Genomic DNA, 56,548 nt, shown 5'->3' with positions numbered 1-56,548 from the left:
CCGGTGATGGTCAGCGTGCCGTCCTCGCCCAGCGAGCCGATGTCCCCGGTGCGGAACCAGCCGTCGCGGAGGGCCTCGGCGGTGGCCTCGGGGTTGTTGTGGTAGCCCTTGAAGACCATGACGCCCTTGACGAGGATCTCGCCGTCGTCATCGATGGCGACCGTGGATCCCGGAAGCGGCGGGCCCACGGTGCCCGGCTTGACCGCCCAGGGCAGGTTCACGCAGATCGGGGCGGTGGTCTCGGTCAGGCCGTAGCCCTCGAGGATGGTCACGCCGATACCGCGGAAGAAGTGGGCCAGGCGGGCGCCCAGCGGCGCACCGCCGGAGACGGCCCAGGTGACCTGGCCGCCCATGGCCTCACGCAGCTTCCCGAAGACCAGCTTGTCGAACACGGCGTGCCGGAGCCTGAGGGGCAGGGGCACCTTTCCGCTCGACTGTGCCCGGGAGTAGGCGATCGCGGTCTCGGCCGCGGCGCTGAAGATCTTGCCGCGGCCGCCGGCGATCGCCTTGGCCTCCGCGCCGTTGTAGACCTTCTCGAACACTCGCGGCACGGCGAGCAGGAAGGTGGGTCTGAAGGCGGCGAGATCCGGCAGCAGGTTCTTGGTGTCCGGGGTGAAGGCGGTGGTGATCGGCCAGGATGCGGCCAGGACCGAGATGAGCCGTGCGAACACGTGCGCCATCGGCAGGAACATCAGCATCCGCGACCCCGGGGGCAGCACGTGCGTGCCCAGCAGGTTCAGGGCGCTGCGGGTGGTGTCCACGAAGTTGGCGTGGGTGAGCTCGGCGCCCTTGGGGCGGCCGGTGGTGCCCGAGGTGTAGATGATGGTCGCCACGTCCGCCAGGCCGCGCGAGGTGCGCCGGGCTTCGAGCTCCTCGTCGCTGACATCGCGGCCGCGCTGCTTGAGCTCGTCCAGGATGCCGTCCTCGATGACGCCGATGCGTTCCAGCGCGGGCAGTTCGCCGCGCACCGATTCCACGTCCTCCGCGTGCCTCGTCGCCTCGACCAGGGCGTAGCGCGCCCCGGAGTCGGAGGCGATCCATTGGATCTGGCTGGGGGAGGAGGTCTCGTAGATCGGCACGCTGACCGCTCCGGTCCACCACACGGCCCAATCGGCGAGCGTCCACTCGTAGCGGGTGCGGGAGAGGATCGCGACCACATCACCGGTCTCGACCCCACCGGCGATCAGTCCCTTGGCGACCTGCTTGACGTCCTCGATGAAGTCGGCGGTGGCCATCGGGGTGTAGCCGCCGTCGGGGTTCGCGTGCTCGAAGATCGGCACGGAGGGGTTCGAGCGCAGTCGCCCGAGGAGGAGATCGGTGGTGTTCTCGTCGGGCCGGCTCTCATGCTGTGGGGCAGTGGTGTACTGCTTCATCGAATCTCCTTCGATCCGGGCCGGGCGCTCGTGCCCGGCGTACCGGCCGCCTGCCCGGAAGCGCTGGTGGGGTGACCACGATCTTACGGCAGGCCGATCTACGATGTACGACAGCAGGCTGACGGGCCGGCTGGCCGATCAGCGAGCATGCCTGCGCACGGGCGAGAGCGCGTACAGGGCCGGACATACGGGGTATCGACGCAGAAGGAGCAGCATGCTCTCCATCGGAGTGGACATCGGCGGCACCAAGATCGCCGCCGGCGTGGTCGACGAGGACGGCGCCATCGTCGCCACGACCACGCGCAGCACGCCGGCCACGGAGCCGGAGCTGATAGAGGCGGGCGTCGCCGATGCCGTCGCCGAGCTGCGGGCCGACCACGACGTGGTCGGGGTCGGCGTGGGGGCCGCCGGGTTCGTGGGCGCCGACCGTCGCACCGTGAAGTTCGCGGCCAACCTCGCGTGGCGTCACCGCGCGCTCGCCGACGAGCTGGAGCGACTGACGGGCCTTCCCGTGGTGGTGGAGAACGACGCGAACGTCGCCGGATGGGCCGAGTACCGCTTCGGGGCGGCCACCGAGGCGGCGCACATGCTGATGGTGACCGTGGGGACCGGCCTCGGTGGCGCGATCGTCCTGGACGGCCGGCTGCTGCGGGGCAGCGGGGGCTTCGCGGGCGAGGTCGCCCACATGACCGCCGTGCCCGACGGGCAATGGTGCGGCTGCGGCCGCAAGGGCTGCCTGGAGCAGTACACGGCGGGCACCGCTCTGGTGCGCACCGCGAAGCGGAGGGCCTCGGCGGGCGACCCGCTGCTGGGCCCGCTGGTGCAGGCTGCCGGCGGGGCACGCAAGGAGATCGACGGTCCGCTGATCACTCGCCTCGCCCAGCAGGGCGATCCGGGGGCGCAGGAGCTGATCGCGGAGATCGGTACCTGGCTCGGGACGGGTATGGCGTCGATCTCGGCGCTGCTGGACCCCGAGGTGATCGTGGTCGGCGGCGGCGTCGCGGCGGCCGGCGACCTGCTGCTGGATCCCGCCCGCCGCGCCTACGCCGCGAACCTCACCGCCCGGACGCACCGGGACCTGGCGCCGTTCGTGCTCGCGAAGATGGGGAACCGCGCCGGGATCGTCGGGGCCGCCGACCTGGCTCGCTGACGGCTCTGCCGTGGGCCCCAGCCCTCAGACCTCGGCTCCGTCATCGTCGCCGTCCCTGCTGCGGGGTACCCGCAGGAGCAGGGACACCAGGCCACCGATGGCCGCGAGCCCTCCCAGCCAGGCGAGGAAGTCCGGCAGCGTCGCGCTCGCGGTGACCACGAGCATCAGCACGAATCCACCGATCAGCGCGGTCCACGACCACAGCGCACCGGAGGACGGCTCCGGCAGATCGGGGTCCGGCGGCTCGAAGTCGCCGTAGAGCACCTCGTCGTCATCGAGCTCGCGCGGACCGGCGGTGCCGCGCACGCCGTCGGCCACGTCGGGCGGCCCGGCCGAAGGATGTGCGGCCCGGGAGCGGGCGCGCGATTCCGCACTGGGCGGTTCGGACGGGGAGTCGGCGCTGAAGGACCACAGGTCGTCCTCGTCCGGACCGCCCGTGCCGGGGTCCTGGTCTGCGGGCGCGTCCCCGTCCTCGTCCGGGTCCCGTGGTGGGGGGCCGTGGTCCTCGGCCGCCGGCTCGTGGGGAGCCTCGCCGGGGTTGAGCATCATGCCCTCGCTCTCGAGCATGCGCGCGAACTCGGCGTCGACATCGCGCGGATCATGCGCGTTCGGACGGTCGGCGGTCATCGCGGGCCTCCGGCGAGCTGCGGACCGCCGGCCGGCCGGGCGCCGTCGAGAGGCCGGGGCACATGGGCGTCCAGGAAGCGCGCCGAGGTCTCGAACAGCAGGTCGGCGTCCAGATCCAGCGGGACCAGATGACGGCTGCGTGTCGTCGCCAGTCGCTGGACGGACCCGCTGACCCGCGCGGCGATGAGATCGCTGTCGGCGGCCGGGACGGTCCGGTCCGCGGGGGAGGTGGCCAGCAGCAGCGGGATCTCGACTGCATCCAGCTCGCGCCGGGTGCGCGCGAACAGTCGCCGCACCTCGGCGACGGCGCGCACCGGCATCCGGTCGTAGGCCTCCTCGGCCCCGCCCTCCCGGGCGATGTCGGATCCGATCCCGGGAAGGGTGCGCACCACCGGGGAGATCAGTCCCGCAGCCGCCGCGGTCGCAGGCAGGGCGATGCCGGGATTGACCGCGACCACGGCTGCCAGGCGCCCGCGCAGCATCGGATCCTCGGCCAGGGCGAGGGCGAGCGCGCCCCCCATCGACAGCCCGCCGACCGCGATCGGGCCGTGCTGGTGAGACAGCGTCAGCGCGGCCTCGCGCACGTGGCCGTACCAGTCCCGCCAGGACCGTCCCGCGAGGTCCTGCCACGAGGTCCCGTGACCGGGCAGCAGAGGAAGGTCGACGGCCCAGCCCCGCGCGGCGTGATCCTCGGCCCACGGACGCAGCGACTGCGGGGTCCCGGTGAAGCCGTGGCACAGGAGCAGCCCGCCGCGCGGGTTAGAGTGACCTCGCGCGCGCCAGGGGCGGGACAGTTCGCTGAACGCCATGGGTACATCGTCGCACCCGCGCCCGCATGCTTCATCCCCTCGTCCCCAGGAGTTCGTCGTGCTGTACGAGGTCGCCAAACCGCTCGTGATGGCCGTGGTGCGCGTGATCTGGCGTCCTACGGTCAGCGGCACCGAGAACATCCCGGACGAGGGCCCGGTCATCCTCGCCTCCAACCACCTGGCCTACTCCGACACGGTCTTCCTGCCGGGGCAGGTGCGCCGCAGTGTGCATTTCCTGGGCAAGTCGGACATCTTCGCCGGTCGCTCCCCGCTGAACCGGGTCGTGGCCTCGGTGATGCGCGGCCTGCACGTGATGCCGGTGGACCGCACCGGGGGCAGCGCCGCACGCTCGGCCATCGATGCCGGCCTCGATGTGCTGGCGGCGGGCAAGGTCCTCGGCATTTTCCCCGAGGGCAGTCGCAGCCCTCATGGGCGTCTCCACCGGGGCAAGACGGGCGTTGCCCGGTTCGCGCTCGCCACGGGGGCTCCGGTGGTCCCCGTGGCGATGCTGGGCGCGTTCGAGGCGCAGCGCGGCCGGAAGTACTTCCCGCGCCGGAGGCCCCGGGTGCACGCCGTGATCGGAGAGCCGCTGGATGTGCGCGAGATCGTCGCGGATCTCGACGGCGCCGAGGAATCGAAGGTGCTCAGGGCCGTGACGGACGCGGTCATGGACCGGATCCACGAGCTCTCGGGCCAGGAGCGCAGCGGTGAGTACGCCGCTGAGGTCAAGAAGCGCATGAAGGCCGCGGCGGGACAGCCCCTGGGTGGCGAGGAACCCGATACGGCGGTGTGAGACACGGCGGCGATCGCGCCCTCGCCGTCGCCGTCCGCACTGCTGGACGCCTCCGGCGCCGGCCCCGTCGGGCTCGGCCGGTTCGCGAGGTTCCGGCCGCGGAGCCGGCCTCCCACAGGCAGGGTTCCGAGCACTGGAAGCGGTCGGCCGCGCGCGCGGGTACTGCGTACCCTGTGGGGGTGACTCAGTACAGCCCCGATGCCCCTGCCCGCGCCCACGACTTCTCGCTCTCCTCGGCCGACGACGGCCTGGCGGCGCTGGGCGCGTGGCGCGAGTATCCGCGGGAGCAGCAGCCGGTGTGGCCGGACGAGGCCGAGCGGGCGCAGGTCTTCGAGGACCTGCGCGCCGCTCCGCCGCTCGTCTTCGCCGGTGAGGCCGACGTGCTGCGCGATCACATCGCGGCGGCCGCCCGCGGAGAGGCTTTCCTGCTCGCCGGCGGGGACTGCGCCGAGACCTTCGCCGACTCCACGGCCGATCGGATCCGCAACAAGATCCGCACCATCCTGCAGATGTCGGCGGTGCTGACCTATGGTGCGTCCGTGCCGGTGGTGAAGATGGGCCGGATGGCCGGCCAGTTCGCCAAGCCCCGCTCCTCGGACGAGGAGACACGGGATGGTGTGACCCTGCCCACCTACCGCGGGGACGCGGTCAACGACTACGCCTTCACCCCGGAGTCACGGATCCCGGATCCGCAGCGTCTGTGGAGGATGTACACCACCAGCGCCTCCACCCTGAACCTGCTGCGGGCCTTCACCGGCGGCGGCTTCGCCGATCTCCGGGAGGTCCATTCCTGGAACCGCGGTTTCACCTCCGGAAGCGGCTACGACCGCTACGAGGAGCTGGCGGCGCAGATCGACAAGGCCATCCGCTTCATGGACGCCATCGGCGCGGACTTCGACGCCCTCAAGGTCGTGGAGTTCTACGCCTCCCACGAGGCACTGCTGCTGGACTACGAGGAGGCCCTGGCCAGGATCGACTCCCGCACCGGGGAGATCTACGGCTGCTCGGGCCACTTCCTGTGGGTGGGGGAGCGCACGCGCCAGCTGGACGGGGCGCACGTGGACTTCATGGCGCGCCTGCGCAACCCGATCGGGGTCAAGCTCGGGCCGAACGCGTCGGTCGATGATGCGCTGCGCCTGATCGACAAGCTCGACCCCGAGCGCGAGCCGGGACGGCTCACGTTCATCACCCGCATGGGCGCCGGCACCATCCGCGATCGCCTGCCGGCACTGGTCGAAGGCGTGCGCGACTCCGGGGCGCAGGTGGCGTGGGTGACCGACCCCATGCACGGCAATACGATCACCTCCTCGAACGGGTACAAGACCCGCCGCTTCGAGGACATCCTCGACGAGGTCGTCGGCTTCTTCGAGGTCCACCAGGGCCTGGGCACGATCCCGGCCGGCCTGCACATGGAGCTCACCGGTGACGACGTCACCGAGGTCCTCGGCGGGGCCGGGGAGATCGACGAGGAGGGACTGACGCGCCGTTACGAGACGCTCGTGGACCCGCGCCTGAATCACCAGCAGTCTCTCGAGCTGTCGTTCCTGGTCGCGGAGATGCTCTCGCGACGCTGAGGGTCCTGAGGTGCCCTGCATGCCGGCCGGTGCCGGTGCCCGCCCGGGTCTCGGCACCGGCGGCGGGCCGGTCAGAACACCGTGATGGTGACCGTCGAGCCCTTCTCGAGCTCGGAACCGGCTGCTGCCGACTGTTCGTAGACGAGCCCGAAGACCGGCTCACCCCGGTCGTGCTCGACCGTGACGGCGAAGCCGGCGGCCTCGAGTGCCGCCTTGGCGTCGGCCTCCGGTTTGCGGAAGACATCCGGGACGACGACCATCTCGGGTCCCAGTGACGTCACCAGCTCCACGGTGTCACCGCGGTACCCGGTGCCGGAGGCGGGTGATTGGGAGATGACCGCTCCGGCGGGCACGCTGCTGTGGTGGGCGGAGGACGAGGTCACGGTGAAGCCTGCCGATTCCAGGGCGGACCGCGCCGCGTCGCCGTCCTTCCCGGTCTGATCGGGGATCGCCAGCGGCTGGCGCCCCTGCGAGGCGACGACGTGGACCTCTCCACCCTCGGGCAGCGCGTCGGCGGACTGCGACTGGGAGATGATCTGGCCCTCGGGCACGGTCTCGGAGTATTCGGCCTCATCCTCGACGAGCACCAGCCCGACGGACTCCACCGCGCTGCGGGCCTCCTCCATATCCATCCCGACGAGGTCGGGCACGGGGAAGGTCTGCTGTCCCTTGGAGACGACGAGCTGCACGCTGGCGCCCTTCTTGACGGTGGTGCCGGCCGACGGGGTCGCCTCGATCACGTGTCCGGCCGGCACCGTGTCGTCGAAGCGTTCCTCGGTGCGCGTGCTGAGGTCCTCGGCCGAGAGAACGGCCTCCGCATCGGTCAGCTGGGTGCCGGCCAGGACCGGGATCGTCCGGTCGGCGCCGGGGCCCGTGTTCAGGTACCAGTCCCCGCCGGCCCAGGCTCCACCGGCGAGTGCGATGACCAGGCACAGGGCCGCCAGCGTCGCGAGCGGGCGGGAGCGTCGGCGGGTGCCGAGGGGGAGGTGGCGGCCGCGGCGGGCTCTCGGTGCGCGAAGGACGACCGTGCGGGGCGCCGGATCATCCTCTCCCGGAGTCCCGGGCCGAGACGTCGTTCCCTCCTGCTCCGTGGCCTCCGCGGGGTCCGGAGCATCGCCCTCTCCGGCGGTGTCCTTCTCCCCGGGATGCCCGATCCCGTCCGCGTCGTCCACGCCGACAGAGTCCCCGGGCCGGGCGGACTCGCCGCGTGAGGCGATCGCCGGGGCGCCGTCGTCGGTCGTGGAGAAGATCCCGGCCGGGAAGGCGCGAGGGCCGTGACCGAGCTCGGCCACCACGTCGTCCAGCGGTGAGGTCAGGCGCGGGGTGTCCGCGGTGTCGGTGTCCGAGCGCTCCTCGGGACGTGCGTCCATGACGGCGGCGGGCAGGGTCTCGATCAGCTCGCGCACCGCCCGCAGCAGATCGGCGGCGGTCGCGGGCCGCTGCTCGACCGGCCGGGCGGCGGCCCAGGTCACCAGCGAGTCCAGTTCCCGGGGGATGCCGGAGACCAGCGTGGAGGGGGCGGGGATGTCGTCGTGGACGTGCTGGAAGGCGATATGGACGGGCTGTTCCCCGGTGAACGGCTGCCGCCCGGTGAGCATCTCGAACAGCACCACGCCCAACGAGTACAGGTCGCTGCGTTCGTCGCAGTGGCCACGGGTGACGACCTCCGGGCTGATATACGCCACGGTGCCCAGGAGTGTGGCACTGGCCGAGGAGTTCGTGGAGCCGACGGCACGGGCGAGTCCGAAGTCGGCGACCTTCACGACCCCCTCGTGGTCCAGCAGGATGTTCTCCGGCTTGATGTCACGGTGGACGATGCCGGCATCGTGGGCCGCCACGAGCGCCTCGAGGACCTGCGCCGTCACGTCGAGAGCGTCGGCCACTCTCAGCCGCTCCACCTCGCCGATGCGAGCACGCAGCGTCTCGCCCTCGATGAGTTCCATCGCCAGATAGATGCGGTCGGAATCCTCGCCCTGGTCGAACACACCGACGACATTGCGGTGCGCGAGCCGTGCCGCCGCACGTGCCTCACGGCCGAACCGGCGGCGGAAGTTCTCATCCATCGCGAGGTGCGGATGCATGATCTTCAGGGCGACGACGCGATCGAGGCGCTCGTCATGGCCGCGATGGACGGTCGCCATTCCGCCGCGCGCGATCGGCTCCTCGACCCGGTAGCGGTCGTCGAGGAGCAGGCTGATGCCGGGGGAAGTCGACGTCGCCGCGCTCACGTGGTCAATCTAGGCCTAGCATGCGCACCGACCACGCAGCGACACACTCGTGGCGCGTCGGCATTTCGGTCGAGGCGGGCGATCCGGTCGACCGGTCGATGCCGGTGATGCCTCTCGAGGGAGTGCAGATGAGTCACGTGAGCGGCGCCGCTGTGACGCCGGCATGGTGCACGGCGGGCCCCGGACGTGGCACGCTTGACCCGTGAACGACCTCGACGACCTCATCACTGACTGGCTCACCCTGCCCGACGTCGCCCAGCGACTGGATGTAGAGGTCTCGCGCGTGCGGCGCCTCATCGAGGAAGGCCACCTGATCTCGGTGCGCCGCGGTGATCCCGTGGTCCGCATGGTCCCCGCCGAGATGCTCACCGACGAGGGCGTGGCCCCGCACCTTCCCGGGACGATCACCGTCCTGCGGGACGGAGGATTCGATGACATCGAGCTGCTGACGTGGCTGTTCAGCGAGGACGAGAGCCTTCCCGGGCGCCCGATCGACCACCTGCGGCGCGGTCAGCGCGGCGAGGTGCGCCGGCGTGCGCAGGCGCTGGCCTTCTGACGGGACACTCCGGACCGGGCTTATCGACCGGCCCCTCCGCGTGACCGGTCACTCCGTGCGGCCTTACTGACCGGACCCTCCGGACCAGGCTTTCGGTCGGCCCTCCGGGTCAGCTGTCCGGCCCGGCCTCAGGCGGGCAGCGCCCTGACGTCGGTGGCCAGTCCCGCGAGCTCCGACAGCCCGGCTCGGCCGAGATCTCCCAGCTCCGCGGCGGCCGAGAGCAGGTCCCGTGCACGTCCGGCCCGCTGCGTCACCTCCTCGGTCACGGAGGCGACCGCCCCGGTGGCAGTCATGAGTTCGTGGACGGCGGCGATGTCCCCGGCGTCGGCGTCGGCCCGTCCGATGACACGCGCCAGCAGCTCGCGACCGGCGTCGTCGGCGGCCGCCTCCGTGCGCGCGAGCAGTACTGTGCGTTTGCCCTCGACGATGTCCCCGCCGGTCGGCTTGCCGGTCTCGTCCTGATCCCCGACCACGCTGAGCAGATCGTCGCGCAGCTGGAACGCGGTGCCGACCTCGACCGCCCACTCGGCGAGCGACTCCAGGGCGGCATCGTCGCCTCCCATCAGTGCTGCCCCGATCCGTACCGGTCTCAGGACCGTGTACGGCACGGTCTTCCAGCGGATCACCGACAGGGCGGCCTGCTCGGCGTCGGTCGCCGAGGCGAAACCGCCCGCCTGATGGAGGATGTCCAGGAACTGGCCGGACATCACCTCGGTGCGCAGATCGTCGAACTCACGACGTGCACGCGAGAGGCGATCCTGATCCCCGGGGACATCCGCTGCGGTCTGCTCGGCCCAGCTCAGAGCCAGATCACCCAGCACGATGGCGACGGCGATGCCGTAGTCGCCGGCGGAACCGGCCAGTCCGTCGCGCTGATGCCGAGAGGCGGCGCCGACATGGAGGGCGGGCCGCCCGCGACGGACGGGGGAGTGATCCATGACGTCGTCGTGCATCAGCGCCGCGGCCTGGACGAGTTCGATCGCCGCCCCGCAGCGGGCGAGGGCATCCAGCTCCTGCTCGCGGGGCTCGCGGTCCAGCGCGGCCACGCCTCCCCAGAAGCAGAAACGGGGCCGCAGCAGCTTTCCGCCGCGCAGGTAGTCCTCGAGCGCATCCACCAGGGCGGCCGTCTCCGGGGAGATCTGCTCGAGCTGGCGCCGCCGCGCGGCGAGCTCCGCACGGGTGATCGCTTCGACCCGATCGACCAGCCGGTTCTCGAGCTCACGCAGACGATCGCCGTCGGCCGGCGCTTCAACAGCGGACATGGATGCTCCCTCTCCCGTCGACCCCACGATCTTCCCACGTCCTGCCATCGTTCCTCCCCACTCGGGCTCCGTCCCCAGGATCGCCCGCCGCCTCCCGTCGGGGCCGTGCGGTGGCGCAGGGTCGCCTCATGACGACGAACACCACACCCAGCGACCCCGGGCCGCGAGTCCTGCATCCCGACGATCCGGCGGAGCTCCTCGCCGAGGCGCGTCTCTGCCTTCGTGAGATCCCCACGGACTGCCTGATCCTGGTGGGCCATGCGGGCGACGGCACCGCACCGATGCTGACCTGCTCACCCCTGACAGACGTCATGTCTCCCGAAGGGCCGGAGCACCTCGAGCACCATCTCGGGCTGATGCGCGAGCACGGCAGCTCGCGGGCGCTGGCACTGCTCGTCATCGACGACGGCTACGAGCCGCTCGCGCCCCAGGTGGCCATCGACATCTCGATCCTCGCCGGCGGCCTGGTCCTGACCACCGCCAGTCGCCTGCTCCCGGAACCGTTCGAGATCGACGTGCTGTGGGCCGTGGGTGACTCGAGTGCGCGGCAGGTGCTCCTCTCAGGCGCCGGGCAGGACGGGGACGAGAGCCTCCTCGTCTCCCCGCCCGGTCCGCTGAAGCGCTTCTCCGAGACCAGCGCCGCAGCGAACGCCGTCTTCTCCGGCGACCCCGTCCCGCAGGAGCGCGAGGATGAGCCGGTGCTCGAAGCGATCGGGCGCAGCATCACACTGGCGCGCACCGAGCTCGGCGCCTCGTGCGACCCCGGAGCGCTGTTCGAGACGGCGCGCGGCGCGCTGGGCAGGCTGCGGACGGGCCACGGAGACCCGGCCGGGAGCGACTTCGTGACGGACTGTGAACACGTCTCCGCGCTGCTCTCGGCAGTCGCCGTCGACCGCCTCCATTGGGAGCTGCTGGCGCAGTGCGTCGAACACGGCAACGCCGGCAGCATCGACCGCGAGGAGCTGCTGCAGGTGCTCGTCAGCGCTCCCCAGTGGTCCCCGCATCCTGATATCTGCGCAGGTGGGAGCTGGTATGAGGCACTGGAGAAGCTACGTGAGGTCGCCGCCGCGGCGATGGACGCTGCGCCCGCTGCCCGGCGCTCCACGCCCCGGGCAGCCTGGCGGGGCCTCACCGCGATGCTCGTGATGCTGGCGTGGTGGAACCATCGGTTCGCCACCGCGGGAGGCTTCGTCGACGATCTCTGGGGCCGCGAACCGGACTCGACTCTGGCACCCTTGCTGGCACGAATGACCGACACGCCGATCTTCCCGGCCTGGTGGCCCAGCACCTGATCCCCAGGACCGCTGGACCCTGCCGCGCAGGGGAGCAGGGAGGAGCAGCCGCCGATGACGATGCTCGGAGCACGGAGCGCCCGGCACCGGTCCGCTGCCGACGCCGATGCCGTCGGCTCCCCCCAGCCCGGGACCGCTGCTGAACCTCCCCCGGTGACGGGAGCGTGGAGACCGGAGCACGGCGACGGGGACCGCCGCTTCGCCGAGATCGGTCCGCTGGCCCTCGAGGGGGGCGACGTGCTCGAGGACGTCACTATGGCGTACGAGACCTGGGGCCGGCTCGATGCTGATCGCGGCAACGCCGTCCTGGTGCTGCACGCGCTGACCGGTGACTCCCACCTGCGCGGCCCGGCGAGCAGAGCGCACCCCAGCCCCGGCTGGTGGGAGGAGATGGTCGGTCCGGGCCGCCCCGTCGACACCGACCGGTACTTCGTGATCGCCCCCAACGTGCTGGGCGGCTGCCAGGGGACCACGGGCCCGAGCTCCCCGGGGCCCGGCGGCGACCCGTGGGGATCGAGGTTCCCGCTGGTGACCGTGCGTGACCAGGTGGAGGCGGAGCGTCGGCTGCGCGACAGGCTCGGCATCGACAGCTGGGCACTGGTGATCGGCGGATCGATGGGCGGGATGCGAGCGCTCGAGTGGGCGGTGTCCCATCCCGACGAGGTCGAACGGCTCGGTCTGATCGCCACCTCGGCCCGAGCCACGGCAGACCAGATCGCCTGGAACAGCGCACAGATCGCTGCTATCCGCGTCGACCCCGGCTTCCACGGCGGCGATTACTACGACCAGCCGAACGGTCAGGGACCCGATTCAGGGCTCGGGATCGCCCGCCGGATCGCGCACACCACCTATCGCACGGCGGCGGAGCTCGAGACGCGTTTCGGCAACCGGCCGCAGCCGGGCGAGGACCCGCTGGACGGTGCAGGCAGGCATCAGGTGACCAGCTACCTCGATCACCACGCCGGAAAGCTCGTGCGACGGTTCGACGCGAACTCCTACCTGGTCCTGGCGACCTCCATGAACACCCACGACGTCGGACGCGATCGCGGCGGCGTCGCCGCCGCACTGTCCAGGGTCACAGCTCGCACTCTGGTGGTCGCGATAGATTCCGACCGGCTCTTCCCGCCGGACCTCGTCGGCGAGATGGCCCACCACATCCCGGACGCCCGATGGCATGTCGCGAACTCCGTGATCGGGCACGACGCCTTCCTGCTGGCGCATCCGGACCTCGGCGAGTGGATCGGTGCCCTGCTGGATGATTAAGCTGGCCCGACCGATCGGCGCCATCGAGGATGACGACGCGGGAGAGTCCAGCACAGCCACGAGGGGAGCGTTCGCATGACCATCGTCGTGGGGTACTCCCCATCAGGCCAGGGGCGCGCGGCGCTGCAGGCCGCCATCCGGCACGCCCGCCGGACCAAGGACGACCTGGTCATCGCCTCCCACCAGTACAACGATCCCGACAGCGGCCCGGCCGCCGCCTCCGAGGGCGAGGTGCGCGACGCGCTCGCCGACGCCGGCGCCGATGACCTGGACGTGGCGGTGCGCAGCAACTCCCAGCAGGACATCGGCGAGTTCCTGCTGACGGTCGTCGACGAGGTCTCGGCCAGCCTGCTGGTGATCGGACTGCGCCGGAAGTCCCCGATCGGCAAGCTCAACCTCGGAGCCTCCGCCCGCCGTGTCGTGCTCGGTGCCCCCTGCCCGGTCCTCACCGTCAAGGATGGATTCGCCCACGGCGAGGACGGTCCCATCGCACGCTCCTGAGAGATGCGTCATCGCTCGCGGGTGCACCACGGCGGGCCGCGAGCTCGTCGGCGCCGAGCGGTCCCGGCGGGCCGGGAATAACACCGCGCGCCGGGCGTTATACTCGTAAGGCTTGACGGCACCGTGCCTTCGTGCGCCGTGAGACCGGTTCGTTCCGGGATGACGGCGCCAGCGGGATCCGCGAGCCGCGCCGAGATGACTGATCGCCCGAGTGTGGCGGTGCGCTCCCAGGGAGCACCGCCGGAAGAAGGAACTCTGTGACCTCCTCCAAGACCGCCGAGACCGCCACTGACACGACCGTTGCCGCGGCCGGGTCCGAGGCGGACGCGCCCTCGAAGCGTTCCGCGTCGACCGCGAAGCCCGCGTCCGCGACCGCCCGGAAGAAGCGCACCACCAAGACCGACTCCGCCGTCGAGCCCGACGCGAGCGTCGAGGCCGCCGCGCCCGACGCCGTCGAGACCGACGGCGCCGAGAAGCCGGTCGAGAAGAAGACCGCTGCCAAGAAGGCCGCCGTGAAGAAGGCGGCCAAGGTCGCCGAGACCTCCCCGGACGTGGCCGAGGAGCCCGACGCCGAGGCCGAGGCCGAGGAGGGCGAGACCAAGAAGGAGCCCTCGGAGACCGACGTCAAGGTCGAGGAGTCCGGGGGCTTCGTCTTCAACGCCACCGAGGACGACGCGCCTGCCCAGCAGGTCGTCACCGCCGGCGCGACCGCAGACCCCGTCAAGGACTACCTCAAGCAGATCGGCAAGGTCGCGCTGCTGAACGCGGCCCAGGAGGTCGAGCTCGCCGAGCGCATCGAGGCCGGCCTGTACGCCGAGCACAAGCTCAAGGAGGACGAGTCCATCGCCAAGACCAAGGCCGGTCGCGAGCTCGCGATCGTGGCCGAGGACGGTCGCGCCGCCAAGGACCACCTGCTCGAGGCCAACCTCCGTCTGGTCGTCTCCCTCGCCAAGCGCTACACCGGCCGCGGCATGCTCTTCCTGGATCTCATCCAGGAGGGCAACCTCGGTCTGATCCGCGCCGTCGAGAAGTTCGACTACTCCAAGGGCTACAAGTTCTCGACCTACGCCACCTGGTGGATCCGTCAGGCCATCACCCGTGCGATGGCGGACCAGGCTCGCACCATCCGCATCCCGGTGCACATGGTCGAGGTCATCAACAAGCTCGCCCGCGTCCAGCGCCAGATGCTGCAGGACCTCGGCCGTGAGCCCACCCCGGAGGAGCTCGCCAAGGAGCTCGACATGACCCCCGAGAAGGTCGTCGAGGTCCAGAAGTACGGCCGCGAGCCCATCTCCTTGCACACCCCGCTGGGTGAGGACGGCGACAGCGAGTTCGGCGACCTCATCGAGGACTCCGAGGCCGTCGTCCCCGCCGACGCGGTCAGCTTCACCCTCCTGCAGGAGCAGCTCCACTCGGTGCTGGACACCCTCTCCGAGCGCGAGGCCGGCGTGGTCTCCATGCGCTTCGGTCTGGAGGACGGCCAGCCCAAGACCCTCGACGAGATCGGCAAGGTCTACGGGGTCACCCGCGAGCGCATCCGGCAGATAGAGTCCAAGACCATGTCGAAGCTGCGCCACCCCTCGCGGTCGCAGGTCCTGCGCGACTACCTCGACTGAGCCACCGCCTCGACAGAGCTCGGGGGTGCGCCCTCGAGGGGACCGCACGCTCGAACGAGAGAACCGACCGACGTGACGACGCTGCATGAGCACGGCGCCGGGCATCCCTGCGGGGAGCCCGGCGCCGCGTCTGTGACCGTGATCCGGATGGGCCCGGAGGACTGGGTCGCCCACCGCGACCTGCGCCTGGCGATGCTCCGCGACGCTCCCGACGCCTTCTGGGCCCGACTGGAGGACGTGCAGGGCCGCAGCGAGGCGGAATGGCGCACCGAGCTCGCCGGCCCGCGCCTGCACCTCCAGGCCCGGCGAGGCGATCAGGTGCTCGGGGGCATCGGTGTGCTGCCCGAGGGATACACCCCGGACGAACCCATCGGCGAGGACGAAGCGCATCTGGTCTCGATGTGGGTCGACCCGCGTGAACGCGGCAGCGGCGTCTCCGGACTGCTCATCCGTGCCGCGGCGGAGCTCGCCCTCGAGCTCAGACGGCCCCACCTCACGCTCGACGTCGACTCCGCCAACACGCGCGCCCAGAGGAGCTACGAGCGGCTGGGATTCACCGCCACCGGAACCGAGAACCCGCGCGAGGGCCACGAGACGAGCTGGGTCCAGTACGCGGCCGAGGCGCATGACCTCCTCGAGGGCAGCTGACCCGCGAGCCGCTCGGCTCTCGAGACACCGCGAGCCCCGCCCTGCTCAGCAGGACGGGGCTCGCGACGTTCGGACGCTGCCGTCTGATCAGGTCGTGGCTACTCGACCGATCTCCTCCCGTTCGCCCTGCGCGGTCCGCTCGTTCCTCGCGGACCACTCCGGGCTCACAGTTCGTCGATAAGTCTGTGCCGTGCTGACTGATCTCCTCCCGTTCGCCCTGCGTGGTCCGCTCGTTCCTCGCGGACCACTCCGGGCTCACAGGTCGTCGATCAGTCCTCGACCGGCTCCGGCTTGGCGTGGAGGCGTTCGGTCTCGTCGATGACCTCGGAGACGATGCCCTTGAGGGCGTCCTCGTGGGCGCGTGCGTGATGGGCGCAGAACATCAGTTCACCGCCGGCCTCCAGTCGCACCTTGACGTACGCCTGGGCGCCGCAGCGGTCGCACCGGTCGTGGGCGGTCAGCCGGGGAGCTTCAAGAGTCAAATTCATGGTCCTTTTCTAGCACCCCGCAGGTGCCCGGGGGGAGAGCTTCGCGCCCTGGTTCGCTGGTGGCGCAACGAACCTGTGAGCGGGGCCCCAATACCGGGATCGGGCGGTGCGGCCACGTAGAATCGCCAGGGTGTCCACCTCCACCGCATCGAACTCCAGAACCCAGAACAAGACCGCCTACGACGCCCGGAACCTCCAGGTGCTCGAAGGGCTCGAGGCCGTCCGCAAGCGCCCGGGCATGTACATCGGCTCGACGGACTCCCGCGGGCTCATGCACTGCCTCTGGGAGATCCTCGACAATGCTGTCGATGAAGCGCTCGGCGGCTACGGCGACTCCATCGCGGTGATCCTCCACCCGGACGCCTCCGTCGAGGTGCGCGACACCGGCCGCGGCGTCCCCGTCGACATCGAACCCCGCACCGGTCTCAGCGGCGTCGAGGTCGTCTACACCAAGCTCCATGCGGGCGGGAAGTTCGGCGGCGGCTCGTACGCGGCCGTCGGTGGTCTCCACGGCGTCGGCGCCAGCGTCGTCAACGCCCTGTCCGGGCGGCTCGACGTCGAGGTCGACCGCGCCGGCAAGACGTACGCGATGAGCTTCAAGCGCGGGGTCCCGGGCGTCTTCGACGACGGTGGGACCCCCGATCCCGAGGCCCCGTTCACCCCGGCCGACGGGCCTGGTGAACTGCGTGTGGTGGGCAAGGCCAAGCGCGGGGTCTCCGGCACCCGGGTCCGGTACTGGGCGGATCCGCAGATCTTCATCAAGGGCTCCCACTTCGCGCTGGACGATCTCCACCGTCGCGCCCGCCAGACGGCGTTCCTGGTTCCGGGACTGGAGATCTCGGTGACCGACCACCGGCCCGAGGCGACCCCGGACCAGCCGGCCACCCGCACGTACAAGTACGACGGCGGCATCAGCGAGTTCGTCGAGTATCTCGCCCACGACGAGAAGATCACCGATGTGATCCGCCTGCAGGGCTCGGGCGAGTACACCGAGACCATCCCGGTCCTCGACAAGAACGGCCACATGGTCTCCACCGACGTCGACCGCAAGTGCGAGGTCGACATCGCGCTGCGCTGGGGTGCGGATTACGAGTCCACGGTGCGTTCATTCGTGAACATCGTGGCCACCCCCAAGGGCGGCACCCACGTCACCGGTTTCGAGCAGGCGCTGGTCAAGACCATGCGCAAGCAGGTCGAGAACCAGGCGCGACGGGTCAAGTTCAACACCAAGAACGAGAAGATCGAGAAGGACGACACCCTGGCGGGCCTGACCGCCGTGGTCAGCGTCCGGATCGACGAGCCGCAGTTCGAGGGCCAGACCAAGGAGGTGCTCGGCACCCCCGCGATCCGCGCGATCGTCTCCAAGGTCGTCGAGGACCGCCTGACCGACTTCCTCACCTCCACCGCGAAGGGGGAGAAGGAGCAGGCCAACCTGGTCATCGACAAGGTGGTCTCCGAGATGCGGGCCCGTATCGCCGCCCGCATGCACAAAGAGGTCTCGCGCCGCAAGAACGCGCTGGAATCCTCGACGATGCCGACCAAGCTCGCCGACTGCCGCAGTACCGAGATGGAGCGCTCCGAGCTGTTCATCGTCGAGGGTGACAGCGCCCTGGGGACCGCGAAGAACGCCCGCAACTCCGAGTTCCAGGCTCTGCTGCCCATCCGCGGCAAGATCCTCAACGTGCAGAAGGCGTCCATCACGGACATGCTCAAGAACACCGAGTGCGCGGCCATCATCCAGGTGCTCGGGGCCGGCTCCGGCCGCACCTTCGACCTCGACGCCGCCCGCTACGGCAAGATCATCATGATGACCGACGCCGACGTCGACGGCGCCCACATCCGTACTCTGCTGCTGACCCTGTTCCACCGCTACATGCGGCCCCTGGTCGAGGAGGGCCGGGTCTACGCCGCGGTGCCGCCGCTGCACCGGGTGGAGATCATCCACGGCGGCTCGAAGAAGAACGAGTACGTCTACACCTACTCCGAGGCGGAGCTGAACAAGCTGCTGAAGAACCTCGAGCGGCGCGGCAAGCGGTTCAAGGAGCCGATCCAGCGCTACAAGGGGCTCGGGGAGATGGACGCCGATCAGCTGGCCGACACCACCATGGACCCCGGGCATCGCACCCTGCGCCGGGTGCGCATCGAGGACGCCGAGGCGGCCAGCTCCATGTTCGAGCTGCTGATGGGCTCCGAGGTCACTCCGCGCAAGCAGTTCATCATCGAGGGCGCCGAAGAGCTCGACCTGGAGAGGATCGACGCATGAGCGTCGCCGTCCGCGTGATCCCGTGCCTGGACGTCGACGCGGGACGCGTCGTCAAGGGGGTCAACTTCCAGGGCCTGCGGGATGCCGGCGACCCGGTCGAGCTCGCCGCCCGCTACGGCGCCGAAGGGGCCGACGAACTCACCTTCCTCGACGTCACCGCATCCTCCGGGGGCCGCGAGACCATGATCGACGTGGTGCGCGCCGCCGCCGACCAGATCTTCATCCCGCTGACCGTCGGTGGGGGAGTCCGCTCCGCGGAGGACGTCGACCAGCTGCTGCGCGCCGGGGCCGACAAGTGCGGCGTCAACACTGCCGCCATCGCGCGCCCCGAGCTGATCAGCGAGATCACGCGCCGGTTCGGCAACCAGGTCCTGGTGATGTCGATCGACGCCCGCCGCGTCACCGAGGACACACCCGAGGGCACCGCACGCACCGGATCGGGCTTCGAGGTCACCACGCACGGGGGCCGCCGCGGCACCGGGATCGATGCGATCTCCTGGATCCGGGAGGTGACCGAGCGCGGCGCCGGCGAGATTCTGCTGAACTCCATGGATGCCGACGGCACCGAGGCGGGCTTCGACCTGGAGCTGATCCGCCTCGCCCGCGAGGCCACCACCCTGCCGCTGATCGCCTCCGGCGGCGCCGGGAAACCGGAGGATTTCCCCCCGGCCGTGCATGCCGGGGCCGACGCCGTGCTCGCCGCGAGCGTCTTCCACTTCCGTCAGCTGACCATCGCCGATGCGAAAGCGGCGATGGCGGCCGACGGCATCGCCGTGCGGTGAGCGCGCCCCTGTCGGTCGCTTCCCTCGAGCCTGCCATCCGGCGTCCCCGTCGCCAGCGTGCCGCCGTCATCCTGCTGGCGGGCCTCCTGGCACTGCTCGTGGGGGCCGGCTGGCTGCTGTGGGACAACCGCCGTCTGGACGTCACCTCCTATCAGGTTCCCGTCCAGCAGCTGCCTGCCGCGGCCGACGGAGTGCGCATCGCCCAGCTCTCCGATGTCCATGCCGCCTCATTCGGGACGTTCCCGGACCGCATCGTCTCCGCCGTCCGGTCGGCCGAGCCCGATCTCATCGCGCTCACCGGGGATCTCATCGACATCCGCACCGCGGATCTGGGCGCCTCGCTCGACCTCGCGGAACAGCTGGCCGGTATCGCCCCCGTGTACTACGTGCTGGGCAATCACGAGGCCGACTCCCCACTGCGCACCGAGCTGCTGGAGGGTCTGGAGGAACGAGAGGTCCATGTCCTGCGCGACGAGGCGACGACGCTGGAGCTCCCGGAGACGACGCTGACCCTCGTCGGTCTCGACGATCCGCGTGTGGATCACGCGGCTGACCGGGAGGCGACGCCCCCGGTGACGACCCTGGCCGGGCTCGACATGCCGCGACAGAGCCCGACGGTGCTGCTGGCGCACTGGCCCGAGCTGTGGTCCGACTTCCGAAGATCCGCTGGCGGGCTTCGGTGGGGCGGTGGCGACTGTGTCCTCTGGCGGCGAACCCGTGATCCTGGGCGAAGAAGACGGCTCATCGGACACAGCACTGGCAGGGGCGTTGTTCGTCCCACGCGGTCTGCTCACCGACGAGCAGTTCTGGCAGATCGGTGGGGTACAGGCAACGATCACCACTGATCCGCGCGAGGATCTCGTTGGGGATCTGGCGAATGTCGGCATCGACGCACACAGCGGATGGGACATCGCTGAGTTCGATCGGCTCCAACACAGCATCGATACGATCCGCCTGCTGACTGTGACCGTGCTCGCGATCGGACTGGGCGGGTTCCTGCTGAGCATGACGGACCGCGCCCTCGAGCGCAGCGGGGACATTGCTCGCCTCCGGTTGCTCGGGACCCCGGTGCGGACGCTCCGCGCGGCGCACTGGTTCGAAGTCACGGTGCCGCTCGTCGTGGGCGTTCTGGCGGCGTTGGCCATAGGCCACGTCGTCGCAAGTACCTACGTCGCGGTAGGGAATCTCGGTGTCGAGCCTGGCAGAGCCACGAACCTGCCCGACTCATATCTCGTGGGACCCGTTCTTGCCGCGCTCGTCGGTTCGGTGCTGATCGCAGCGTTGACCTCGATGGGACTCGGGATGACGTTGCGGTCCGAACAGATCCGCCGCGAATGAGAGATGCATACGACACGGACGACACGGGAACTCAGGGACTGGCCAGGGCCAAGGCAAGGGCCCGGGTCGCTCTGTCCCTGGTCCGGGTACAACAGACCAAGACGAGACATACCCCGGCCCGGGCAACGGGCCGGGGTATGTCTCGTCAGCGGTGGATGAGTCCGGCGTTCACGAGCGCCCGCGCGAACACCGCCTCCTGTTCGCGGCGTGCCTGCGCGGCGGCCTGCTGGCGCAACGCCTGGTCGACGGCGCGCTGCCGTCGGGCCTTCTGGGCGACGCGGCGACGAGAGGTCCGGTTGTCCAGCGCGGACCTCTCCGGCTCCGACGGCAGAGCCGCTGAGGAGTCCTGCTCGACCGGCAACGGTGGGATAAGCGTCGAGGAGGTCTGTGCGGCTGTCGAGCTGGGGACGGCCGCGCCCGCCTGCGTGGGACGGGGAGGGCTCTGCGTGAGGGGCGAAGCCCCGGTGAATGCTGTCGTAGGGGGTTCGGGTCGGACGGATTGCAGGCGCTCATCTGTGCGCATGGTGCATCTCCTGGGACGTGGTGGTGCCAAGTCTTCTCGGCAGGAAGGACACGAGGTGTCCGCGAAGTGGGGACCGCCGGACGCGATGTGCCCGTGGGGTCGAGATAGGCGTCGCCGACGATGCGAGAGAGAGGGGTGGCCGTCTCGTCGCGATCGATGGGCGATGCCACGTTCGGGCTGCGCCGAAGCGCAGCAAAGGGTGCCGACCGCTGCCCAGAGCGGGCTCGCCTCACGGTGCGATGCGACGCGACCCGCCGGGGGCAGGTGTCGAAGTCACGCAGTGCGCAACGAGGCGTTGGCGCTCGGTGTGGTGTGTTGCGGTGCGGTGTGGTGCGGGCGGCCGTGCCGAGGCCTACGCCGCGGGGCTCGGAGCCGGCTACGGCGTCAGCGGGCTACCTGGCCGGCGCCGCCGTCGGCTGCGCAGCGGCCCCCATCGGCCTCTGTCGCCTCCACGGTGGAGCCGGGGTGCCGGGCGGGGGATGCCGCGAGGCCGAACAGCGACGCGGCCAGGTCGGCCGGTGTCGGATTCGGGGTCGTGTGCATCTCCATATGGACAGTCGACCATCACGCTGGATTGGGCACAACTGAATAAACGGCCTCTGGGTCGTCGTCCGCGGACTTCCGTCCGCTCCGGCGGGGTGGCGCGGCCCGCGTCGCTCATGGGCTGCGGCTGGTTGCTCGTCAGGTCAATATGTCGGATCACTCGTGAGCGTGCTGATCCCGTTCCGATGGATACCGGGAGAGATCGATACCGCGACAGTTGTCGTTATCGGAGCCCGATAGCGACAACTCAGGCGGTATGGAAAGCCGGCTGCGGCGCAACCGGCGGCGTGTGGGCTGCGGCGCTATTGGGGGCGTGCAAGCGCGAGGGGCGAGGCGCGGGGTGCGAGGCGCGGGGAGGCCTGGGGCAAGCGGTGCGAGGCAACTGAGGCGCGCAGTGCAAGCCAACTGGGGAGCGCGGGGCGGCCTGGGGCGCAGAGTGCGAGGCAACTGGGGAGCGCTGGGCGCGGGGCTCTCAGTGCTCGATGCGGTAGCTGACGCCGAGGGTGTACGACTCCTCGGGAGCGAGCGCGATGAAGCGATCCTTGGCGACGGCCGGCTCGACGCAGACGAATTGCGGCCACGCATCGTCCGGGACATCGTCCATGCCGCGCGCGAGTTCGTCCCAGGGATTCCAGACCACCGTCTTGGTGGTGCCGCGCGGGATAGAGACGATGCGACGGGTCCGGTCACTGACGGTGACCTCGCCGGCGGCGTCGACGATGCGATCCGTGGAACCGGTCAGCTGCAGGGGCTCGTCCCCGAGGACATCGGCCGCGAGACCCCGAGTGTTGTCGAGGTACTCGGCGTTCTCGAGGCCCGCGATCTCGATGCTGCGCACGTCGCTCACGGAGAGGTACGTGTGCAGGGCGGCCTCCAGCTCGAGGGGCTCCTCACCGGCGATGACGGTCAGGTCCACGGAGAGACCGGCCCCGAGGCGGAACACCGCCTTGGCGGTCAGTTCGTCGGTCTCCTCCGGGGTGGACAGCTCCAGGACCACGTCGTCGCCCTCGAGCGCTGCGGAGACGAGGTCCCAGGGCACGTTGCGCAGCCAGCCGTGCTTGGTCGGCCGGTCGCCGTCACGGCCGGGGCCGAACCACGGGCCGATCAGCGGGATCCCGCCGCGGATCGCCGCGCCGCGACCGAAGTGGGAGTCGGGGCTGAGCCACAGCAGGTCGTCCTCGCCGGCGGGGATCCAGCTCGTCAGATGCGCGCCGTCGAGGTGGAGCACGGCCTCGGCAGCCGGTGTGCGGACCACGATCGCGTCGCTGCCGTGGACCTGCTCGAGGCGGACCCCGTCGGGCTGGGGAGTGGACGGAGTCGGTGCGTCAGTGCTCGCTGGGCTCATGCCGACCATCGTGGCACGGGAGCGTGAGCCCTGCACGTCCGGCCGCGCGGGCCCTACATGGCCGGACGCTCGAGGTCGCGACGGTCCACGCCCGGCCGTGCGCCGTCACCCGATGACAGCGGCGCGGAGGCTGGCGGATGACCCGTCGTCGGGCGCGGGCCGGAGCGGACGCCGAGAACGCCGGGAGTCAGCCGACGGCGGCGATCGGTACCGAGACCGGCGTGCCCGACCCGTCCCGACGGCCCGTGGGCTCGGGCAGGTCGATGGGCTGGCCGGCCTCGGAGGAGGCACGCGCCGGATGCGGCACCACCCACGCCCCGATGAGCGAGTCCTCGCCGCGCAGGAAGCGGTGGCAGCGCAGGCCGGCGGTGGCCCGGCCCTTGGCGGGGAACTCGGTCAGAGGGGAGACCTTCAACGAGCCCGTCTGCAGCAGAGGCAGGGTCGAGGAGCTGCCGGCAACGGTCACCACATCGGCGTCCGCGGTCACGTCGATGACGCCGAAGGAGACCACCTCGGCGTCCGGCGCGAGCTTGATCCCGGCGACGCCACCGGCACCGCGGCCCTGGGGGCGCACGCCGGAGGACGGGAAGTGCAGCAGCTGGGCATCGGAACTGATGAACACGAGATCCAGATCGGTGTCCTCCTCGAGGTCGGCCACGCCGACCACCGAGTCACCGTCCTTGAGCGAGATGATCTCGAAGCCCTCGGACCGCGGGAAGTCCAGTTGGACCCGCTTGACCACGCCCTGTCGGGTGCCCAGGGCGATCGCCCCGCCTCGGGCCACATCGGCCTCGGCGATCCGGATCAGGCCCAGGGCCCGCTCCTCGCGCTCGAGATCGATGAGGTCGGCCAGCCGTGCCCCGCCCGCCAGCGATGGCGCACCGTTGGTGGGGGCGAGCGACGGCAGATCCACGACCGACAGGTGCAGGACACGACCGCGGTCGGTGACGACTCCGACGGTGGAGCGAGTACTGGTGCGGGTGTGCGAGACGACCACGTCGTGTGAGCCGCGCGGCCCTTCGCGCACCAGTGGGCCCTGCCCGGCGATGCGGGCGACCAGCCCGGTGCCCGTCAGCAGCACCGAGCAGGGCTCGTCGGCCACCTCGAGGGAACCGCCGGCTGCGGCGACGGGCTGTTCGGCGGCCTCCAGCAGGACGGTGCGGCGGGAGTCCCCGTGCTCGGCGGCGACGGCCGCCAGCTCGTCGGAGACCAGCCGGCGCAGCGCTTCCTCGGAACCCAGGATGGTCTGGAGCTCCTCGATCTCGCGGCGGAGGTCGTCGCGCTCGGCCTCCAGATCGATCTGCGAGAAGCGCGTCAGACGGCGCAGACGCAGCTCGAGGATGTAGTCGGCCTGCAGCTGGGTCAGGTCGAACACGCCCATCAGGCGGGTGCGGGCGCTCTCCGCGTCGTCGCTGGAGCGGACGATCTGGATGACCTCGTCGATGTCGACGATCGCCAGCAGCAGGCCCTCGACCAGGTGCAGGCGCGCCTGGTGCTTGGACAGACGGTGCTCGGTGCGCCGGCGGACCACCTGCAGACGGTGGTCGACGAACACCTCCAGCAGCTGCTTCAGACCCATCGTGCGCGGCTGGCCCTCGACCAGGGCGACGTTGTTGATCCCGAAGGACTCCTCCAGCGGGGTGTACTTGTACAGCTGCTCGAGCACGGCCTCCGGGTCGAAGCCCGACTTCACGGTCAGGACCAGGCGCAGGCCGTGGTGACGATCGGTGAGGTCCTGGTAGTCGGTGACGCCCTGGACCCGCTTGGACTGGACCGCGTCGCGCAGCTTCTCCGCGAACCTCTCAGGACCCACCTGGTAGGGGAGCTCGGTGACGACGATGCCCTTGCGGCGGGAGGTGACGTTCTCGATGCGCGTGGTGGCGCGCATCTTGAACGAGCCGCGCCCGGTGCGGTACGCGTCCCGGATCCCGGCGAGCCCGATGATGCGACCGCCCGAGGGAAGATCCGGTCCGGGCACGAAGCGCATCAGCTGCTCGAGGTCGGCCTCGGGGTTCTCGATGAGGTGGCGGGCGGCGGCGATGGTCTCGACCAGGTTGTGCGGGGCCATGTTCGTGGCCATGCCCACGGCGATCCCGGACGCCCCGTTGACCAGCAGGTTCGGGTACTGCGCGGGGAGCACTTCGGGCTGGGTCAGCTGATTGTCGTAGTTGGGCACCGTGTCCACGACGTCCTCGTCCAGCGAGGCCGTCATCAGCAGCGCGGAGGGAGCCGGGCGTGCCTCGGTGTATCGGGGCGCAGCGGGGCCGTTGTCCAGGGAGCCGAAGTTGCCGTGCCCGTCGACCAGGGGCATGCGCATCGAGAAGTCCTGGGCCATGCGCACCAGGGCGTCGTAGATCGCGGTGTCGCCGTGCGGGTGGAGCTTGCCCATCACCTCGCCGACCACGCGCTGGCTCTTGACGTGGCCCCGATCGGGGCGCAGCCCCATCTCGGCCATCATGTAGAGGATGCGGCGCTGGACCGGCTTCAGGCCGTCACGAGCATCCGGCAGAGCCCGCGAGTAGATCACGGAGTACGCGTACTCCAGGAACGAGGACTCCATCTCACTGGTGACGTCGATGTCGACGATCGTCTCGTCGACCGCGTCGTCCCCGGCGGGCGGCTGCGTGCTTCGTGATCGGGCCATGAGGGACATGATGGCGCATGACCGGCCACGATCCCGGGAACCGGGCGGCGTGAGAGACGTGAATCCCGTCAACTCCACCAGCTCCGAGCGCCTCTGCGCGGGCGACGATAGGATCCCGGCATGGCGGAGAGGCGTGAAGGACTGCGGTCCCTGCGCCGTCGCGCCACGGGCAGCGGTGGCTCGTCGGCCCCGGCGTATCCGGCCCACTGGGAGGCCGACATCGCGCTGCGCGACGGCTCCGCCGCGCATCTGCGCCCGATCCTTCCCGAGGACGCGGACGCTCTCCAGGCCTTCCACCAGCGCCAGTCGGAGCGGTCGAGGTACCTGCGGTTCTTCGCGCCGATGCCACGCCTGTCCCCGCGGGACCTCGAACGCTTCACCGTGGTGGATCACCACGACCGGGTGGCGTTCGTGGTGCTGGTGGGGGACGACATCCTCGCCGTCGGCCGCTACGACCGGGTCGAGCAGGACGCCGCCGAGGTGGCCTTCAACGTCTCCGACGCCCACCAGGGCACCGGGCTGGCCTCCGTCCTGCTCGAACATCTCGCCGCGGCCGCCCGCGAGCGGGGGATCAGGGTGTTCACCGCGGAGGTCCTCCCGCAGAACTCCCGGATGATCAACGTCTTCACCGACGCGGGCTTCGACGTCGAGCGCACCCTGGACGACGGCGTGGTCCTGGTCTCCTTCCGGATCGATCCCACCGTCCGCTCACTGGCTGTGATGGCAGAGCGTGAGCACCGGGCCGAAGCCCGCGCCATGGAACGCCTGCTGCATCCCGAGTCCGTGCTGCTGGTCGGCGTCTCCTCGCGGGCGGACTCCGCCGGGGGACGCTTCCTGACCGCCCTGGAGCTGTCCGGATACACCGGGGCGGTCCACGTCATCGCCCGCGAAGCACTGGAGCTGCGCGGCCACAGCACCTACGCCCACATCGGGGACGTGCCCGGCACCGTCGACCTCGCCGTGATCGCCCTGCGTCCGGAGTCCTGCCTCGCGGCCATCGAGGAATGCGCCGCCATCGGCGTCCACAGCGTCGTGATCCCCACCGAGGGTTTCACCGACAGCGAACAGGGCGGGCGGCTGCAGCGTGAACTGGTGGCCCGCGCCCGCCTGCATGGCATCCGCCTGCTGGGCCCCGGCTCCCTGGGCTTCCTCCGCACCGGCGAGGACGCCATCAGCCTGTCCCTGGCACCGGCGATGCCCCGCCGCGGCCCCGTGGCGCTCGCCGGGCAGTCCAGCGCACTGTCCGCCCTGCTGCTGGCCGGGACCGACACCCGGGGCGTCGGCATCCACGAGTTCGTCGGCGTCGGCAATCGGGCCGACGTCTCGCTCAACGACACCCTCCAGCACTGGGAGGACGACGAGAACGTCGGGGTGATCGGCCTGGCGCTCGAGTCGATGGGCAACCCCCGCAAGTTCACGCGCATCGCCCGTCGCCTGACCCGTCGGGTCCCGGTCATCGTGCTGCGTCCGCCGGGCGTGGGCTCGACCGCACCGCCCGGGCACGACGTGCGCTCCTCCACACTCCCGCGCCGTGCCCTGGACCAGGTGCTGGACTCGGCCGGTGTGGTCCAGGCCGGGGGAGTGGACCACCTCATGGACATCGTCGATGCCATCGGGCGCCAGGGCCTGCCGCCCGGTGCCCGCGTGGGCCTGCTCTCGAACACCGCGGCCCTCGGTGCCGCCCTGCGCGGCGCCACGGACCAGGCGGGCGTCGAGGTCGTGGCCGACAACCGCAGCGTCCCGCTGTCCTCCGACCCGCGCCTGGTCCAGCGCGCCTTCACCTCCATGGCCGGGCGCGGTCAGACCGACCTGCTCATCGCCGGCATGCTCGACCCGCTGACCGGGGACCCGGTCGAGGTGATCCGGCAGATGGCGACCGTGGCCCGGCACAGCGAAGTGGCGTTGCTGGTATGTCTGATCACCAGCGCCGAGCGCTACGCCGAGGTCCAGCGCGCCGTGCGGCAGGACCCTCGGCTGCCCCCGGTCCATGCCACCCCCTTCGGCGCGGTCCGCGCCGGTGCCGGGATGCTCGCCGCCACGCTGCGACCGGCCGCCGACGACGACGCGCCCGCCCAGCGCGAGGACATCGACCGCCTCGCCGCCCGGGACCTCGTCGAGAGCCACCGCCCCGAGGGCGGTCAGGAGAGCACCGACCTCGCGCCCGAGAACGTGAGCGCGCTGCTGGCGGCCTACGGGATCAGCGTGCTGCCCGCCCGGACCGTGCAGGACGCCGAGGACGCCGTCGAGCAGGCGTCCCGGATCGGATACCCGGTGGTCCTCAAGAGCACCGATCCCGTGCTGCGGCACCGGCCGGACCTCGGGGGAGTGCGCTCCGGCATCCCCGATGCCGTCCAGCTGCGCCACGCCGTCTCGGCGATGCGCCATGACCTGGCCTTCTCCACCGCCCCGCTGGAAGTCCAGGCGATGGCGCCGCCCGGTGTGCCGATGGTGGTGCGCAGCGTCGAGGACCCCTCCCTGGGCCCCGTCCTCTCGCTGTCCGTGGCCGGCGATGCCACCGATCTGCTCGACGACATCGCCTATGCGATCCCGCCGTTCAGCGAGAGCGCCGCAATGCGCCTCGTCGATGCTCCCGCCTCGGCGGTCAAGCTGCGCGGGACCCGCGGCCTCCCTCCGGCGGACCGCGGCGCCCTGGCCGATCTCGTCGTGCGCGTCGGACTGCTCGCCGAGGACGTCCCGGAGCTGGCGGCACTTGAGCTGCATCCGGTTCTGGTCGGCCAGGACGGTCTCACCGTCGTCAGTGCCACCGCCCGTCTGGATGCGGCACCGAACCGCACCGACAGCGCACGGCGGGTGCTGTCGGGCCCAGCCGGGGTGTGAGCATGAGCGTCGGCGGCCGCCTCCCTGTCGAGTGTTCCGTGGTGGTCCGCAGCGGCCGGCCCGTGGTGCTCCGCAGCGGCCGGCCCGTCGTGGTCCACAACGACTGCTCCGGCCGCGCTGCGCGTGGGACAATGGACCGATGACCACCGCTCTTCCCGCCGAACTTCTCGCGGATCTCGAGACCGCCGGGTACTTCCCGCAGACGGCCGCGCAGAGCCTCGAGCGCTCTCTGCGTGGAGCCGCCCTCCTGGCCTACCTGGTGCGGCCGGAGACGACGTTCGATGGCCCCGAAGTGCGGCGCCACCTCACCGTCGTCGTGCTGACCGGGACGCACCTGCTGGTCACCCACCTCGACGACGACCCGGCCGATGCGATGAACCCCAGCCAGGTCGTCTCCACCACGGAGCGGATCCGGCTCCAGCGGATCACCGGCACCGGCCTCTCCCAGGTCTTCGACACCGACGGACAGCAGACCCCGGCCCGGGAGGCCGAGGTGACCCTCGGGATCACCTGGAACGGGTCGCGGCGCGTGGATCTCGAGCGCGCCGTGTGCGAGGACCCGAACTGCCAGGTCGACCACGGATATACCGGCACGATCGCACCCTCCGATCTGGCACTGCGCGTGAGCGCGCTGGCCGACGGCGATGACGCGGTCGAGGCAGCGCTGCGATTCCACGCCGAGCTCGTGGACGCCATCGACGCGCTCGACGCCTGAGCGCTGTGCCTGAGCACATGCCCGCCCGCGCCTGCGTGCCCGAGTGGCCCGAGGATCTCCTCGTCCCGCCCTTCGCCGGCGGCGCGCACCCTGGGATCCTCGACGTGCTGTCCCCACTGGTGGGATCTCCGCAGCCGGGACGCGATGTCGTGGTGCTCCTGGACGGCTTGGGGGCGGATCTGCTCGCCGAGCACCGCGCTGTGACGCCCACACTGCGCCGCCTGGAGTCGGAGACCGCACGCATCCGGACGGTCACCCCGGCGACCACCGCGACCGCCATGGTCTCGCTGCACACCGGCCGGGCGCCCCTGGACCACGGCGTGCTCGGATATCTCACCCACGACCCGGCCAGCGGCCAGGCCCTGAACCAGATCAAGGGCGACCCGGGTGTGGACCCGCGGCAGTGGATGCCGGAGCCGACACTGGTCGAGCTCGGATCCCGCCGCGCCGTGCAGGTGGGCCCCGCGAAGCACGCGGGATCCCACCTCAGCGGCGTCGCCTACCGCGGCTGGGAGTTCCTCGGCCACGGACGGGGAGACCGCGTCGAGGCGGTGCGCACGGCTGTCCACCGTGCCGGCCCCGACGGTCTCGTCCACCTCCATGTCGACGACGTGGACCACATCGGGCACCATGCCGGCGTGGACAGCGAAGACTGGCGGACCGCCCTCTCGGAGGTCGACGCCCTGGTGGGAACCCTGCTGCGACGTCTGCCCCGCGGCACCCGGGTCCATCTCACCGCCGACCACGGCATGGTCGACACCTCACCGGGCACCACGATCGATCTCGCCGCCCACCCGCGCCTGCACGCGCTGGTCGCCGGCGTGGCCGGGGAGGCGCGGGCGCTCGCGCTGCGCGCCATCGAACGGGTCGGTGCGGCGGAGGACCTCGCCGCCGGACTCAGGGAGCTGCTCGGGCCACGAGCACTCGTCCTGACGCGGGATCAGATACTGGCTGCCGGCCTGCTGGCGCCGGTGGGGACAGAGGTGCCCGCACGCGTCCGCGGACGCATCCCGGACGTGCTGGTGCTCGCACGCGGACGCTGGAGCATCGACGACTTCTCGCGACGTTCCGATACCGCCCGGGCCATGATCGGCGTGCACGGCTCGCTCACCTCCGCCGAGGCGTGGGTGCCGCTGATCCGCACCACGGTCTGAGGCCGGCGCCTAGGCGCTGACGAGGCGCCGCCGAACGCTACGGCTCGGGCACGGCCGAGCGGGAGAACGTCACCGTCCGGACGGGGCCCGGGGTATCAGTCGTGCTTGGACCCGAAGACGATCTCGTCCCAGCTCGGCATGGAAGCCCGCTTGCTCTTGGACTTCGCCGGCTTGCTCGGCTTGCTGGGGTTGGTGGACTTATCGTTCTCGTGCTTCTCGGCCGGCGTCCGGGAGGAGGCGTCGTCATCGAATCCCGGCAGCGGTGTGAGATCGACCGTGTCCTGGTACTCCACGGGAGCGCCTGCGGACCCGTCACTGCCTTCCCCGGCGCTCGCGGCTCCGTCCGCCTCCAGCGCGGACTCGGCCGGCTCCGCGCCACCGGAGACAGCAGCATCGGCCTCATCGGAGTGGACGGGGTCGACGGAATCCGGGGAACCGGCAGCACGGGCGCCGCTCCCCGTCGTCTGGTCGGAGGCGGAATGCTCCAGCAGCGCTTCGCGATCCGAATCCTCGAGGTCCTCGCCGGTCTCGTCCGCCGCATCGCGAACAGCGACGCGGCGGGGACCCTCGGGCGCGGAGGTCCGGGTCGCCGCGTCCTCGGCTGGGCCCACGGCGGCGCCATCGGGTCCGTCGGTGAACTCGTCCTCGTCGGTGACGTCCTCGTCCAGGCTGGCCCAGACGGTCGTGGAGTCATCCGGCGGCGGGACCGAGCGCAGCCCGCGGCGGGCGTTGAGCGCATCCAGCTCGCCGTCGTCGATGGCGGAAGGGTGGTCGCCGGAGACGGAGGGCTGGCCGGAGCTCCGTCCGCGGCCGCGGCGGGGCCCGGCGCTGTTCTCGTCGAAGGCCCCGTCGGCCTCGAGATCGTAGACCGAGCTCTTGACCGCCTGCAGGCGGGCACGGCCCCGGGTCGGCTCCGGCGGGGCGTCCTCATCGCTGATCCAGCGCGCCTCGTCGTCGACCGAGGCCACCGAGCGGTTGTCGAGATCGGCGACCCAGTGCGCCTGCCGGGTCCGGCCCGCTGCGGAGAAGGTCAGCTGGAGCGTCCAGGTCCCGTCACCACGTCGCCAGGCGTCCCAGGTGGTCTCGCCGGTGGCCTCGCGGGCGGCCAGCCGCTCGGCGACCACCTCGTCGAGGCTGGGGCCGCCGCGGCCGACGGGGAACGTGCGTACGCGCTGTGCGGTCCATTCCCGTTCGGCGAGCACAGGGCCCTCGTACCGACGTACGTGCTCGAGGGGGATGTCGGCGGCTTCGGAGATGTCCTCGGCGCTGCGCCCGGAGCGCAGCATGGACTGGATCTCCCGGGGCCTGACCGGTGCGGAGTCCGCCGCCTGGATCATGCCCAGGGCCGGGCGGTCCCGCCGCACCGCTGCACGCAGGGCCTTGTCGATGCGCAACGTGTAGCGCTCGCCGTCGGAGTCGACCAGGATCACATGCTCGCCGTCGTCATGGATCCCGTCGAGTTCGAGCTCTCGCATCGTCGTCCTCTCCGTCGGAGCCTGGTCCCTCGCGGGCAGAAGTTCTCGCGTCCGCGACTCCTCGCATGCAGAAGTCTAGGCGGTGACCATATCGCGGCCCGCTGTCCACCGCCTGCGTTCGCGCCTGGAACGGGGGCGTGTTGCGTGCATCTGTGGATCCGGGACGCGCAGGGGCCGACGTGATGCGGTGGGCGCGGTCTGCTCCCGCGCTCGGCTCTCGCGGATGAACCGAGCGGAGCCGGCGCCGGCGTCGACGTCCGCTCCGGAGTCCGGGCAGTGGCCCGGACCTGGACCACGCCCGGCCGAGGACCGTCCCGAGACCGGCGCGAGACCTTCCCGAGACCTCCCCGAGACATTGCGTTGCCCGTCGCAGACCTCTCTGCAATAATGCCGCCGCATTCAGCGTTGCGACCAGGACCGACCCGCAGGGGGCACGGGCAGTCTCGCCAGCGCAGGACCGCCGCACGCACCGAGGTCGGACGACCGCCGAGACAACCAGGAACGGACCGTAGATGGCCACAGATTACGACGCCCCGCGCAAGAACGAGGACGAATCGAACGACGACTCCATCGAGGAGCTCAAGGGCCGCCGGAGCGAAGCGGCGGCCCCCACGGTGGACGAGGACGAGGCGGAGGCGGCGGACTCGTACGAGCTCCCCGGCGCCGATCTCTCCGGCGAGGAGCTCTCCGTGAGAGTTCTTCCCCGTCAGGCCGATGAGTTCACCTGCGCCAGCTGCTTCCTCGTGAAGCACCGCAGCCAGATCGACCACGTCGAGGGCACCCTCATCATCTGCAAGGAGTGTGCCGCCGCTTGAGCGGCGATCACTTCCGCGCACGATCTCGACAGGACGGCGCCGCATCCACGTCGGATGCGGCGCCGTCCTGCATGTCGTGGGGCCCAATGCCGCAGCGTCGACCGACTCCGGCGTCCGGTCTCCCGTGCCGCGGGAGTCCGGCTCGAGCACGCTGAGGCGTTCGCCCCGCTCAGCCGCTTCGCGAGTCCCGTCGGGCGCTGCGCAGTGCGAGCGCGAGGTCGTCGGGACGGCGTGAGGACCCGACCCACGCGGTGGTGGGATCCTCGTCATCGAGCACCTCGATGCGGAAGCCCGAGGAGACCCAGCCGCGCACGCAGTGGTGCGCAAGAGGCTCGAAGCCCTGACCCATCGTGGTGCGCCACTCGTCCCCGCGCAGCACCGTCGCCTCACCGAGCTGATCGACCTCGATCCGAGCGCGGCCCATCGTGAACCAGCCGTCCTTGACCTCCAGGACGGGGGAGTAGAGCACGGCGAGGATCACCGCGACGATGATCGAGACCACTCCGACCACGAGCGCGGTCGTGAGATGCAAGGGCACGATGACCACCCCGAGGATGGAGCCGAGCGCCACCACCACGACCCAGGTCCCCGGGCCGGGCAACAGGCGCTCACGGAAAAGAGGCTCCTGGTCACGGGGGCGATTCGGGGCGGATGGTGCGGGCTCTCCGGTCGGCGAGGCGGTGTGGGGATCGACGGCGTCGGGCATGCGCTCATCGTCTCACGCAGCCCCTGGACGCTCCAGCGCGCTGACGGCATACCCTGTGCCCATGCCTGCTCTGCCTGACTTCACGACCGAGGACGCGGACGCCGCACCCGCCCCCATGGGGACGCCGCCGTTGCGGATCCGTCTCGCCCCCGGCACGCCGATGCCCCACCGCGCCCACGTCGACGACGCCGGCCTGGATCTCTCCAGCGCCGAGGACGTCGAGATCCCCGCCGGGGGGCGAGCCCTCGTCGACACCGGGGTCTCGCTCGCACTGCCCCCCGGCACCGTGGGACTGGTCTGCCCCCGCTCGGGACTGGCCTCCCGGCACGGCATCACCGTGCTGAACGGTCCCGGTATCGTGGACGCCGGATATCGCGGGCCGATCAAGGTCTCGCTGCACAACACCGACCTGTCCGAACCGTTCGCCCTCGCGGCGGGGGACCGGATCGCCCAGCTGGTCGTGGTTCCGTTCCTGGCGCCGGCGCTGCAGCAGGTCGATGACCTCGACGCCACCGATCGTGACGCCTCCGGCTTCGGGTCCAGCGGCGGCTTCGGCCCCGGACCGGCACCGGCCGGCACCGACGAGCATAAGGAGGGATGACCGTGGGACTGTTCTCCCGCAGGAAGCGCGCGGAGTCCGACGAGGGCGAGCACACCGGCCCCGAGGACTCCCTCGAGGACGTCGGTCTCGGCCAGGACGAGGACGACGCCGAAGCGACCGGGGCCGACGAGCCGGAGGCCGACGAAGCGCCCGACGAGGCGCCCCCGCGAGCCGAACACCTCGACGAGGGGCCCTTCGACGCCCCGGACGCCCCCGACGAGGACCGCATCGACCTCGGCGGCCTCCAGGTCCCCACCATCGAGGACATGGAGCTGCGGATGGAGGTCGACCAGCGCACCGGAACCGTCACCGGCGCGAATCTGGTCATCGGCGGCTCGTCCCTGCAGGTCCAGGCGTTCGCCGCCCCGAAATCGCGCGGCCTGTGGGACGAGGTGCGCACGTCGTTGCGCGACTCCGTCGTCAAGCAGGGCGGCACCGCCGAGACCCGGCCCGGCGTCTTCGGGACCGAGCTGATCACCCGGCTGCCCGTCAAGCGCACCGATGGCCGTACCGGGTACCGCCCGGCGCGCTTCATCGGCATCGACGGGCCTCGCTGGTTCCTCCGCGCGATCCTCACCGGCAAGGCGCTGTCCGACAAGGAGCAGGCCAAGAGCTTCGAGACCCTGGTCTCCCGCCTGGTCGTGGTACGCGGAGGCGAGGCGATGGCGCCCCAGGAACTGATTCCGCTGACGCTGCCCGGCCAGCGCCCGGGCCTCACCCAGACCGGCGCCGGCCCGCTGGATCCGCTGGCGCGCGGCCCCGAGATCACGCAGATCGGATGAGCACGCCCTCCCCGGGCCCCGGCCCGTCCCAGCCCCCACGGTCCGGCGGACCGGCCGACCCGGCGCGACCGGGCGAGAATGCCGAGCCGGCGCGACCGACCCCTGCCCGCTCGCCCGGAGCGGGCGAGGGCGATCCGGTCAAGCGCGGCCTCGGAGGCGTCCTGCATCAGGAGGAGTTCTCCGTCGCCGACGCGATCGGCGGGCCGCGCGGCATCGCCGAATCGGTGCTGCCGACGCTGCTGTTCATCGTCCTGTACGTCGCCACCCGGTCCGTGACCCTCGCCTCCGTCTCGGCGGTCGCGGTGGTGGCAATCTTCCTGGTGGCACGCCTTATCCAGCGCCAGAGCCCCTCGACCGTGCTCGGCGGCCTGATCGGGGTGGGCCTCGGGGCGGTCCTCGCGATCCGTTCCGGGGACGGCTCCGACTTCTACGCGCCCGGCCTCGCCATAAATGCCGTGGCCCTGGTGGTCCTGGCGATCTCGCTGCTGGTGCGGCGGCCGCTGGTCGGGTACTTCATCGGTGCCCTGGATCCGCGCGTGAAGGACTGGGCGCAGGATCCCGACGCCCGCCGCGTCTACGGCCGGGCCACTGTGCTGTTCCTGGCGCTGTACGCCGCGAAGCTGGCCGTCCAGGTGCCGCTGCTGCTGACGGGTCAGGTGGCGGCGCTCGGCGTGGCCAAGCTCGCCATGGGCCTGCCCGCCTTCGCGGTGATCGCCTACCTGGTGTGGTTGATGCACCGCTCGCTGCTCTCCCGCGGCGGGTACTCCTGAGGCTCCGTCTCGAGCTCTGAGCCCGCAGCTCGACCACCCGGCGCCTCGTCCTTCCGGTGCCGAGACGTAGGCTTCTGCTGGGCCTCAGCTCGCCCGGGCGGGAGCGTGCCGGTCCCCGCAGGGGTCCGCCTGGTGGGACACTGGGGGCCGAAGAGTTCCCGGGCGTGAGCCTCGGCCGGCGCCGGAACTCGCCACGAGATCGAGGAGCTGCGGTCCGCGACGGCACGAGTGCGCGCGGACGGAGGAGGAGTGGTCCGATGAGCCCGGACGCCGAACGAGTGCCCAGCCCCGCCGTCGGCGGCCGACTTCTGACTCTCACCGTCGGACCACCCGCGGCCGGCGGCACCTTCGTCGCCCGCCACGAGGGACGAGTGGTCTTCGTCCGTGGCACCACACCGGGAGAGACCGTGACGGCCCGGCTGCTCGATGACCCCGAGGAGAACGCCTCGGCCCGGTTCTGGCGCGCCGAGGCGATCGATGTGCTCGAGGCCGGCGTGGACCGGGTGCCCTCGGTGTGGGAGGAGGCCGCCGCTGACGGCGTCGGCGGGGCGGAATGGGCCCACATCGCCCTCCCCGCCCAGCGCCGCATCGCCAGCGAGGTCATGCAGGAACTGCTGCGCCGCGCCGGAGTGACCAGCTACCCGATCGAGGACGTGCAGGTCGAGCCCGCGCCGCACGATCTCGACGGGCTCGGATGGCGCACCCGCGTGCGCTTCGCCGTCGATGCCGACGGGCGCGTCGGGATGCGCGGATGGCGCTCCCACGAGGTGCGCGACGCCGGCGAGAACCCGTTGGCCGCCCCGGCCATCCGGGACCTGCGCCTGGGGGAGTGGACCGCCCCGGAGGGCACCGAGGCGATCGACGCCGTGGCCCCGTCGGCGGGACCCGCCTCCGTGGTGCTGATCGGTCGCGAGCTCGACCCCGCCTCGGTCGTCGTCCCGGACAGCTGGGGCGATGCCGGGGTCGCCGTGCGCACCGGCCGCGGCCTGGTGCCGCTGCGCGGGGACGGAACCGTGCGCGAACGGGTGGGCGAGCGCCTGTTCGCCGTCAGCGCCACGGGCTTCTGGCAGGCTCACCGCCGCGCGGCGGAGCTGCTCAGCGAGGTCGTCGAGTCCACCCTTCGGGCGCCCCACGGCGGCAGTGCCTGGGACCTCTACGGAGGTGTGGGCCTGTTCGCTGCGACCGCGGCGGAGCAGGTCGGCCGTGACGGCAGCGTCATCACGGTCGAGGGCAACCGCCGCGCCTCCCAGCTGGCGGCCGAGAACCTCGAGGATCTGCCCCAGGTCTCGACCGCCACGGCCGACGTCACCGACTGGGTCAGAGCCCGTCGTGGCGGCGTGGACGTGGTCGTGCTCGACCCGCCCCGCAACGGCGCCGGCACCGAACTGATGGGTCTGCTGGCCAAGGCGGTGCGACAGCGGATCGTGTACGTCTCCTGCGAGCCCTCCACCCTGGCCCGCGACCTCGCCGCGATCGAGAAGGCCGGCTGGAAGATCTCCGAGCTGCGCGCCTTCGACCTCTTCCCGCATACCCACCACGTGGAGTCGGTGGTGGTGCTGGAGCGCGACAGCGAGTCCTGAGCCCGGCGCTCCCGTGGTAGGCTTTATCTTGACGTCAAGATATCTACCGGAGATCACTCCGGAGACCCCCGTGGCCACGTCCGGCGAGCGTCGTGCACCTGCGCGCCGCCCGGGACGGTCACGGCGTTCGCCCGTCCGCCCCGGCGGGCGCGCATACGATGGAGGGGTCGCCTCATCACCCAAGGAGTTCGCCTCATGAGCACTGTCGACTCATTCGCCGCGAAACAGGATCTCACCGTCGGCGGCACCGACTACGAGATCTTCGCGCTCGACGCCGTGGAGGGCGCCGACAAGCTTCCCTACAGCCTCAAGATCCTGCTGGAGAACCTGCTGCGCACCGAGGACGGTGCGAACATCACCGCCGACCACGTCCGCGCGCTGGCGAACTGGCAGCCCAGCGCCGATCCCTCGGTCGAGATCCAGTTCACCCCGGCCCGCGTGATCATGCAGGACTTCACCGGTGTGCCCTGTGTGGTCGACCTCGCCACCATGCGCGAGGCCATGCAGGAGCTCGGCGGTGACCCCGAGAAGATCAACCCCCTCGCCCCGGCCGAGATGGTCATCGACCACTCCGTGATGATCGACGTGGCCGGCAGGCTCGACGCCCTCGAGCAGAACATGGAGCTGGAGTACGAGCGCAACAAGGAGCGCTACCAGTTCCTGCGCTGGGGCCAGACCGCCTTCGACGACTTCAAGGTGGTGCCCCCGGGCACCGGCATCGTCCACCAGGTCAACATCGAGTACCTTGCCCGCACCGTCATGACCCGCGAGGTCGATGGCGCACTCCGCGCGTACCCGGACTCCTGTGTCGGCACCGACTCCCACACCACGATGGTCAACGGCCTGGGCGTGCTGGGCTGGGGCGTCGGCGGCATCGAGGCCGAGGCCGCCATGCTCGGCCAGCCGGTCTCCATGCTCATCCCGCGCGTGGTCGGCTTCAAGCTGACCGGCGAGATCCCGCCGGCGGCGACTGCGACCGACGTCGTGCTCACGATCACCGAGATGCTCCGCGAGCACGGCGCCGTCGGCAAGTTCGTCGAGTTCTACGGCGAGGGTGTCGCCCAGGTCCCGCTGGCCAACCGTGCCACCATCGGCAACATGAGCCCCGAGTTCGGCTCCACCTGCGCGATCTTCCCGGTCGACGAGGTCACCGTGGACTACCTGCGCCTGACCGGCCGCTCCGAGGAGCAGCTGGCCCTCGTCGAGGCCTACGCCAAGCGCCAGGGGCTGTGGCACGACCCCTCGAAGGAGGCCGAGTACTCCGAGTACCTCGAGCTGGACCTGTCCACCGTGGTCCCCTCGATCGCCGGCCCCAAGCGCCCGCAGGACCGCGTGGCCCTGACCGAGGCCAAGGAGAACTTCCGCGAGGTCCTCCCCTCCTACGCCGGCGACGGCGTTCCCGTCCACGAGATCGATACGCCCGAGTCCGGCACCTTCCCGGCCTCGGACCCGGCCGCCCAGGGCTCCGACAACGACTCCGGCGGCGAGGCCCCCGTGGAGGTGCCCGCGGCTCAGGGCCGTGCCTCGAACCCGGTGCAGGTCAAGGGTCAGGACTTCTCGATCGACCACGGCATCGTCTCGATCGCCTCGATCACGTCCTGCACCAACACCTCCAACCCCTCGGTGATGATGGCGGCCGGCCTGCTGGCCCGCAACGCCGCCGACCGGGGCCTGACCTCGAAGCCGTGGGTGAAGACCTCCATGGCGCCCGGGTCCCAGGTGGTCACGAACTACTACACCAAGGCCGGCCTGTGGCCCGCGCTCGAGGAGCTCGGCTTCCATCTCGTCGGCTACGGCTGCACCACGTGCATCGGCAACTCCGGCCCGCTGTCCCCGGAGATCTCCGAGGCCATCGCCGAGAAGGACCTCGCCGTCACGGCAGTGCTCTCGGGCAACCGCAACTTCGAGGGCCGCATCAACCCCGACGTGAAGATGAACTACCTGGCCTCCCCGCCGCTGGTCATCGCCTACGCGCTCGCGGGCACGATGGACTTCGACTTCGAGAACGACCCGCTGGGCACCGACAAGGACGGCAAGGACGTCTACCTGCGCGACATCTGGCCCAGCCCCACCGAGGTCGAGCAGGTCATCGCCGAATCCATCTCCCAGGAGATGTTCACCGACGACTACAAGGACGTCTTCACCGGAGACGAGCGCTGGCGCAACCTCGACACTCCCGAGGGTGCGACGTTCGCGTGGGACGAGGAGTCCACCTACGTGCGCAAGCCCCCGTACTTCGAGGGCATGGAGCTGCGCCCGGAGCCGGTCACCGACATCGAGGGCGCCCGTGTCCTGGTCAAGGTCGGCGACTCCACCACCACCGACCACATCTCGCCCGCGGGCGCGATCAAGCTCGACTCCCCGGCCGGTCGCTACCTCCAGGAGCACGGGGTCGCGCGCAAGGACTTCAACTCCTACGGCTCGCGCCGCGGCAACCACGAGGTGATGATCCGCGGCACCTTCGCCAACATCCGTATCCGCAACCAGCTCCTGGACGGGGTCGAGGGCGGCTACACGAAGAACTTCCTGACCGGTGAGCAGGAGTTCATCTACGACGCCGCCCAGGCCTACGCCGAGCAGGACATCCCGCTGGTCGTGCTGGCCGGCAAGGAGTACGGCACCGGCTCCTCCCGGGACTGGGCCGCCAAGGGCACCAAGCTCCTCGGGGTGCAGGCCGTGATCGCCGAGAGCTTCGAGCGCATCCACCGCTCCAACCTCATCGGGATGGGCGTGCTGCCGCTGCAGTTCCCGGCCGGCGAGTCCGCCGAGTCGCTGGGCCTGGACGGCAGCGAGACCTTCTCCATCGCCGGCGTCTCCGCCATCAACGAGGGCGCCAGCCCCAAGCAGGTCGCCGTCACCGCACAGAAGGAGGACGGCACCACGGTGGAGTTCGACGCGGACGTCCGCATCGACACCCCCGGCGAGGCCGAGTACTTCCGCAACGGCGGCATCCTGCAGTACGTGCTGCGCCAGCTGGTCGCGTGAGCCGGGACGGCCCGGGCTCCCGCAGCCCGGGTCGTCGACCCCGGTTCATCGACCGTGGGCGAGAGTCCCCGTGAGTGCGTGCGCCCCGTCAGGCTTCGGCCTGGCGGGGCGCACTGCGCGGAGCGGGCATGGTTCTCATCCGGATATGGGACTAGGCTCCTGGCCAGCGCTGGTCCGAGACGTCCGGAAGGGGATGATGATGTCCGATCACGAGGCCTACATCTCCGCGGCGCCCGAGCAGTTCCGGCCGGTGCTCGAACAGCTCCGCGGCGAGCTTGCGGCCGCCCTGCCGGAGGCACGTGAGGTCCTCAAGTACGACATGCCGGGCTTCGAGATCGGGGGATCGGTCGTCGCGGGGTATGCCGCCTTCAGCCGGCAGTGCGGCCTGTATGTCGCCGCAGGTGCCATCGCGTCGCACGCCGAGGACATCGCCGCGGCCGGGCTGAAGGCGACCAAGACCGGTGTCACCTTCACGGCGCGGAAGCCGATACCCGGGGATCTGATCCGTCAGCTCGCGCTCGCCTCCCGCCGCGAGCACGGGAGATGAGCGAGCCCGACGGCACCGCGCAGCAGTGCGGCGACGTCCACTAGTGCACCGCTGCGCACGGATACTGCACCGCGATGCACACCCCGGTGGGGACCGGTGAATCACCGGTGAAGATGTGCACGAATGTGACCATGCGGTCCGTCGATACAGGTCAGCACGACGTACGCTGGCGGCATCCCGTCCCCGAGGCCGATGGAGGACCTGCGCATGTCGACCTCTCAGCAGCATGCCGTCCGGTACGCCGCACCGTCCGCGCCGGCCCCCTCCGCGGCCCCTCGCCCGGCCGCCGGTGACGCATCACCCGGGGCCGGACCGACGGACGTGGACATCCCCGCCGATCCCGCCCGGCTGCGCGAGCTGGCCCCCACCGAGCTGCCGGCGCTCGCACGCACCCTGCGCCGACGGCTGGTGGAGATCACCTCGCAGCACGGCGGGCACCTCGGTCCCAACCTCGGCGTCGTCGAACTGACCCTCGCCCTGCACCGCGAGCTCGACTCGCCGCGCGAGGCGATCGTGTTCGACACCGGCCATCAGGCCTACGTGCACAAGATGCTCACCGGCCGCGCCGATCTCGCCGGCCTCCGCGGCGCCGGAGGCACGGCCGGGTACCCGGACCGCGCCGAGTCCGCCCACGACGTCGTCGAGAACTCCCACGCCTCCGGCTCGATCGCCTGGGCGCACGGCATCGACCGCGCCCACCGCCTCGCCGGCGAGCCCGGGGTGTCCGTCGCGGTCACCGGCGACGGGGCACTGACCGGCGGCGTCGGCCTCGAAGCGCTCAACGAGCTCGCCACCGACGTCGGCTCACGCACCATCGTGGTGCTCAACGACAACACCCGTTCCTACGCGCCGACCGTCGGGGGACTGTCACAGCACCTGCGAGACCTGCGCGAGGGCACGGTCGCGGCGGGCGACGACCTGTTCAGCTCCCTGGGACTGACCTACCTGGGGCCGATCGACGGCCACGACCACGCAGCCCTGGCGCGCGCACTGCGGCAGGCCCGGGCGGCGGCCGAGGATCCGGAGCGCCCCGGTGTGGTGCTGCACGTGATCACCCGTAAGGGAGCAGGCTTCGCCCGCGCCGAGATGGACGCCCTCGACCACTGGCACACCACCGGGCCCTTCGACATCGAGCCGCCGAACGAACCCGAGAGCGCTCCGGTCCCGGAGGCGAGCGATTCGCCGGCCCCTCCCGCAACCTGGACCGCTCGCTTCTCCGCGGCGGTTCTCGAGGCCGCACGCGCGGACGATCGCGTCGTGGCCCTCAGCGCCGCGATGATCGACCCCGTCGGCCTCGCATCGATGCAGCGCGAGCTGCCCGAGCGCGTGATCGACGTCGGCATCGCCGAACAGCTCGCCCTGGACACCGCTGCCGGACTCTCCCGCGGCGGGGCGAAGCCTCTGGTCGCCCTGTACTCGACGTTCCTGAACCGGGCCTTCGACCAACTGCTGCTGGACGTCGCGCTGCACGGCGAGGACGTCACCCTCACGCTCGACCGCGCCGGGATCACCGGCCCCGACGGGCCGAGCCATCACGGCATCTGGGACCTCGCCCTCGCTGCCCAGGTCCCGGGAATGGCCGTCTGGGCGCCGCGTGACGGCACGCGACTCGATGATGCTGTGACCGCCGCCCTCACCGTGGCGGGGCCGTCGCTGGTGCGCTTCCCGAAGGGCTCGTGCCCGGCGGAGATGGACGCCGTCACCGTGACGGCGGCGGGGCATGTGCTGGCCGGGGACGTCGAGCAGCCGATCGACGTGCTGATCGTGAGCATCGGCGCGCTGGCCGATCGCGCCGTCGCGGCTGCTCAGGAATGCTCCGGGCTGGGGAACGTCGTGGTCCTTGATCCTCTCCAGGCGCTGCCTGTCCCCGCGGAGCTGGTCGACCTGGCCGCCGGTGCCCGCGCCGTGGTCACCCTCGAGGACGGCGTCGCCTCCCGTGGTGTCGGAGCGGCGCTTCGCGGACACCTCGGCGACCGCGCGAGCGTCTCGAGGCCGACGCCGCCCGTGCGCACCCTCGGGATCGACCAGTCGTTCATCCCGCACGGGGACCGCGGACGCCTCCTCGCCGAGCAGGGCCTGGACGCTCCCGGCATCGCATCGGCGGTGCGTGACGTGCTGCGCTGACGCGCGCGGCTGCACCCGTCCTGGGGAGCCATGGCTCCATGGCCCGGGGAGCTGTGACTCCTCGGTCCAGGGCTCCTCGGCCCAGGGAGCTGCTCAGCCCAGGGAGCTGCGCGGAGCGGGGTCGTCCGCCCGGGCCGTGAGGATGACCGGGTCGCCCTCGGTGACCTGCAGCGTGTGCTCCGCGTGCGCTCCGCGGGAGCCGTCGGCCGAGAGCTGGGTCCAGCCGTCGGCCTCATCGACCACGAGCTCGGAGGTGGTGGGGGAGAGGAACGGCTCGACGGTCAGCAGTTGGCCGGCGACGAGCTCGAGCCCTCCGCCCGGGGTGCCGTGGTTGGGCACGAACGGCGCTTCGTGCATGGTCCGGCCGACGCCGTGCCCGCCGAAGCGGTTGTTGATCGTGTATCCGAGGCTGTGGGCCTCGTTCATGACGGCATGGCCGATGTCGCCGACCGTGTTGCCGGCGCGCACCTGATCGATGCCCGCCCACATCACCTGTTCGGTGTCGCGGATCAGCTGCAGATCCTCGGGGCGGGGCGTGCCCACCGTGATCGAGAGGCAGGAGTCGGCGACCCAGCCCTCGACCTCCACGGCGAAATCCAGCGAGAGCAGGTCGCCGTCGGCCAGGACCCGGTCGTAGGGGCGGCCGTGTAGGACGCCGTCGTTGACCGAGGTGCAGATGACGTGGCCGAAGGGGGAGGCCCCGAAGGCCGGGTGGTAATCGAGATAGCAGCTGGTCGCGCCGACCTCGCGGATCAGCCGATGCGCTTCGGCGTCGATCTCCAGCAGATTCCATCCGACATCGACCACGGAGCGCAGGTGGGAGAGCACCGAGGCGACGAACTCGCCGGCCGGCCGGGCCTGGTCCAGGGTGGGCAGCTCCTGCGTCGCGTCGCGGCGGCGTCGTCCGAGGATCATGAGGTCTCCGAGGTGTCGGGGCGGGCGGCAGGGGGATCGGCTGGGTCAGCGGAGGACGTGCGCTCCTCGGCCCACTGCCAGGTGACCAGGCGGGCTCCCACCCAGGCGATGGCGGCGGCGAACAGCGAGGCGCCGATCAGGTGGAAGAAGACGATCAGCTCCGGGAGCCCGGTGTAGTACTGGACGTACCCGATGACGCCTTGGAGCAGAGTCAGCACGACGAGGCCCCAGGCGGCGGTGGTGGCCTCGGGGCGGGCCCCGTGGCGGTGCAGCACGATCAGCAGAGCGATCAGCAGGGCGCAGAACACGTAGACGGCACCGGCGTGGAGCCGGGCGGCCAGGCGCGGATCCATCGCGATGCGGGTGATCTCGCCGGCGTCGCCGGAATGGGGGCCGGTGCCGGTGACGATCGTGCCCAGCACGAGCACAGTGAACCCGACGGCTGCCAGCGCGATGAAGATCCCCAGCGCGCGGGTCGGCACGGCCGGCCGGACGGGGCCGTCCCCGTCGTACAGGCGCACCAGCAGCACCATGGAGACCGCCCCGAGCAGCGGGGAGATCAGGAAGTGCGGGCTGACCAGTCCCGGGTGGAGGTGGAGCCACACCACGAAAGCCCCGATCAGCCCTTGCAGCAGGGTGCCGATCAGCGGCACCCAGGCCAAGCGGCGGAACCCGGGACCCTTGTGGCTCAGCCACCGCCACGTCACCAGCAGCACCGCGATCGCGAAGATGCTCAGCACGCCGGTCAGGGTGCGATTTCCGAACTCCACGAACGGGTGGATACCGGAGGCCATCGTGAACTCCGGTGTGAACTGGCCGGGCTCGCAGTTCGGCCACGTCGAGCAGCCCAGCCCGCTGCCGGTCAACCGCACCGCGCCGCCGGAGAGGATGATGCCCATCTGGCAGATGAGGTTTCCCCACAGCGCGATCGCGGCGAGGCGTGCCCGGCGCCGCGGTCCCCAGGACCGCAGGCGAGGATCGGGCAGCGTGGTGATGCGGCCGTGGCGCTCGGGGACGCGTGCGGTCGCGGGCGAGGCGACGGGACCGGAGGACATGCGGTCGATTCTAGGGATGGCGACGGGAAGTTCCCTGATCGAGCGTCGCTGATGCGACCGATCCCGCACTGCATCGGGATGGCGACCGCTCCGAGCCCCGGGCACTCAGCGGGTCGATCACCGCGGCAGGGGATCCTTCAGCTGTCGGTCCAGCGGAACCAGCGGATCACGGCGAGCGCACCGAGCACCGCCCATGCCATCAGCACCAGCAGCGAGCCCGGGGAGAACGGGCCTCCGGCCAGGCACGCCCGCATCAGCTCCCCGAGAGCACCCGAGGGCAGCAGATCCACCAGGCCGCGCAGCAGATGCGGATAGGTCGCCGGCGGCAGGGCGACACCGCCGGCGGCCACCAGGACGACGAACACCAGGTTGGAGACCGCGAGCACCGCTTCGGTGCGCAGGAGGCCGGCGATCAGCAGGCCGAGCGAGCCGAAGGCGACGGTGCCGAGCACCCATACCGGGACCACCGCCAGCATCTCCAGCGCTGCGGGTCTCCAGCCGAGGATCAGAGCGAGCCCGCCGAGCACGAGGACCTGGATCACCTGGACGAGCAGCGTGGCGAGGATCTTGCCGGCGAGGTACCCGTCGCGTCCCAGCGGTGTGGTCGCCACCCAGCGCAGCACGCCGTTGCGGCGGTCGAACCCGGTCTGGATCGCCTGGGAGGTGAAGGACGTCGAGATCAGCGCGGTGGCCAGGGTCGCGGAGAGCGCCGTGTCGATCGGGTCCGCGCCGTCGAGGCTGCCGATGGGCAGCAGGCGCAGGCCGATGAGCACCATGGCGGGCAGGGCGATCGCCACCATCAGCTGCTCGCCGTTCGAGAGGAGCGTCCGTGCCTCGAGCGCGGCATGGGCGATCACCCTGCGCAGCATCGACGCAGGCCGCGGCGCGGGCCGCGGGGCAGGCGCCGAGGTCGGCCCCGGGCTCCCGCCGGCTCGGCGGGTCTGGGCAGGCCGTGATGCGGGCGATGGTGACGACAGGGGTGCGTCATCGGCGGCGGGGCTCATCTCAGCTCCTCAGCGGGCGCGGCGACACTGCTGCCCGGGGCGAGCGGCGCCCCAGCTCGCGACGCGGGCTCCTGCCGATCCGCACGGTCCTGCTGCATGAGGTCCAGCAGCACGGCCTCGAGATCCGCGGCGCCGGCACCGGTGATCTCCAGCCGTGCGCCGTGACGAGCGGCGGCGGCCTGCAGGTCCGCCTCGAGAGCGGGCACGGAGGCCGGGTCGACGCCGTGCGCGGTCGCGCGTACGGCGACGGCGCCGTGCTGGGCGTCGTGCGCGGTGATGATGTCCTGGACGGAGCCCGTGGCCAGGGTCCTCCCGCCGGCGATGACGCAGACGGCGTCGGCCAGGCCGACCACGTCGTCCATCATGTGGGTGGTCAGCACGACGGCCGTGCCGGTGTCGGCGAGGGAACGGATCAGGTGGCGCACCCGCTGCCGGATCGAGGGGTCCATGCCGGCCGTGGGCTCGTCCAGGAAGATCAGCTCGGGACGGCCGATGATCGCGAGGGCCAGCGCGAGGCGCTGCCGCTGTCCACCGGACAGCCTCCGCACGAGGGTGGTGGCGAACTCGTCGATCCCGAGGTGCTCGGCGACCTCGTCCACCGGCAGCGGGGCGGCATGCAGGCTCGCCCCGTAGCGCAGCAGAGACATGGCTCGGGCCCCCGAGGTCAGCCCGCCGTCCTGGATCATGACGCCGACGCGGGCACGGTGGCCGGGGCCGGCGCGCCAGGGGTCGCGGCCCAGCACCGACACGGTTCCGCCGACGGGGCGCAGCAGCCCGGTGGCGCAGGAGACCACGGTGGTCTTGCCCGCGCCGTTGGGACCCAGGAGCGCTGTCACCTCACCGCGGCGCGCGGTCAGCGAGAGCCCGTCCAGGGCGCGGACGGGGCCGTAGAAGTGCGTGAGGCTCTCGGCGTGCAGGGCCGGCGGCGCCGGGGACGGCGCGGGGGAGTGGTCTGTCATGTCGGCACCCATGGTAGGCGCGGCGGAGGTGCGACCGCCCCGCCGCGGCCGCCCCGCCGTGGCCGCCCCGCCGCGGCCGACCGGCCCGCCGCGCCCGGCCGCAGGCCCCGAGCGAACCTGCCCTGCTGTCCGTGGGCGCTCAGCGCCCGGTCACGTGCAGCGGGGTGTGCTCGGGGTCGACGACCTCGGCCGCCAACGGCGGCTCGGGGGCGGTGCCACCATCGCCCCACGTGTTGGTGGGGAAGCGGTCACGGTCGTGAGCATCCATGAGGTGGCTCATATCCGGACCGACGGGCACCACCTGGGTCGGGTTGATGTCGGTCTGGACGTAGTAGTAGTGCGTCTTGATCTGTTCGAGGTCGATCGTGTCGCCGAAGCCGGGCGTCTGGAACAGGTCCTTGGTGTAGTTCCACAGGTTCGGCATGGTCGCCAGCGGCTGACGGTTCGCCTTGAAGTGGCTGTAGTAGACCGGGTCGAAGCGGATCAGGGTGGGAAACAGGCGCACGTCGGCCTCCGTGATCGCGGGCCCCATCAGGTACCGGCTGTGCGAGAGACGGTCCTCCAGTTCGTCGAGCGCCACCCACAGCTTGCGGTACTCGCTCTCGTAGACGTCCTGGGAGCCGGCGAAACCGGTCTTGTACACACCGTTGTTGACCCGGTGCAGCATCCACGTGTTGAGGGCGTCGATCTCCTCGCGCTGGGCCTCGGGGTAGAGATCCGGGGCGCCGTCGCGGTGGTGGGCGCTCCACTGGGTGGCGAAGTCCAGCGTGATCTGCTGGAAGTCGTTGGTCACGACGGCCTTGGAGGGGATGTCGACCATGGCGGGCACCGTGATGCCGCGCGGGTAGTCGGGGAAGCGCGCGAAATAGGCCTGCTGGAGACGCTCGTAGCCCAGGACCGGGTCCTTCCCGCCCTCATCGAGATCGAAAGTCCACGAGCGCTTGTCGTGGGTGGGACCGGGCATGCCCACGGAGAGGACGTCCTCGAGGCCGTGCAGGCGGCGCGAGATCAGGGTGCGATTGGCCCACGGGCAGGCGCGGGCGGCGACGAGGTGGTAGCGGCCGGGCTCGACGGGCCATCCGTCCCGGGCGTCCTCCGTGATGCGGTCGGCGATGTAGTTCATGTCGCGGTCGAAGGGCTTGCCCTGGTGGACGTAGGAGCCCTCGGTCGAATGCTCCTGGCCGGAGTCCGCGGTGCTGGTGGCGTCCTCGATGCTCATGGCTTCTCTTCCTCGGTCTCTCGTGGGGAGGCGATCGCGGGGGATGCCGCGCCGCCTCCCAGGGTAGTTGAAAATGAGCGGAGACGGAAGCGGTGCCATGCCGCACACCGGTCGAGCGGTTTTAGGAAAGCTACGTGTTGTAAAATATTGGGGTGCCGTCAGGTGAGCAGGCCAGAGCAGGGAGAAGGTGAGGCGCCGATGACAGCGGAACAGCCGGATCCCGGCAGCACTCTCACCACGCGAGATCGCCTGGTCGACGCCATCTCGGCGCACGGCCCGATCACTGCCCGCCAGCTGGCGGAGCGGTTCGGTCTCACCAGTGCTGCGGTGCGTCGCCATCTCGCGGCGCTGGAGGCCGACGGGACCATCGCCGAGCATGACGTACCCATCGGCCATCGCGGCCGTGGACGCCCCAGCAAGGCCTTCGTGCTCTCGAAGTCCGCCCACGAGTCCCTGCCCGGCGGGTACGACGACCTCGCGGTGATGGCCTTCGAGGAGCTCGCGCGCCTCGGCGGGGACGAGGCGGTGTCACGGCTCGCCGGGCGCCGTATCGCGGATTGGGAGGCGGCGCTGTCGCAGCGGGTCGCCGAGTGCGAGGCCGCCGGGGAGACCGTCACCCTGGCTCGGCGGGTGGAACTGCTGGCCGAGATGCTCACCGCCCGCGGGTACGCCACCACGGTGCGTCCGCTGCACGTCCCGATGCCTGCCACGAACACACGACCGGGCGGCAGCCCGCGTACGCTCGTGACAGCGCAGCTGTGCCATGGGCACTGCCCCGTCCTCGACGTCGCCGCAGATCACCCCGAGCTGTGCGAGGCCGAGACTGAAGTCATCTCCCGCATTATCGGAGCACCCGTCCAGCGCCTGGCCACCCTGGCGCAGGGCGCGCACGCTTGCACGACACACATTCCGCTCACCGAGGGAAGGACACCATGACGAGCGCACCAGAGAAGCTGACACAGGACGAGATCATCGAGTCCGTCGGCCAGTACGCCTTTGGCTGGCACGACGAGGACACGGCCGGTGCCAGCGCGCGCCGCGGCCTGAGCGAAGAGGTCGTCCGTGACATCTCCGCCAAGAAGGACGAGCCCGAATGGATGCTCGAGCGCCGCCTGAAGGCGCTCAAGCTGTTCGACAAGAAGCCCATGCCCACGTGGGGCCCGGATCTGTCGGGCATCGCCTTCGAGGACATCAAGTACTTCGTGCGGTCCACGGAGGCCCAGGTCACCGACTGGGACGACCTGCCCGCGGACATTAAGGAGACCTACGACCGGCTCGGCATCCCCGAGGCCGAGAAGCAGCGCCTGGTCGCCGGTGTCGCCGCGCAGTACGAGTCCGAGGTCGTCTACCACCAGATCCGCGAGGACCTGGAGGAGCAGGGCGTCATCTTCATGGACACCGACACCGGGCTGCGCGAGCACCCGGAGCTGTTCCAGGAGTACTTCGGCTCCGTCATCCCCGCCGGTGACAACAAGTTCTCCGCGCTGAACACCGCGGTGTGGTCGGGCGGCTCCTTCGTCTACGTCCCCAAGGGCGTGCACGTGGAGATCCCGCTGCAGGCCTACTTCCGGATCAACACCGAGAACATGGGCCAGTTCGAGCGCACGCTGATCATCGCCGACGAGGGCTCCTACGTGCACTACGTCGAGGGCTGCACCGCGCCGATCTACAAGTCGGACTCCCTGCACTCGGCCGTCGTGGAGATCGTCGTCAAGAAGGACGCCCGTGTCCGCTACACGACGATCCAGAACTGGTCGAACAACGTGTACAACCTGGTCACCAAGCGCACCACGGTCGAGCAGGGCGGCACCATGGAGTGGGTCGACGGCAACATCGGCTCCAAGGTCACCATGAAGTACCCGGCGGTCTGGCTGATGGGCGAGCACGCCCGCGGCGAGACGCTGTCGATCGCCTTCGCCGGCGAGAACCAGCAGCAGGACACCGGCTCCAAGATGGTCCACATGGCCCCGCACACCTCCAGCTCGATCGTCTCCAAGTCGGTCTCGCGCGGAGGTGGCCGCACGTCCTACCGCGGCCTGGTCCAGGTGATGCCCGGCGCCGAGCACGCGGCCTCCACCGTGCTGTGCGACGCGCTGCTGGTGGACCAGATCTCCCGCACCGACACCTACCCCTACGTGGACGTCCGCGTCGACGACGTCCAGATGGGCCACGAGGCGACCGTCTCCAAGGTCTCCGAGGAGCAGCTGTTCTACCTCATGAGCCGAGGCCTGGAGGAGACCGAGGCGATGGCGATGATCGTGCGCGGGTTCATCGAACCCATCGCGCGCGAGCTCCCCATGGAGTACGCCCTCGAACTGAACCGCCTGATCGAGCTGCAGATGGAAGGAGCAGTCGGTTGATGACTGCCTCAGATACGTACGACCTCACCGGTGCCGAGAGCGCTGGGGATCCCGCGGCCAACGAGAACGTCGGGAACGCCGCCGGTGCGGCTCCCGTCGCTGCTCAGTCGGCCCTGGACGGTGCGCGGCCGGCGGCCGCCCCCGAGCTGGAGGAGGAGGGCCTGGCCCTTCCCGGCGAGAAGAATCCCGAGCGTGCCGCGCTGAACCGCGGCGCGCGCAAGCGCTCCTTCGAGCTCGGCGACCACGCCGTGCCCACCAGCAAGGTCGAGGAGTGGCGCTTCACCCCGCTGCGCCGCTTCGCCCCGCTGTTCGAGGACGTCCCCACCGACGACCGTGAGGGCGATCCCGCCCTGGACTACAGCATCGACGTGCCCGAGGGCGCCCCGGAGACCTCGGTGCTCGCCCCCGGCCAGGCGCCCCGCGGCACCGCACTGGTGCCCGAGGACCTCACCGCTGCCATCGCCTCGGCCCGCACCGAGCAGGCCCTGCACCTGGTGGCACCGAAGAACACCGAGCTCTCCGAGCCGTTCCGGGTCGGGATCAACGGTCAGGGCGCGGACCGTCGCGGCAACGCACACATCGTGCTGGAGACCCAGGAGTCCTCCTCGGCGACCTTCGTGCTGAACCACACCGGCTCGGCCCAGTACGCGCAGAACGTGGAGATGGTCGTCGGCGACAACTCGCAGATGACGGTCATCGCGCTGCAGGACTGGGACGACGACGCGCTGCACGTGGCGACCCACCACGCTCGTGTGGGGCGTGACGCGAAGATCAAGCACATCGTGGTCTCCCTCGGCGGCAGCGCCGTGCGGGTCAACGCCATCGGCGAGTTCGCCGCCCCGGGCGGCGAGATCGAGAACCTGGGCCTGTACTTCTCCGACTCCGGCCAGTTCCTCGAGCACCGGCTCTTCGTCGATCACGCGGCGCCGAACTGCACCTCGAACGTGGCCTACAAGGGTGCGCTGCAGGGCAGCAAGGCACGGTCCGTCTGGGTCGGCGACGTACTGATCCGCAAGGAGGCCGAGGGCACCAACACCTACGAGCTGAACCGCAACCTGGTTCTGACCGAGGGTGCCCGCGCCGATTCGGTGCCGAACCTGGAGATCGAGACCGGGGAGATCGAGGGTGCCGGTCACGCGGCTGCCACCGGTCGCTTCGACGACGAGCAGCTGTTCTACCTGCGCGCGCGGGGGATCCCGGAGAAGGAGGCGCGGCGTCTGGTCGTGCGCGGCTTCTTCGCCGAGCTCATCCAGCGCATCGACGTGCCCGAGATCCGTGAGCACCTCTTCGAGTCCATCGAGTCCGAGCTCGCACGGAGCATGAACTGATGAGCGACGCCTTCGTCCCCGTCGCCACCCTGGACCGTCTCGCCCCCGGCGAGGCGATCGACGTCGTCGCCGACGACATCGAGATCGCCCTGGTGCGCGACGAGGACGGCGGCGTCCACGCCCTCGAGGACGTCTGCTCGCACGACGAGATCGCCTTGTCGGACGGCGACGTCGAGGGCTGCACCATCGAATGCTGGAAGCACGGCAGCCAGTTCGACCTGGTCACGGGCCGGCCCCTGCAGCTGCCCGCCGTCCTGCCCGTGCGGGTCTTCCCCGTCCGGGTGGACGAGTCCAGCGGCGAGATCCTCGTCGACCCGACCGGAGCCTCCACCCTCTGATCATCATCGGGCGCCGCCGGCCGGAGCCCGCCCCACCTCACGAATCCACCAGCACCCCTGGCCAAGGAGAACCACCTATGTCGATTCTGGAGATCAAGAACCTCCACGCCACCGTCGAGACCCCCGAGGGCACCAAGGAGATCCTCAAGGGCGTCGACCTGACCATCAAGTCGGGCGAGACCCACGCCATCATGGGGCCCAACGGCTCCGGCAAGTCGACCCTCGCCTACGCGGTCGCCGGCCACCCCAAGTACGAGATCACCGAGGGCGAGCTGACGCTCGACGGTGAGGACGTGCTGGAGATGAGCGTCGACGAGCGCGCCCGCGCCGGCCTCTTCCTGGCCATGCAGTACCCGGTCGAGGTCCCCGGCGTGACCGTGTCGAACTTCCTGCGCACCGCCAAGACCGCGATCGACGGCGAGGCCCCCTCGCTGCGCACCTGGGTCAAGGACGTCAAGGGCTCCATGGATGATCTGCGCATGGACCCCGTCTTCGCCGAGCGCAACGTCAACGAGGGCTTCTCCGGTGGCGAGAAGAAGCGCCACGAGATCCTGCAGATGCAGCTGCTCAAGCCCGGCATCGCGATCCTCGACGAGACCGATTCCGGCCTCGACGTCGACGCGCTGCGCATCGTCTCCGAGGGCGTCAACCGGGCCAAGGAGAACACCGACGTCGGCATCATGCTGATCACGCACTACACCCGTATCCTGCAGTACGTGAAGCCGGACTTCGTCCACGTCTTCGTCGGCGGCAAGATCGCGGAGCAGGGCGGCCCGGAGCTCGCCGAGCGCCTCGAGAACGAGGGCTACGACCGCTTCCTCGTCGGCGCCAACTGACGCCACCATCCGGTCCGGCCCGGGATCCATCCCGCGGCCGGCCCGGCACCACCCCACCAGCGGGCCGTGACCGCGGCCCGCGCCTGACCGGGAGGATGCCATGACCGACCAGAAGACCCCGTCGGCCACCGTCACCGCCGATGACGTCACCGAGGCGATGAAGGACGTGATCGACCCCGAGCTCGGGATCAACGTCGTCGATCTCGGCCTCGTCTACGGCGTCACCGTCGAGGACGGCCACGCCGTCATCGATATGACCCTGACCTCCGCCGCGTGCCCCCTGACGGACATGCTCGAGGAGCAGACGTTCGCCGTGCTCGACCCCATCACGGAGACGCACCGCATCAACTGGGTGTGGATGCCGCCGTGGGGCATGGAGAAGATCACCGAGGACGGCCGCGAGCAGCTGCGCGCGATCGGCTTCAACCTCTGACCTGACGCACGGGACCCCCTGATCTGCCCAACGGCAGATCAGGGGGTTCTTCCTGTGCACGACGGACCACAGTGAGCCCGGAGAGACCCGGATCGATCACCGGCTGTCGCCGGACGAGCGTCAGCCGATGAGATCGCCGGCCGGCGTGACCTCGAGGCCGTGCGCCTCACCGGTGCCGGCATGCGTGAGAGCTCCCTCGTGGGTATGCAGGCCCAGGGCCAGAGCGCCGTCGGCCCGCATCGCCTCGCGCCAGCCGCTGCCGGCGACCTTCAGGACGTAGGGGAGAGTCGCATTGGTCAGCGCCGCCGTCGCCGTGACCGGGACCGAGCCGGGCATGTTCGCCACGCAGTAGAAGACCGTGTCGTGGACGGTGAAGGTCGGATCATCGTGCGTGGTGGGACGGGAGTTCTCGAAGCACCCGCCCTGATCGATCGCGACGTCGACGAGCACCGAGCCCGGTTTCATGGTCGCGACCATCTCGTCGGTCACGAGCTTCGGGGCTCGCTTGCCCGGGATCAGCACCGACCCGATCACCACGTCGGCCTCGCGGAGCTTCGCGGCCAGGTCCAGCGTGGTGGAGTACCGGGTGAGGATGCCGCCGTGATGGACGGTGGCGATCTGGCCCAGCCGGGAGACGTTCAGATCCATCACGGTGACGTCCGCGTGCAGCCCGTGCGCCATCATCGCCGCCTGCTCACCGACCACGCCGCCGCCGATGATCACCACGTCGGCCTCATCGGTGCCCGGCACGCCGCCCATCAGCATGCCGGAGCCGCCCAGCGGCGTCATCAGGTGATACGCCGCGACCTGAGAGGCGAGGCGGCCGGCGATCATGCTCATCGGTGCCAGCAGCGGCAGGGACCGGTCCGGCAGCTGCACGGTCTCGTACCCGATCGCCGTGGTCCCGGAGGTCAGCAGGGCTTCGGTGAGACCCTGGTCCGCGGCGAGGTGGAGGTAGGTCATCAGCACCTGGCCTCGTCGCAGTCGCCCGTACTCCTCCGGCAGCGGCTCCTTGACCTTCACGATCATCTCGGCCTGCTCCCAGACCTCGTCGGCCGTACCGAGCACGCGGGCGCCCGCGGCCCGGTAGTCCTCATCGGTGATGCGCGCTCCCAGGCCCGCCGCGGCCTCGACGACCACCTCGTGGCCGCGCACGGCGAGCTCATGGACCCCGGCGGCGGTCAGGCCCACCCGGTTCTCGTTGTTCTTGATCTCCCGCGGCACCCCGATGCGCATGACGAGCCTTCCTGCGTGGTTCCGAGGCCGCTTCCCGCGGCCGTTCGCGCCCAGGATGGCACCCATGCTCGGGCGATGGGGCCGGGATGGCGGAGCGAGACGGTCTCGTGACGGACGGGGCCGCCGCGGGCCCGGGACTGTGGTTCGCGGCACCGTGGGGCGATATTCAGCGACTACCAGCGCACCCCGCACCTAGACTCGATCCGGCCCCGCACCGGTCGCGACCGATCCGGCGGGCCAGACGAGCAGCCCCGGGCGCGCGCCCGACCCCGCGAAACAGGAGCATCATCCCGTGATCACCGTGCACGACCTCGCCATCCGCGTCGGTGCCCGTGTGCTCATGAGCGGGGTCTCGTTCCAGATCACGCCCGGGGACCGGGTGGGCCTCGTCGGCCGCAACGGGGCCGGCAAGACCACGCTGACCAAGGTGCTCTCCGGGACGCTCGCCCCCAGTGAGGGCTCCGTCGACGTCTCCGGCGAGCTCGGCTACCTCCCGCAGGACACGCACACCGGCGACGAGCACGAGTCGGTCATCTCCCGGATCCTCTCCGCCCGTGGCCTCGACGACGTCTTCTCGAAGCTGCGCCGCGCCGAGGAGGAGATGGGGGACATGAGCCTCAGCGAGGCCAAGCGCGAGAAGGCCATGGACCGGTATCCGCGACTGATGAGCGAGCTCGAGTCCCGCGGCGGATACGCGGCCGAGGCCGAGGCCAAGCGCATGTCGGCGAACCTGGGTCTGCCCAACCGCCTGCTCGAGCAGGAGCTGGGCACCCTCTCCGGCGGCCAGCGCCGCCGCGTCGAGCTCGCCCGCATCCTGTTCTCCCAGGCGCAGACGATGATCCTCGACGAGCCCACCAACCACCTCGACGCGGACTCGATCGCGTGGCTGCGCGAGTACCTCATGGGCTACTCCGGCGCGCTGATCGTGATCAGCCACGACGTGGATCTGGTCGAAGAGGTCGTCAACAAGGTCTTCTACCTCGACGCCAACCGCGCCGTCATCGACATCTACAACATGGGCTGGAAGCTGTACCAGCGTCAGCGCGAGGACGACGAGAAGCGCCGCAAGCGCGAACGGCAGAACGCCCAGAAGAAGGCCACGCAGCTCACGGCACAGGCCGACAAGATGCGCGCGAAGGCCACCAAGGCCGTGGCGGCCCAGAACATGCTCAAGCGCGCCGAGCGCATGCTCGACGGCGTCGAGGAGGAGCGGCAGACCGATCGCGTCGCCTCCCTGCGCTTCCCCAAGCCCGCCCCGTGCGGCAAGACCCCGCTGATGGCGCGCGACCTCTCGAAGTCCTACGGCAGCCTCGAGATCTTCGCCGGCGTGGACCTCGCCATCGACCGCGGCTCCCGCGTGGTGATCCTGGGCCTGAACGGTGCCGGCAAGACCACGCTGATGCGGATCCTGGCGGGCGTCGACGAGCCGGACACCGGCGAGATCCTCCCCGGCCACGGGCTGCGCGTGGGCTACTACGCGCAGGAGCACGAGACGCTCGACCTGGACCGCACGGTGCTCGAGAACATGATGACCGCGGCCTACGAGCTCCCCGAGGTCGAGGCGCGCAAGATCCTGGGGTCGTTCCTGTTCACGGGGGACGACGTGCACAAGCCCACGCACGTGCTCTCCGGCGGCGAGAAGACCCGTCTGGCGCTGGCCACTCTGGTGGTCTCCAGCGCGAACGTGCTGCTGCTGGATGAGCCGACGAACAACCTCGATCCCGCCAGCCGTGCGGAGATCCTGGGCGCACTCGCGGCGTTCGAAGGGTCCGTCGTGCTGATCTCCCATGATCCCGGCGCTGTCTCCGCGCTGTCGCCCGAGCGGGTGCTGATGATGCCCGACGCCGTCGAGGACCTCTGGAACGCCTCGTACCAGGAGCTCGTCGAGCTGGCCTGATCCTCTCGGCCGGACAGCTCAGGACCGGGCCGGCACCCGTAGCCAGCGCCCCCGTGCGCCCGTGCGCCCCGTGGCAAAGTGGCCCGTGCGCCAGGTGGCAAAAACGTGTAGCTGAGCGGCACTGGACCCCTCCAGGAGAGGGGCGCGGGCCGCTGACCCCTGCCGTCAGGCTGGCTGTGAGTCATGGAGGCGTAGCCGCGGTGTAGCCGCGTCAGGAGAGGAGAAGCCCGTGTCGATCAGCCCCGGCTATACCGAGGA

General features: G+C 70.8%; 49 protein-coding genes (1 of these 49 cut by a window edge). 31 read left to right on the top strand and 18 right to left on the bottom strand.

The annotated features are described in order from the left end of the window. On the bottom strand, positions 1–1,373 hold the 5' portion of the coding sequence (locus tag ACFQRJ_RS15220; protein ID WP_377020065.1) for an AMP-dependent synthetase/ligase. 436 nt of this gene lie to the left of the window's left edge; the window shows 1,373 of its 1,809 coding nt (coding positions 1–1,373); the start codon lies at positions 1,371–1,373; its stop codon lies off the left edge, out of view. A gap of 214 nt (positions 1,374–1,587) precedes the next feature. Here ACFQRJ_RS15220 and ACFQRJ_RS15215 point away from each other — a divergent pair, with 214 nt between their 5' ends. Continuing rightward, positions 1,588–2,523 (top strand): ROK family glucokinase, encoded by a 936-nt coding sequence (locus tag ACFQRJ_RS15215; RefSeq protein ID WP_377020064.1) that lies wholly within the window; start codon positions 1,588–1,590, stop codon positions 2,521–2,523. Between the two features lie 24 nt (positions 2,524–2,547). On the opposite strand, the gene ACFQRJ_RS15210 is transcribed toward ACFQRJ_RS15215, so the two are convergent. Both ACFQRJ_RS15210 and ACFQRJ_RS15205 read right to left on the bottom strand, forming a co-directional pair. Next, a complete protein-coding gene (locus ACFQRJ_RS15210; RefSeq protein WP_377020063.1) occupies positions 2,548–3,150 on the bottom strand; it encodes a hypothetical protein in 603 nt (200 codons plus the stop codon). Next, on the bottom strand, positions 3,147–3,959 hold the full coding sequence (locus tag ACFQRJ_RS15205) for an alpha/beta hydrolase (protein ID WP_377020062.1): 813 nt from the start codon (positions 3,957–3,959) through the stop codon (positions 3,147–3,149). The genes ACFQRJ_RS15210 and ACFQRJ_RS15205 overlap by 4 nt, the downstream gene beginning before the upstream one ends. Positions 3,960–4,017: 58 nt before the next feature. On the opposite strand from ACFQRJ_RS15205, the gene ACFQRJ_RS15200 reads away from it, so the two are divergent. Continuing rightward, positions 4,018–4,752, top strand: coding sequence for a lysophospholipid acyltransferase family protein (locus ACFQRJ_RS15200; protein WP_377020061.1), 735 nt, complete (start codon positions 4,018–4,020; stop codon positions 4,750–4,752). 179 nt (positions 4,753–4,931) lie between these two features. After that, positions 4,932–6,326 (top strand): class II 3-deoxy-7-phosphoheptulonate synthase, encoded by a 1,395-nt coding sequence (locus tag ACFQRJ_RS15195; RefSeq protein ID WP_377020060.1) that lies wholly within the window; start codon positions 4,932–4,934, stop codon positions 6,324–6,326. A 71-nt stretch (positions 6,327–6,397) separates the two neighbouring features. On the opposite strand, the gene ACFQRJ_RS15190 is transcribed toward ACFQRJ_RS15195, so the two are convergent. Then, positions 6,398–8,554, bottom strand: a complete 2,157-nt coding sequence (locus ACFQRJ_RS15190) for a PASTA domain-containing protein (RefSeq protein WP_377020059.1) — start codon at positions 8,552–8,554, stop codon at positions 6,398–6,400. Between the two features lie 202 nt (positions 8,555–8,756). On the opposite strand from ACFQRJ_RS15190, the gene ACFQRJ_RS15185 reads away from it, so the two are divergent. Beyond that, the gene (locus ACFQRJ_RS15185; protein ID WP_377020058.1) at positions 8,757–9,110 is read left to right on the top strand and encodes an Rv2175c family DNA-binding protein; all 354 of its coding nucleotides are present in this window, start codon (positions 8,757–8,759) and stop codon (positions 9,108–9,110) included. Between the two features lie 128 nt (positions 9,111–9,238). Here ACFQRJ_RS15185 and ACFQRJ_RS15180 read toward each other — a convergent pair whose 3' ends face one another. Beyond that, complete coding sequence (locus ACFQRJ_RS15180) at positions 9,239–10,372, bottom strand: polyprenyl synthetase family protein (protein WP_377020057.1); 1,134 nt, start codon at positions 10,370–10,372, stop codon at positions 9,239–9,241. Positions 10,373–10,500: 128 nt separating this feature from the next. Between ACFQRJ_RS15180 and ACFQRJ_RS15175 the strand changes: the two genes are divergently transcribed. The 5 genes from ACFQRJ_RS15175 (at position 10,501) to ACFQRJ_RS15155 (ending at position 15,692) form a co-directional block, all read left to right on the top strand. Next, positions 10,501–11,664 (top strand): hypothetical protein, encoded by a 1,164-nt coding sequence (locus ACFQRJ_RS15175; RefSeq protein ID WP_377020056.1) that lies wholly within the window; start codon positions 10,501–10,503, stop codon positions 11,662–11,664. Positions 11,665–11,718: 54 nt separating this feature from the next. Then, complete coding sequence (locus ACFQRJ_RS15170) at positions 11,719–12,927, top strand: homoserine O-acetyltransferase (RefSeq protein ID WP_377020055.1); 1,209 nt, start codon at positions 11,719–11,721, stop codon at positions 12,925–12,927. Positions 12,928–13,002: 75 nt separating this feature from the next. Continuing rightward, entirely contained in the window at positions 13,003–13,428 is a 426-nt protein-coding gene (locus tag ACFQRJ_RS15165; RefSeq protein WP_377020054.1) for a universal stress protein, read from the top strand. Positions 13,429–13,685: 257 nt separating this feature from the next. After that, a complete protein-coding gene (locus ACFQRJ_RS15160; RefSeq protein ID WP_377020053.1) occupies positions 13,686–15,044 on the top strand; it encodes an RNA polymerase sigma factor in 1,359 nt (452 codons plus the stop codon). A gap of 72 nt (positions 15,045–15,116) precedes the next feature. Next, entirely contained in the window at positions 15,117–15,692 is a 576-nt protein-coding gene (locus tag ACFQRJ_RS15155) for a GNAT family N-acetyltransferase (RefSeq protein ID WP_377020052.1), read from the top strand. A 269-nt stretch (positions 15,693–15,961) separates the two neighbouring features. Here the strand turns inward: ACFQRJ_RS15155 and ACFQRJ_RS15150 are convergent, their stop codons facing one another. Next, positions 15,962–16,180, bottom strand: a complete 219-nt coding sequence (locus ACFQRJ_RS15150) for a hypothetical protein (RefSeq protein WP_377020051.1) — start codon at positions 16,178–16,180, stop codon at positions 15,962–15,964. A gap of 130 nt (positions 16,181–16,310) precedes the next feature. Here ACFQRJ_RS15150 and ACFQRJ_RS15145 point away from each other — a divergent pair, with 130 nt between their 5' ends. From ACFQRJ_RS15145 to ACFQRJ_RS15130, 4 genes are read left to right on the top strand one after another with little or no spacing between them, the layout of a single operon-like run. Further along, positions 16,311–18,443, top strand: a complete 2,133-nt coding sequence (locus ACFQRJ_RS15145) for a type IIA DNA topoisomerase subunit B (RefSeq protein WP_377020050.1) — start codon at positions 16,311–16,313, stop codon at positions 18,441–18,443. Further along, positions 18,440–19,225, top strand: a complete 786-nt coding sequence (hisF, locus tag ACFQRJ_RS15140) for an imidazole glycerol phosphate synthase subunit HisF (protein WP_377020049.1) — start codon at positions 18,440–18,442, stop codon at positions 19,223–19,225. The genes ACFQRJ_RS15145 and hisF overlap by 4 nt, the downstream gene beginning before the upstream one ends. Continuing rightward, complete coding sequence (locus tag ACFQRJ_RS15135; RefSeq protein WP_377020048.1) at positions 19,222–20,070, top strand: metallophosphoesterase; 849 nt, start codon at positions 19,222–19,224, stop codon at positions 20,068–20,070. The genes hisF and ACFQRJ_RS15135 overlap by 4 nt, the downstream gene beginning before the upstream one ends. Then, positions 19,994–20,563 (top strand): FtsX-like permease family protein, encoded by a 570-nt coding sequence (locus ACFQRJ_RS15130; protein ID WP_377020047.1) that lies wholly within the window; start codon positions 19,994–19,996, stop codon positions 20,561–20,563. Before ACFQRJ_RS15135 ends, ACFQRJ_RS15130 begins: the two co-directional genes overlap by 77 nt. Positions 20,564–20,708: 145 nt before the next feature. Here ACFQRJ_RS15130 and ACFQRJ_RS15125 read toward each other — a convergent pair whose 3' ends face one another. From ACFQRJ_RS15125 to ACFQRJ_RS15110, 4 genes are all read right to left on the bottom strand, one after another. Then, positions 20,709–20,924: a hypothetical protein gene (locus tag ACFQRJ_RS15125; protein WP_377020046.1), complete on the bottom strand. Its 216-nt coding sequence runs from the start codon at positions 20,922–20,924 to the stop codon at positions 20,709–20,711. A gap of 546 nt (positions 20,925–21,470) precedes the next feature. Next, positions 21,471–21,635 carry a hypothetical protein gene (locus tag ACFQRJ_RS15120; protein ID WP_377020045.1) on the bottom strand — a complete coding sequence of 55 codons (165 nt, stop codon included), beginning with the start codon at positions 21,633–21,635 and terminating at the stop codon, positions 21,471–21,473. Between the two features lie 466 nt (positions 21,636–22,101). Next, positions 22,102–22,974 (bottom strand): D-hexose-6-phosphate mutarotase, encoded by an 873-nt coding sequence (locus ACFQRJ_RS15115; RefSeq protein WP_377020044.1) that lies wholly within the window; start codon positions 22,972–22,974, stop codon positions 22,102–22,104. 187 nt (positions 22,975–23,161) lie between these two features. After that, positions 23,162–25,618, bottom strand: a complete 2,457-nt coding sequence (locus ACFQRJ_RS15110) for a DNA topoisomerase (ATP-hydrolyzing) subunit A (protein WP_377020043.1) — start codon at positions 25,616–25,618, stop codon at positions 23,162–23,164. Positions 25,619–25,738: 120 nt separating this feature from the next. On the opposite strand from ACFQRJ_RS15110, the gene ACFQRJ_RS15105 reads away from it, so the two are divergent. The 3 genes from ACFQRJ_RS15105 to ACFQRJ_RS15095 all read left to right on the top strand — a co-directional run bounded on the left by ACFQRJ_RS15105 (position 25,739) and on the right by ACFQRJ_RS15095 (position 30,325). Further along, complete coding sequence (locus ACFQRJ_RS15105; protein WP_377020042.1) at positions 25,739–28,456, top strand: GNAT family N-acetyltransferase; 2,718 nt, start codon at positions 25,739–25,741, stop codon at positions 28,454–28,456. Positions 28,457–28,595: 139 nt separating this feature from the next. Then, the gene (locus ACFQRJ_RS15100) at positions 28,596–29,171 is read left to right on the top strand and encodes a DUF5998 family protein (protein ID WP_377020041.1); all 576 of its coding nucleotides are present in this window, start codon (positions 28,596–28,598) and stop codon (positions 29,169–29,171) included. A gap of 17 nt (positions 29,172–29,188) precedes the next feature. Continuing rightward, entirely contained in the window at positions 29,189–30,325 is a 1,137-nt protein-coding gene (locus ACFQRJ_RS15095; protein WP_377020040.1) for an alkaline phosphatase family protein, read from the top strand. 95 nt (positions 30,326–30,420) lie between these two features. Here ACFQRJ_RS15095 and sepH read toward each other — a convergent pair whose 3' ends face one another. After that, complete coding sequence (gene sepH / locus ACFQRJ_RS15090; RefSeq protein WP_377020039.1) at positions 30,421–31,800, bottom strand: septation protein SepH; 1,380 nt, start codon at positions 31,798–31,800, stop codon at positions 30,421–30,423. Positions 31,801–32,312: 512 nt separating this feature from the next. Between sepH and ACFQRJ_RS15085 the strand changes: the two genes are divergently transcribed. Beyond that, entirely contained in the window at positions 32,313–32,615 is a 303-nt protein-coding gene (locus tag ACFQRJ_RS15085) for a DUF4193 domain-containing protein (RefSeq protein ID WP_377020038.1), read from the top strand. A gap of 169 nt (positions 32,616–32,784) precedes the next feature. On the opposite strand, the gene ACFQRJ_RS15080 is transcribed toward ACFQRJ_RS15085, so the two are convergent. After that, positions 32,785–33,321 (bottom strand): DUF3093 domain-containing protein, encoded by a 537-nt coding sequence (locus ACFQRJ_RS15080; protein WP_377020037.1) that lies wholly within the window; start codon positions 33,319–33,321, stop codon positions 32,785–32,787. A 61-nt stretch (positions 33,322–33,382) separates the two neighbouring features. Between ACFQRJ_RS15080 and dut the strand changes: the two genes are divergently transcribed. From dut to ACFQRJ_RS15045, 7 genes are all read left to right on the top strand, one after another. Then, on the top strand, positions 33,383–33,922 hold the full coding sequence (dut, locus tag ACFQRJ_RS15075) for a dUTP diphosphatase (RefSeq protein WP_377020036.1): 540 nt from the start codon (positions 33,383–33,385) through the stop codon (positions 33,920–33,922). Positions 33,923–33,924: 2 nt separating this feature from the next. Next, positions 33,925–34,704 (top strand): DUF3710 domain-containing protein, encoded by a 780-nt coding sequence (locus ACFQRJ_RS15070; protein WP_377020126.1) that lies wholly within the window; start codon positions 33,925–33,927, stop codon positions 34,702–34,704. Further along, complete coding sequence (locus tag ACFQRJ_RS15065) at positions 34,701–35,474, top strand: DUF3159 domain-containing protein (RefSeq protein ID WP_377020035.1); 774 nt, start codon at positions 34,701–34,703, stop codon at positions 35,472–35,474. The genes ACFQRJ_RS15070 and ACFQRJ_RS15065 overlap by 4 nt, the downstream gene beginning before the upstream one ends. Positions 35,475–35,731: 257 nt before the next feature. After that, positions 35,732–37,054 carry a class I SAM-dependent RNA methyltransferase gene (locus ACFQRJ_RS15060; RefSeq protein ID WP_377020034.1) on the top strand — a complete coding sequence of 441 codons (1,323 nt, stop codon included), beginning with the start codon at positions 35,732–35,734 and terminating at the stop codon, positions 37,052–37,054. 195 nt (positions 37,055–37,249) lie between these two features. After that, positions 37,250–40,039 (top strand): aconitate hydratase AcnA, encoded by a 2,790-nt coding sequence (acnA, locus tag ACFQRJ_RS15055; protein WP_377020033.1) that lies wholly within the window; start codon positions 37,250–37,252, stop codon positions 40,037–40,039. Positions 40,040–40,238: 199 nt separating this feature from the next. After that, a complete protein-coding gene (locus ACFQRJ_RS15050; protein WP_377020032.1) occupies positions 40,239–40,586 on the top strand; it encodes an iron chaperone in 348 nt (115 codons plus the stop codon). 207 nt (positions 40,587–40,793) lie between these two features. Further along, the gene (locus tag ACFQRJ_RS15045; protein WP_377020031.1) at positions 40,794–42,710 is read left to right on the top strand and encodes a 1-deoxy-D-xylulose-5-phosphate synthase; all 1,917 of its coding nucleotides are present in this window, start codon (positions 40,794–40,796) and stop codon (positions 42,708–42,710) included. 93 nt (positions 42,711–42,803) lie between these two features. Here the strand turns inward: ACFQRJ_RS15045 and map are convergent, their stop codons facing one another. From map to ACFQRJ_RS15020, 5 genes are all read right to left on the bottom strand, one after another. Next, complete coding sequence (gene map / locus ACFQRJ_RS15040) at positions 42,804–43,625, bottom strand: type I methionyl aminopeptidase (protein WP_377020030.1); 822 nt, start codon at positions 43,623–43,625, stop codon at positions 42,804–42,806. Then, complete coding sequence (locus ACFQRJ_RS15035) at positions 43,622–44,680, bottom strand: heme A synthase (RefSeq protein WP_377020029.1); 1,059 nt, start codon at positions 44,678–44,680, stop codon at positions 43,622–43,624. Before ACFQRJ_RS15035 ends, map begins: the two co-directional genes overlap by 4 nt. Before the next feature lie 137 nt (positions 44,681–44,817). Further along, positions 44,818–45,549, bottom strand: a complete 732-nt coding sequence (locus tag ACFQRJ_RS15030) for an ABC transporter permease (RefSeq protein WP_377020028.1) — start codon at positions 45,547–45,549, stop codon at positions 44,818–44,820. 131 nt (positions 45,550–45,680) lie between these two features. Continuing rightward, positions 45,681–46,643 (bottom strand): ABC transporter ATP-binding protein, encoded by a 963-nt coding sequence (locus tag ACFQRJ_RS15025; protein ID WP_377020027.1) that lies wholly within the window; start codon positions 46,641–46,643, stop codon positions 45,681–45,683. 139 nt (positions 46,644–46,782) lie between these two features. Continuing rightward, positions 46,783–47,862: a glutathione S-transferase family protein gene (locus ACFQRJ_RS15020; protein WP_377020026.1), complete on the bottom strand. Its 1,080-nt coding sequence runs from the start codon at positions 47,860–47,862 to the stop codon at positions 46,783–46,785. A 198-nt stretch (positions 47,863–48,060) separates the two neighbouring features. Here ACFQRJ_RS15020 and ACFQRJ_RS15015 point away from each other — a divergent pair, with 198 nt between their 5' ends. The 6 genes from ACFQRJ_RS15015 to ACFQRJ_RS14990 all read left to right on the top strand — a co-directional run bounded on the left by ACFQRJ_RS15015 (position 48,061) and on the right by ACFQRJ_RS14990 (position 53,157). Next, positions 48,061–48,798: a helix-turn-helix transcriptional regulator gene (locus ACFQRJ_RS15015; protein WP_377020025.1), complete on the top strand. Its 738-nt coding sequence runs from the start codon at positions 48,061–48,063 to the stop codon at positions 48,796–48,798. Then, complete coding sequence (gene sufB / locus ACFQRJ_RS15010; RefSeq protein WP_377020024.1) at positions 48,795–50,222, top strand: Fe-S cluster assembly protein SufB; 1,428 nt, start codon at positions 48,795–48,797, stop codon at positions 50,220–50,222. Before ACFQRJ_RS15015 ends, sufB begins: the two co-directional genes overlap by 4 nt. Continuing rightward, positions 50,222–51,550 (top strand): Fe-S cluster assembly protein SufD, encoded by a 1,329-nt coding sequence (gene sufD / locus ACFQRJ_RS15005; protein ID WP_377020023.1) that lies wholly within the window; start codon positions 50,222–50,224, stop codon positions 51,548–51,550. The genes sufB and sufD overlap by 1 nt, the downstream gene beginning before the upstream one ends. Further along, positions 51,550–51,888 carry a non-heme iron oxygenase ferredoxin subunit gene (locus tag ACFQRJ_RS15000; RefSeq protein ID WP_377020022.1) on the top strand — a complete coding sequence of 113 codons (339 nt, stop codon included), beginning with the start codon at positions 51,550–51,552 and terminating at the stop codon, positions 51,886–51,888. Before sufD ends, ACFQRJ_RS15000 begins: the two co-directional genes overlap by 1 nt. A 77-nt stretch (positions 51,889–51,965) precedes the next feature. Beyond that, positions 51,966–52,724, top strand: coding sequence for a Fe-S cluster assembly ATPase SufC (sufC, locus tag ACFQRJ_RS14995; RefSeq protein WP_377020021.1), 759 nt, complete (start codon positions 51,966–51,968; stop codon positions 52,722–52,724). A gap of 100 nt (positions 52,725–52,824) precedes the next feature. Further along, positions 52,825–53,157, top strand: a complete 333-nt coding sequence (locus tag ACFQRJ_RS14990; protein ID WP_377020020.1) for a metal-sulfur cluster assembly factor — start codon at positions 52,825–52,827, stop codon at positions 53,155–53,157. 120 nt (positions 53,158–53,277) lie between these two features. On the opposite strand, the gene ald is transcribed toward ACFQRJ_RS14990, so the two are convergent. After that, positions 53,278–54,393: an alanine dehydrogenase gene (gene ald, locus ACFQRJ_RS14985; RefSeq protein ID WP_377020019.1), complete on the bottom strand. Its 1,116-nt coding sequence runs from the start codon at positions 54,391–54,393 to the stop codon at positions 53,278–53,280. A 292-nt stretch (positions 54,394–54,685) separates the two neighbouring features. On the opposite strand from ald, the gene ACFQRJ_RS14980 reads away from it, so the two are divergent. Next, positions 54,686–56,290, top strand: a complete 1,605-nt coding sequence (locus ACFQRJ_RS14980; protein WP_377020018.1) for an ABC-F family ATP-binding cassette domain-containing protein — start codon at positions 54,686–54,688, stop codon at positions 56,288–56,290. The last annotated feature ends 258 nt before the right edge of the window (positions 56,291–56,548 follow it).

The sequence above is a fragment of the Brachybacterium sp. GCM10030252 genome (assembly GCF_042666535.1).
Lineage (GTDB): Bacteria > Actinomycetota > Actinomycetes > Actinomycetales > Dermabacteraceae > Brachybacterium.
The sequence above is the reverse complement of the archived record's forward strand: the minus strand, read 5'-3'. Positions and strand labels throughout refer to the sequence as shown.

Bases quoted from the DNA above. Each gene is read 5' to 3' on its own strand.
- ACFQRJ_RS15110 (WP_377020043.1), bottom strand. From the start codon at position 25,618: ATGGCCCGATCACGAAGCACGCAGCCGCCCGCCGGGGACGACGCGGTC.
- ACFQRJ_RS15150 (WP_377020051.1), bottom strand. From the start codon at position 16,180: ATGAATTTGACTCTTGAAGCTCCCCGGCTGACCGCCCACGACCGGTGC.
- sufC (WP_377020021.1), top strand. From the start codon at position 51,966: ATGTCGATTCTGGAGATCAAGAACCTCCACGCCACCGTCGAGACCCCC.
- ACFQRJ_RS15175 (WP_377020056.1), top strand. From the start codon at position 10,501: ATGACGACGAACACCACACCCAGCGACCCCGGGCCGCGAGTCCTGCAT.
- sepH (WP_377020039.1), bottom strand. From the start codon at position 31,800: ATGCGAGAGCTCGAACTCGACGGGATCCATGACGACGGCGAGCATGTG.
- ACFQRJ_RS15080 (WP_377020037.1), bottom strand. From the start codon at position 33,321: ATGCCCGACGCCGTCGATCCCCACACCGCCTCGCCGACCGGAGAGCCC.
- ACFQRJ_RS15170 (WP_377020055.1), top strand. From the start codon at position 11,719: ATGACGATGCTCGGAGCACGGAGCGCCCGGCACCGGTCCGCTGCCGAC.
- ACFQRJ_RS15115 (WP_377020044.1), bottom strand. From the start codon at position 22,974: ATGAGCCCAGCGAGCACTGACGCACCGACTCCGTCCACTCCCCAGCCC.
- ACFQRJ_RS15050 (WP_377020032.1), top strand. From the start codon at position 40,239: ATGTCCGATCACGAGGCCTACATCTCCGCGGCGCCCGAGCAGTTCCGG.
- ACFQRJ_RS15180 (WP_377020057.1), bottom strand. From the start codon at position 10,372: ATGTCCGCTGTTGAAGCGCCGGCCGACGGCGATCGTCTGCGTGAGCTC.
- ACFQRJ_RS15215 (WP_377020064.1), top strand. From the start codon at position 1,588: ATGCTCTCCATCGGAGTGGACATCGGCGGCACCAAGATCGCCGCCGGC.
- ACFQRJ_RS15100 (WP_377020041.1), top strand. From the start codon at position 28,596: ATGACCACCGCTCTTCCCGCCGAACTTCTCGCGGATCTCGAGACCGCC.
- ACFQRJ_RS15085 (WP_377020038.1), top strand. From the start codon at position 32,313: ATGGCCACAGATTACGACGCCCCGCGCAAGAACGAGGACGAATCGAAC.
- ACFQRJ_RS15045 (WP_377020031.1), top strand. From the start codon at position 40,794: ATGTCGACCTCTCAGCAGCATGCCGTCCGGTACGCCGCACCGTCCGCG.
- ACFQRJ_RS15000 (WP_377020022.1), top strand. From the start codon at position 51,550: ATGAGCGACGCCTTCGTCCCCGTCGCCACCCTGGACCGTCTCGCCCCC.
- ACFQRJ_RS15095 (WP_377020040.1), top strand. From the start codon at position 29,189: ATGCCCGCCCGCGCCTGCGTGCCCGAGTGGCCCGAGGATCTCCTCGTC.
- ald (WP_377020019.1), bottom strand. From the start codon at position 54,393: ATGCGCATCGGGGTGCCGCGGGAGATCAAGAACAACGAGAACCGGGTG.
- ACFQRJ_RS15060 (WP_377020034.1), top strand. From the start codon at position 35,732: ATGAGCCCGGACGCCGAACGAGTGCCCAGCCCCGCCGTCGGCGGCCGA.
- ACFQRJ_RS15120 (WP_377020045.1), bottom strand. From the start codon at position 21,635: ATGGAGATGCACACGACCCCGAATCCGACACCGGCCGACCTGGCCGCG.
- hisF (WP_377020049.1), top strand. From the start codon at position 18,440: ATGAGCGTCGCCGTCCGCGTGATCCCGTGCCTGGACGTCGACGCGGGA.
- ACFQRJ_RS15210 (WP_377020063.1), bottom strand. From the start codon at position 3,150: ATGACCGCCGACCGTCCGAACGCGCATGATCCGCGCGATGTCGACGCC.
- acnA (WP_377020033.1), top strand. From the start codon at position 37,250: ATGAGCACTGTCGACTCATTCGCCGCGAAACAGGATCTCACCGTCGGC.
- ACFQRJ_RS15035 (WP_377020029.1), bottom strand. From the start codon at position 44,680: ATGTCCTCCGGTCCCGTCGCCTCGCCCGCGACCGCACGCGTCCCCGAG.
- ACFQRJ_RS15165 (WP_377020054.1), top strand. From the start codon at position 13,003: ATGACCATCGTCGTGGGGTACTCCCCATCAGGCCAGGGGCGCGCGGCG.
- dut (WP_377020036.1), top strand. From the start codon at position 33,383: ATGCCTGCTCTGCCTGACTTCACGACCGAGGACGCGGACGCCGCACCC.
- ACFQRJ_RS15105 (WP_377020042.1), top strand. From the start codon at position 25,739: ATGGCGGAGAGGCGTGAAGGACTGCGGTCCCTGCGCCGTCGCGCCACG.
- ACFQRJ_RS15205 (WP_377020062.1), bottom strand. From the start codon at position 3,959: ATGGCGTTCAGCGAACTGTCCCGCCCCTGGCGCGCGCGAGGTCACTCT.
- ACFQRJ_RS15025 (WP_377020027.1), bottom strand. From the start codon at position 46,643: ATGACAGACCACTCCCCCGCGCCGTCCCCGGCGCCGCCGGCCCTGCAC.
- ACFQRJ_RS15020 (WP_377020026.1), bottom strand. From the start codon at position 47,862: ATGAGCATCGAGGACGCCACCAGCACCGCGGACTCCGGCCAGGAGCAT.
- sufB (WP_377020024.1), top strand. From the start codon at position 48,795: ATGACGAGCGCACCAGAGAAGCTGACACAGGACGAGATCATCGAGTCC.
- map (WP_377020030.1), bottom strand. From the start codon at position 43,625: ATGATCCTCGGACGACGCCGCCGCGACGCGACGCAGGAGCTGCCCACC.
- sufD (WP_377020023.1), top strand. From the start codon at position 50,222: ATGACTGCCTCAGATACGTACGACCTCACCGGTGCCGAGAGCGCTGGG.
- ACFQRJ_RS15065 (WP_377020035.1), top strand. From the start codon at position 34,701: ATGAGCACGCCCTCCCCGGGCCCCGGCCCGTCCCAGCCCCCACGGTCC.
- ACFQRJ_RS15015 (WP_377020025.1), top strand. From the start codon at position 48,061: ATGACAGCGGAACAGCCGGATCCCGGCAGCACTCTCACCACGCGAGAT.
- ACFQRJ_RS15030 (WP_377020028.1), bottom strand. From the start codon at position 45,549: ATGCTGCGCAGGGTGATCGCCCATGCCGCGCTCGAGGCACGGACGCTC.
- ACFQRJ_RS14990 (WP_377020020.1), top strand. From the start codon at position 52,825: ATGACCGACCAGAAGACCCCGTCGGCCACCGTCACCGCCGATGACGTC.